Consider the following 53,234-nt stretch of genomic DNA (forward strand, 5'->3'; position numbering starts at 1 on the left):
GCTCCCGGTGGGACCGTGACCGAGCAGCAGTCCGCCGGCACCTCGCCTGCGCCCGCGACACCGCAGCCGGAGGCGGCGCAGCCCGCGCCTCCGCAGCCGGGCGGAACCGACCGGGATGCCGTTGTCTCCGAGTTGGATTCGGCGCTCTCGCAGGTGCGGTCGGCGCAGCAGAGCGGCGACTTCGGTGCCTACGGCGCGGCGCTGGACCGGCTGCAGAAGGCCGTCACCGACTACCAGAACCTGCCCGAGTAGCAGGCGGGCGCGGAGACGACGAAGGGCGCCCCGCCGATCCGATCGGATCGGCGGGGCGCCCTTCGTCGTGTGGCCGTTGCGTCAGCGGGTGAGCCCGGCGAGGTAGATGCTGTTGGCGGCGATCAGGTCGCGCACCTGGTTGCCGTAGCCGTACCGGTCGGCCGCCGCGACGGCCGCGTCGGAGGCCTGCTGCACCTGGTCGGCGGTCGGGGCGGGGAAGTTCTCGGGCAGGGCGGGCAGGGTTCCGACGGCCGGAGCGGCGGGAACCTCGGGCGCCGGTGCCGGTGCGGGGGCGGGTTCCGGTGCGGGGGCGGGCTCGGGAGCGGCGGCGGTCAGGTACTGGCCGCAGTGCGGCCATGCGCCGACACCCTGGGTGGCGAGCACGTTCTCCGCGACCCGGATCTGCTCGGCCTTCGACGCGTTGTGCGGCGAGCCGGACCCGCCGTTCGCGGCCCAGGTGCTCTGCGAGAACTGCAGCCCGCCGTAGTAGCCGTTGCCGGTGTTGGTCGACCAGTTGCCGCCGCTCTCGCACTGCGCGACGCCGTCCCAGTCGTAGGCGGCGGCGGAGGCCGTGGTGGTGCCCAGAGCCATCGGGAGCGCGGCGAGGGCTGCGGTCGCGGCGACGGCGCCCAGAGTGCGGGCGGGGGTGAAGCGAGTCATGCGGGTGAATCCTCTCCGCGCGTGCCGACGGGGCCGCGCCAGTGCGCTGGAAATCGAACGGCCGAGGCGGACAGACTGCTGTTCGTCGCCTGGCGTCGCGATTGGCTCGCCGTCCCTGCCCCTCGAAGGTTTCGGGGTTCCGATCCCGCGGGGCAGATGTCGAGCAGCGGCGGGTCGGCTGGGCCCGGTCGTTTCGGGCCGACGGCGACGCTAGCCAACAATTCGCTGTGGGGCATCCCCGTCGAACTTCGGGCTGCCGCAAGGCAAGTCAACCGAGTAGCGGTGATTTCGCCTGGTCATCACGGCGGGTTGCGATTCCGTGCCCGCACCGTTTCCGCGTCGTGATGTGGTGGGGATCACCCGGTTCTCGTGAAGTGCGCCACAGGGTTTCGGGTCTCGACCGGGCCGCGCGGCGCCCGGGTTGCCGGGCTGGCGGGCGATTCGGGTGACGGCGTCCAGGCGATTTGTGTTCCGTTCATGCGACCGTGTAACTTCGTTTCTGCAGCGCGGGGTGGAGCAGCTCGGTAGCTCGCTGGGCTCATAACCCAGAGGTCGCAGGTTCAAATCCTGTCCCCGCTACGAAAGACGAAGGCCCGGTCCAGTAGGACCGGGCCTTCGTCGTTGTTGGCGCATGGCCCGGGTGCATGCGAGACCTCCTGTGCACACGGGTTCTGCGGGGTGTGCGGGGGTGTTGGGCGTCGATCCTCGGTGTTGGTGCGGGGAAAGGTCTGTGCGCAGGGGTTTTGCCGGCGACGATGGGGCGATTTGGAGCCGGTCGGAACTCGTGTACAGTGGTCAATGCAGCGCGGGGTGGAGCAGCTCGGTAGCTCGCTGGGCTCATAACCCAGAGGTCGCAGGTTCAAATCCTGTCCCCGCTACGAGGATGAAGGCCCGGTCTCACTACGAGACCGGGCCTTCGTCGTATCCGCTGTCGGTTGGTCGCTACCGAGCTACCGCGCGCCGACGAGGCCCGCGCGGCGCGCCGCGACCACCGCGTCGGCCCGCGACGTCACCTCGAGCTTCCGGTGGATCGACTTCACGTGGCTGCGGACGGTGTTGACCGAGACGAACAGTTCCGAGGCGATCTCCGAGGCGCTCAGTGGGGTCGGCAGCAGGGCAAGAACCTCCAGTTCGCGACGGCTCAGAGCCTCGCGGTGGCCGACGTCGGTGCGGGGCAGTCGGAACCTCGCGCGCAGCGCGGCGATCCGAGCCGGCAGGGCGCCCGCATCCGCGGCGCCGACGCACAGTTCCTCCGCGCGGCGCAGCGCCACCCTCGCATCGTCCCGACGATCGAGCGCAAGGTGCGCCCGCGCGACCTCGATCAGCAGGTGTGGCACGACGAGCACCGTGTCGCCCCCGCCGCTACGCGCGCATTCGAGGGCGCTCGTGGCCGTGGTGAGTCCGAGCGTGGGATCGCCCTGCTCGATCTGCAGCCGGGCCAGGGCATGCTCGGCGGGCAGGTAGACGGGATCGGGCCCGATGCGGAACGCGGTGCGGGCCTGGGCGCATCGCTCGACCGCGACGGCCGCCGCCGCGCGGTCGCCGAGCTCGAGCTGACACAACGCGCGGTAGGCGGGGACGAACAGCCGCAGCGGACGAGTCAGGGGAGGTCCCTGGTCCAGTCGGTCGAGCACCTCGAGTGCCTCCGCGCAGCGGCCCTCCAGATAGAGCATCGTCGCCAGCCGCAGTTCCGCCAACGGGACCAGTGGGACGGCGGGGTCGTATCGGGAGAGGAACCGCTCCCCGGCCCGCCGGGCGCTGCCGACGTCGTCGTAGCAGGCGGACCCGTGGATGAAGTCCTCGACGTCGTCCCAGTTGCGGAAGGCGTCGATCGGCTTCGTGGGTGATGCGAGACGGCCCCGGGCGAGGGCGCGGTCGCGGCGGTCGCGGTCGCCGCCGGTCGCGCTCGCCCACGCCTCCCAGAACGCCAGGCGGGGATCGCGTTCGAGCGCCGACAGCGGAATGCGCTCGAGCCAGCTCAATCCGAGTGACTGCCGCGGCACGACCGAGTTGGCGCGCACGTTGGACAGGATGTCGGCGATCGTGTCGTAGTCCTCGGCGCCAAGCAGGTGATGGATCGTCGCGGTCACGTCGTTGGCCCGCTCGAAGTGCCCGGCCGCCCGCCGGTGCAACTCGCGCCGTCCGGCCGGGTCCACCCGACCGAGCTCGGCGTGGAGGCGTTCCCGGACCAGGTGATGCAGTCGCCACCAGCAGCCGTCGTCGTCCAGGGCCGCGATCAGCCCGGTGGCGTCGGCGACGCCCATCGCCACCGTCCAGGCTCGGTCGCTCTGCAGGATCTCGGTGAGGATCGTCGCGTCGAACCGCTCGAATACCGACATGCGGCGGAGTAGGTCGTAGTCGTCGCGGGTGCTGCCCGCCAACCCCTCCCGAACCAGGGCGCCGAGCGCGGCGGCGTCGTCCGGCCGCTGCGACACCACTCGGGACAGAGACTGCCCATGGGACATGGCCGATCCGATGAGTGAGACGGCGGCGGGCCAGCCGTCGGTCGCGTCGTCGATGCGCTGCACGTCGTCGGCGGTCAAGTGCAGGTCGTGGGCGCCGCCGAGGAGATCTGCGATCTGAGCGGAGTCGAGGCGCAATGTCGCCGACGAGAGTTCGATGCCGTCCCCGCGCGCCCGCAGGCGCGCGAACGTGGGAAGTTCGAGCGGAACCCGGGTGCTGACGACCACCGTGAGGTTCTCCGGGATTCGGCCGAGAAACCAGTCGAGGCTCGCGAGGGTCTGCTCCCGGGTGATGAGGTGGGCGTCGTCGAGGACGAGAGTCCACCTGTCGGGAGATCCGGCGAACGCGTCGAGCAGTGGCACGATGACGTTCGCCCGCACTTCGCCGGAACTCGCATCCGCCTGGACGTGGAGTCCGGCGGCCTCGGCGGCCTCGGCAATGGCGCCCCAGAGCACGCCCGGATCATTGTCGTCGTCATCGAGGCTGACCCACACCGGCCGCGCCGTGTCCCGATGGTGGAGCCACTGCGTGATCACCGTGGTCTTGCCGTAGCCCGCGGGTGCGCGGACCACCACCGCCCGCGCCGGGCGGTCCAGCAGGGCGAGTACGTCCAGGCGCAGGATCGACCGCGGGCCGGTGGTCGGCGGGCGGAATTTCGTCACGGGATACATCGCGGCACATTCTCCAGGGTGTTGCTGCTCGGGAATCACCTGGGTGATTGCTGCTCCAGGGTGGGGTCGACGTCGCGGATGCGCCCTACGGTCACAGGTGAGCCCGACATGATCGAGAACATCGGGCCGGGAGCGGAATTCAGGAGGGACCCCGTGAGCAACACGCATCAGTCCGCAGAACACGCCCGTCACGAGTCGGCGCCGTCCACCGAGCGATTCGGACGCCGGATCGAACGCGACGACGACGCCGACTTCCCGTTCTACAACGGGAAGCCGACGACCATAACGGTCGGCCAGTGGATCGCCGTGTGGGTGTCCGTCGCGGTCGGCTTTGTCGCCCTGACCCAGATTCCCACCCCGAACAACATCGTCGGCCTGTTCCCTCGGATCCTGTTCGTTGTGATCCCGCTGACCGTGCTCGCCCTGGTCACCCGCGACCACTGGACCGCCCTGTTCCGCCGGGTCACCGGACGCGACGTGCTCCTCATGTTTGGCTTCGCCGCCCTCAACCTCGTCGTGACGGGAGCCCTGGGGCTGATCGTGAAGGCCCTGTTCGGCTCGTCGGCCAATCAGGCGACCGACAACATGGGCGGCGCGCTCGACATCGCCGCGTTCTATCTCGGCACCGGCATCCAGTTGCTCGGCGAAGAGATCTTCACGATGCTGCCGTTCCTCGCGCTGCTGTACTTCCTGTACGCGAAGGCGAAGGTGAGCCGCAAGACCGCGATCGTCCTCGCTTGGCTGATCAGCGCGGTCTGGTTCGGTGCGGCACACCTGCCCACCTACGACTGGAACTTCGCGCAGGCGCTCATCGTCATCGGCGGCGCCCGGCTCGTCCTGACGCTGGCCTACATCCGCACGAAGAACCTGTGGGTCTCCACCGGCGCGCACATCATCAACGACTGGGCCATGTTCACCGGTTCCATCGTCGGCGGCGCGGCACTGATCGCCCTGTGATCAATCGCCACGACCACCCGTGAGAATGGGGCGCCGGTTCTCACACCCTCCTCTTGCTCTTTCAGCAAGCCGGTTTGCCGAAGCGATTCGTCCCGCGGAGAGTGGGGGTGAATCACGGCAAAGGGAGGACACATGAACGACAGCTACGACGTGGTGATCGTCGGCGGCGGGGCCGCCGGCCTGGGGGGAGCGCTCTCGCTCACCAGGGCCCGCCGGTCGGTGCTGGTGGTCGACTCGGGCGCACCCCGCAACGCGTCGGCCGAGCACATGCACAACTACCTCGGTCGCGAGGGCACCAACCCGCTGGACCTGCTGCGGATCGGTCGCGGCGAGATCGCCGGGTACGGCGGCGAATTCATCTCCGGCGCGGTGGTCGATGTCCGCCGTGCCGGAGGGGTGTTCCGGGTGGTGCTCGCGGACGGCGGCGAGGTCGCGGCCAGGCAGGTGCTCGTCACGTCCGGTCTCGTCGACGAGCTCCCCGACGTGCCGGGGCTGCGCGACCGCTGGGGGCGGGACGTGCTGCACTGCCCGTACTGCCACGGCTGGGAGGTGCGGGACCGCGCGATCGGCATCCTGGCCACCCACCCGGCGCTCGCCGCGCACCAGGCGCAGATGTGGCGGCAATGGAGCGCCGACGTGGTGGTGTTCGCCCACACCGCGCCCGCGTTCGCCGGTGCCGATCTCGACCGCCTCGCCGCCCGCGGCATCGAGGTGATCGACGGTGCCGTCGCGGGACTCGAGGTGGCCGACGACCGGCTCACCGCGGTCCTGGTCGACGGGCGCGGCCCGGTCGCCCGCGATGCGGTCGTGGTTCCGCCCCGGTTCACCGCCCGCGTCGACTTCCTGGCCAGCCTCGGCATCAAACCGGTCGCGCAGGAGATGGCGGGCGAGGTGCTGGGAACCCATCTTGCGGTGGACCCCACCGGCGCGACGCCGGTGGCGGGCGTGTGGGCGGCGGGCAATGTCATCGACCCACGCGCGCAGGTGATCTCGGCCGCCGCGAGCGGTGTGCAGACCGGGGCGATGATCAACGCCGCGCTGATCGAGCAGGACGTCGAGGCCGCCCTCGACCGGTCACGCGTCGGGTAGTTCCCGCTCGTACAGGTCCCGCCGCACCAGCTTGCCGGTGGCGTTGCGGGGCAGCTCGTCGAGGAAGACCACCTCGCGCGGCACCTTGTACCGCGCGAGGTGTTCCTTGACGAAGGTCCGCAGGGCCTGGGCGTCGGGTTCGGCGCCCGAGGCCGAGACGACGAAGGCGCGCAGCCGATGCCCGAACTCGGCGTCCTCGACGCCGATCACCGCGGCGTCCGCGACATCCGGGTGCTCGGCGAGCAGGTTCTCCACCTCGAGTGGGTACACGTTCTCGCCGCCGGAGACGATCATGTCGTCGTCGCGACCGTCGACGAACAGCAGTCCGTTCCGGTCAATGTGCCCGACGTCGCCGGTGGACAGCAGCCCGTCGATCCGCTCCTTGTCCCGCCCGTCGGTGTACCCGTTGAAGCTCAGTCCGCTGGAGACGAAGATCCGGCCCACCGTGTCGGGTTCGGTGATCCGTTCGCCCGCATCGTCGTACAGCGCGACGTGGCAGGTGACCGGTGGACGCCCCGCGGTGCCGGGGGCCAACGCCAGGTCCGCCGGGGTGGCGACCGTCGCGACCGCCACCTCGGTGGACCCGTACAGGTTGTGCAGCACCTGCCCGAACGCCTCGGTGGTGCGCCTGCACAGGTCCGGGGAGATCGCCGACCCTGCCGCGAAGACGATCGACAGGTTCGTCGTGTCGTACCCGGCCAGCACGTCCGGGCCGAGGTCGACGATCCGCTGCAGCATGGTCGGGACCACGACAAGCACGTCGGCCCGGTGGTCGGCGGTCAACTTCACCGTCTGCAGCGGGTCGAACCGGCGTTGCAGCACCACCGTCTGTCCGAGCGAGAGTGCCAGCGCCAGTTGGGAGATGCCGGTGCCGTGGAATGCCGGTGCCGTCATCACCATCGTCTGGCCGGGACGCAGCGGGACCCGGTCGAGGAACTGCGCCGAGGCGAGCGGGGAGGTTCGCTCCCGCGGCGCGCCCTTCGGGGTGCCGGTGGTGCCGCTGGTCAGCAGCACGAAGCTGCCGTGCACCGGCGGGCTTGGAACCGGGTCGGTGGGCCGCCCGTCGATCAGGGTGTCGAGGCTCGGCGTTGCCGCGGACTCCGAGCCCTCGCACCATGCCAGGTAGCGTCGCACCTGGTCGGGGAGCCCCGCCGCGACCACGGCGAACTCCTCGTCGTGGATGAAGGCCCGAACCTGTTCGCGGGCAGCGACATCCACCAGCTGGGGGGCCGCGAATCCGGTGTTCATCAGCACCAGCTTGGTGCCGAGCTTCGCGGCGGCGAGCATCGTCAGGACCAGACCGCGGTGGTTGCGGCACATCACGCCCAGCACGGCGCCGGGTGTGATCCCGTCCGCGGCCCAGGCCCGTACCAGCGCGTTCGACTGCGCCTCGAGCTGCGCGTAGGTGACCTGCCCCCGTTCGTCGACCAGCGCGACGGCGTCGAGCCCGGCGGCGGCATGCGCGTGCACCGGCCCGGCGAACGGTCCGTACCGGTGGACCGCGCGGATGGAGGCGATGCCGTGGTCGAGTCGGGGAATCGGGACCAGACCCGACCGGATCATCACCCGGACGGCGCCGAGCGAATCGGTGAGCTTGGTCAGGATGGCTGGCATCGCGTCTCCCGAGAGTCGATCCGGTGTGGGTCGGGTCACAGGGTAGTCGGTGCCCGCACCTTGTGGAGGCAGGCCGGGCAGGGTGCGGCGCGGTGTCCGTGTGGTCAGCGGGGCAGTGGACTGTAGAACACCAGCCCGTTGCCCTTGTTGTCGTAGACGACGGCACGGCGTTCGTGGGCGTCGTCATAGGGCCCCTTAACGATTCCGCCGCCGTCGGCCTCGACGGCCCGCGCCGCCGCGTCGACGTCGTCGGTCTTGATGCCGACGACGACCTGCCCGTGGATCGGGTGGTCGACGGCGGTCGCGAGGGCGAGGGTGACGGACCCGCCGTCCAGGGCTGCGAAGTGGGCGCCGTCGCGGAACTTCAGTGGCATGCCAAGGGTGTCGCGGTAGAACCGGATCGACTCGTCCAGATCGTCGGTCGACAGGATGATCATTCGGACGTCGTGGTCGCTCATGTGGCGCCTCCTCGGATCGATGTGAGATCCAGGCTAGGCGGCGATCGCCTGAGGCGCGGGTCGGCGGAACGGTGTGTCCCGCCGACGGCGCATCCTCCGTCGCCCGCGGCGACGGAGGATGCGCAGGGGAGGTCGGGTCCGGCTACTTCAGCTCGGCCGACGACTTGCCGAGCAGTCGCCGCGCCACGATCAGCTGCTGGATCTGCTGCGTTCCCTCAAAAATATCGAGGATCTTGCTGTCCCGGGCCCACTTCTCCAGCAGCGGGCGCTGCGAGTAGCCCTCGGTGCCCGCCAGCTCGACGGCCTTGAGCGAGACCGCGGTGCCGGTGCGGCCCGCCTTCGCCTTCGACATTGACGCCTCGAGCGAGTTCGGCTTCTTGTTGTCGGCCATCCAGGTCGCGCGCAGTGCCAGCAGGTACGCAGCCTCCCAGTCCGCCTCCATCGCGAGGAACTCGGCGGCGGCGGCGTGCTGGTTGTTGGCCGGGATGTCGTAGGAGACCTCGACGCCCGCCTCGGCGAGGATGCCGCGCAGTTCCTCAAGGACGGCGCGGCCGAGGCCGATCGCCATGCCCGCGACGATCGGGCGGGTGTTGTCGAAGGTCTGCATGACCCCGCCGAAGCCCTTCTCCACGTTGACCTCCGGGTCGCCGAGGATGTTGTCCTTCGGGATCCGGCAGTCCTGCAGCAGCAGCACCGCGGTGTCGGACGCCTTGATGCCGAGCTTGTGCTCAAGCCGGGCCACGGACAGGCCGGGGGCGTCGCGGGGCACCACGAACGACTTGATCGCGGCGCGGCCCTTCGACTTGTCGACGCTCGCCCACACCACGATGTGGCTGGACCGTTCGCCCGCGGTGACGAAGATCTTCTCGCCGTTGAGGACCCACTCGTCGCCGTCGAGGACGGCGGTCGCGGTGACGGCGGCGGAGTCGGAACCGAAGCCGGGTTCGGTGATCGCCATCGAGGCCCACACCTTGCCGAACCGCTCCAACTGCTCGTCGGTGGCGACCGCGGCGATCGCGGAGTTTCCGAGGCCCTGATAGGGAATGGACAGCGTCAGGCCGACGTCGCCCCAACAGGTTTCGATGACGTTCATCAGCGACGCCATGTTTCCGCCGTTGGCGTTGCCGATCACCGAGGGGGCGTCGCCGCGGCCCAGCGCGGCACCCGAGGCCCCGGTGCCGGAGTCGTTCAGTCCCTCGACCATCGCCGCCATCGTGTCGAGTTCGACGGGGTACTCGTGCTCGGCGAGGTCGTACTTGCGGGAGACGGGGCGCAGGATCTGCGCGGCGACCTGGTGTGCCTGGTTGGCGGAGGCCTTCAGCTTCTTGGGAAGTTCGAGATTGATCATGATCTGTTCTCCTGTGGCGGCGTTCGGCTCAGATGAGGACGATGCCCTCGGCAACGCCGATGGCGCGAAGGTCCCGGTACCAGCGTTCGACCGGGTGCTCCTTGGTGAAGCCGTGGCCGCCGAGCAGCTGCACCCCGTCGAGGCCGATCTGCATGCCCTTGTCGGTGGCGAGCTTGCGGGCCAGCGCCGCCTCGCGGCCGAACGACAGGCCCTGCTCGGCGCGGGACGCGCCACGCAGCGTGACCAGCCGCAGGCCGTCGAGCTCGATGCCGATGTTGGCGACCATGAACGCGACCGCCTGCCGATGGCTGATCGGCTCGCCGAACGCTTCCCGCTCGTTGACGTAGGGGATCACGTAGTCGAGGACGGCCTGCCCGGTGCCGACGGCGAGCGACGCCCAACCGAGGCGGGCGAGACGGATTGCGTCGGCGTAGTCGGCGACCCGCTGGTCCGCGTCGCCCTCACCGAGGATCGCGGACTCGGGGACCGCGACGTCGGTCAGGTTCAACCGGCCGAGCCCGGCGGCCCGCAGCCCCATGCTCGGATCGGCCTCGACGACGAGCCCCTTCGCGTCGGACTCGACGATGAACAGGGCGGGCCTGCCGTCGAGTTCGGCGGCGACGATGAACAGTTCGGCGTCTGCTGCGGCGGGGACCAGGGACTTGACGCCGTTGAGCCGGTAGCCGCTCGGGGAGCGAACGGCCTTGGTCTGCAACGCGAACGGGTCGAAGAGGGCGCGCGGCTCGGTGACGACCAGGGCGGCCGCGGGGACGTTCTCGCCGGTGAACGACGGCAGGTAGGTCTGCTGCTGGGCCTGCGAGCCGAACTGGGTCAGCGCGACCGCGACACCGCTCGGCGCGAGGATCGGCAGGGCCAGGCCCATGTCGCCGTGCGCGAGGGCCGCGGCGACGAGTGAGTTGGTGACCGCGCCGCGCTCGGTGGCGACGCCGTCGAACTCCTCGGGGACGTTGATCAGCGTGATGCCGAGTTCCGCGGCCCGCCTGCCCAGGTCGGCGGGCGAGGCGGCAGCCTCGTCGGCGTCGTGCGCGGCGGGGCGCAGGATCTCGGCGGCGAAGTCGCGCACCGTGTCGACGATCATCTGCTGCTCGTCGGTCGGCGTCAGGTCGAAGTAGTCGGCCTTCTTCGCCTCGCCTGCGGGCAGCCGGGTCGGCTTGCCGCCGCCGGAGACCTTGGCGAACGTCCGGGTCGCCGCGCCGAGCGTCTTGAAGCCGGTCTTGGTGCCCTCGTAGGTGACCCGGTTGATCGGCTCGCGGAGGTTGTACTTCTCGGCAAGGTCGGAGCCGGTGATCTTGGTCAGCACGCGCATGGCGGCGCCCATCGCGTCGCGTTTGACCGGATTCAGGCCGACCGCGGAGGTGTCGCGGGGTGCGCCGTTCATTCTCACAACGTCTTGCTTGCTCATGATCACCATTTCCCGGTGTTCGGTCTTGGACGGTCGTTATCTTACTCTGGAGTAAGGAGTGGCGTCGAGAGTACACCGGAATCGCGGCCGCGCCTCCACCGAACCTTCACAACTCCCGCCCGGGATTCCCACATCCGGGCGATACCGTCGACACCATGACCCAGCGCACCGTGCTCGTCGTCGAGGACGACCGGACCATCGCCGACGCCCTCACCGCCCGCCTGCGGGCCGAGGGGTACACGGTGTCGACGGTGTACGACGGGCCTGCGGCGGTGCGCGAGTGCGCGTCCCTGCGCCCGGATCTCGTCGTCCTCGACGTCATGCTGCCCGGCCTCGACGGCCTCGAGGTGTGCAGGCGGATCCAGGCCGAGCGGCCGGTTCCGGTGCTGATGCTCACCGCCCGAGCCGAGGAGACCGACATGGTCATCGGGCTCGGCGTCGGCGCCGACGACTACCTGAGCAAGCCGTTCAGCATGCGGGTCCTGGTGGCCCGGGTTGCCGCGCTGCTGCGACGGGTGGAGCGGGCGACGCCGGGACCGGACGTCGAGGTCCTCACCGTCGGCGCGGTGGCCATCGACCTGAGCGCCCGGCGCGTGCGGTGCGGCGACGACGAGGTGCACCTGACCCGCACCGAGTTCGACCTGCTCGCGCACCTCGCCGCCCGACCCGGCGCGGCGATGGCCAGGGACTCGCTGCTCGAACACGTGTGGGGGTGGGGTGGGGGCGCGACCAGCCGCACCGTCGACAGTCACGTCAAGGCGCTGCGCCGCAAGCTCGGCGGCGACCTGATCCGGACCGTGCACGGCGTTGGTTATGCCGTCGAGGTGCCGCGATGAGGCTGCCGAGGCCGCTGGACCCGTTCGGCTCCTTCAAGGTGAAGACCGGGCTGCTGGTGGTGGCGTCGGTTTTCGCGGCATCGGTGACGTTCTGGTTCGCCTCGGACTGGCAGTTCCGGTTCGCGCTCGGTGCCGCGCTGCTCGTCTCGCTCGTGGTCACCCAGGTCCTCGCCCACGGCATGACGTCGCCGCTGCGCGAGATGACCGCGGCGGCGAGAGCGATGGCGACCGGCGACTGGTCGCGCCGGGTCCGGGCCACCTCCCGCGACGAAATCGGGGAACTGGCACGGGCGTTCAATCAGATGGCGGAGGACCTTGAGGCCGACGACCGCTACCGGCGCGAGCTGATCGCGAACGTCTCGCACGAGCTGCGGACCCCGATCGCGGCGCTGCAGGGGGTGCTGGAGAACGTCGTCGACGGCGTCGCCGCACCCGACCCGGCCACGCTGCGCAGCGCGCTCGACCAGACCGAGCGCCTCGGCGCGTTGGTGCGCGACCTGCTCGACCTGTCCCGGCTCGAGGCCGGTGTGGTGCCGGTGCACCGCGACAGCGTTGAGATCGCCCCCTTCCTCCGCGCGGTGATCGACGAGCGTGCCGATCCCACTGTCCCGGTGGACATCCGGCTCGACGTGCGCCCGGTGACGCTGCGGGCGAGCGCCGACACCGCCCGGCTGCACCAGGTTGTCGCGAACCTGATCGACAACGCGCTGCGGCACGGGGCGGCAACGCAGGTGCTGGTGCGCGCCACGGCGGGCGCGGCGGCCGGATCCCTGATCGTCGACGTCCACGACGACGGCCCCGGCATCGCGCCGGAGGACCGGGCGGGCGTCTTCGAACGGTTCAGCCGCGGAGGGGCGAGCGGGGGCGGCACCGGGCTCGGCCTCGCGATCGCCCGCTGGGCCGTCGAACTGCACGGCGGCCGGATCGGGGTGCTCGACACCGAGACCGGATGCTGCATCCGAGTGGAAGTCCCGGCGCCGGCGAAGGCCGGGCGCATCGTGCAGGCCTGAGACACGAGAACACCTCGGGGCGTGACCCGTTCGGGCCGCACGTCCCGCGATGACCCCTGCCCGGCTCCCGGCCGGGGTGGGAGAAATGGAGCCCACCATGACCACACCCGCACTCGCATCCGCACCGGCACGCCGACGCGCCGCGTCGCGTGCGTGGCGCCCCGACCGCACCTCCGTTGCGCCAGCGGCGGCCGTCGCAGGCGCCGCTGGCGCGGGCGTCGTCGCGGCCGCGACGCTCGGCGCGCCGAGCATCGCCTACCCGATCACCGGCCTCGCCGTCGCGGCCACCGCGCTGGCGGCGGTGCGCCCGCGCCCGACCCGCACGCATCTGCTCGCGGCGACGGTCGCCGTGCTGCTGCTCGCCGTTGCGACGGTGCGCGACAACGGCATCCTCGTCGCCGCGTGCGTTGTCGCGGCCTGGACGGTCGCCTCCGTCGCCCTGCTCGACGTCCGCACCTGGACCGGGGTCGCGCTGGCGCCGACCGCGGCAGCGCGGGCGCTGCCCCGCGTCGGGGGCTGGGTCCGGCGCGGACGCGCGCGGCGCCGCGCCGCGCCCGGTGGCGGAACCCGGTACGGCAGGGCGGCGGCGGTGGCGGCACTGACGGCCCTGCTTGTCGCGCTGTTCGGGGCACTGTTCGCCGGCGCCGACCCCGAGTTCGGCAGGCTGCTGTCCGGGGCGGTGCCGACGGTCCGGGTCGATGCCCCGGTCGGTCGGATCCTGCTCGGCCTGCTGATCGCGGGCGCGACGCTCGCCGTGACCTACCTGCGGCGCCGCCCACCGCGGCTGGACGCGCTCGCCCCGGCCGCGGGACGACCGGTGCCGCGGTGGGAGTGGGCGGTACCGCTCGCGGCGCTCGATGTGCTGTTCGGTGTGTTCGTCGCGGTGCAGGCGCGGGTGCTGTTCGGCGGGGACGGGCACGTGCGCGGCACCGCGGACCTGACCTACGCGAACTATGCGCGCCAGGGATTCTGGCAGCTGTGCGCGGTGAGCGTGTTGACGCTGATCGTGATCGCCGTCGCGGTCCGCCGGATCGACCGGCGGGCGGCCCGTGACCGGATGCTCGCCCGCCTCCTGCTCGGGGCGCTGTGCCTGCTGTCGCTCGTCGTCGTCGCATCGGCGCTGCATCGAATGTCGCTGTACCAGAGCGCCTTCGGGTTCACTCGGCTGCGGCTCGGGGTCTCGGTTGTCGAATTGTGGCTCGGCGGCGTGTTCCTGCTCCTGCTGCTGGCCGGAATCCGGATGCGCGGTGGGCGGCTGCCTCGCCTCGTGCTCGGCTCCGGGGTGGCCGCGCTGTTGGCGTTCGCGGCACTGAACCCGGACGGATACATCGCCGAGCGCAACGTCGACCGGTACCAGCGGACCGGCGCGATCGACATCGGCTACCTGCGCGGCCTGTCGACGGACGCGGTGCCTGCGCTGGACCGGCTGCCGGAACCGGTGCGCTCGTGCGCGCTGATCGGGACGTCGGTGCCGGCGGACCCCTGGTATCAGGTCAACGCCGCCCGGTCCGCGGCGCGGCAGATCCTGCGCGAGCGACCCGTCGACCGGAACGCGGTCTGCGCGGGCCCCGACGCCACGTGGTAGCCGAGGTGAGCGAGGACATCGGGCGATCCGGCCCGGGGAGTGGTCCCGAAATCCGGTCGGCGCCTACCGTGGACGGGTGAACGGAACACTCGCGCGCCGCGACCTGTCGTCGTTGGGGCGCATCGTTCCCCTGGTGCTGGTGCCGCTGCTGCTGCTCGCCAGCACGTTTCCCGGTGCGTACCGGGTGCCCGCGGGCTACTGGGTCGTCGCGGTGGCGGCTGCCGCGGTCTTCCTGCTCGGCGGCCGGTGGCCGCTCCCGGTGTCGCTGGCCCTCTCCGCGCTTGCGGTGCCGATGTTCGCGGCGCACGCGTGGGGTCTGGCCGGGCTGGTGCCGTACCTCGGGGCCGTTGCCGTTGCCGAGGTCGCGATGCGGACCCACGCGGCCGCACCGATCGTGGCGGCGACCGTCTGCTGGGCGGCGGCGGTGCTCGCCGGCATCGCCACCTCGAGCTACGAGGAGTTCTGGCGACCCGCCACCGCCGTCGAGACCGTCGCGGTGGTCGGGTTGCCGCTGCTGCTCGGGCTGTATCTGCGGGCGCAGCGGGACCTCGCCGCGACGTACCGGTCCCGCGCCGCCGAGGCCGAGGCGCGGCGCGCGGACGAGGCGGCGCGGGTCCGGGCCGCGGAGCGGGGCGCGCTGGCCAGGGAACTGCACGACCTGGTGGCCCACCACATGGCGTCGATCGTGCTGCGGATCGGGGTCGCGAGGCACGTGGTCGCCGACGAGGATCCGCGGACCCGCGCGGTCCTCGACGACGTGCACGCGACGGCGTCCGACGCGCTCGCCGACATTCGCGGACTGCTCGTCGCGCTGCGTGACCCGGTCCTCGGGGAGGTGGCGCTGGTGGAGGCCGACGCGGTGCCGGCCGAGCTGACCGCCGCCGCCGACCGGGTCGGTGCCGCCGGGTTCGCGGTGTCCGTCGAACTCGATTCCGACCTCGGCAGGCTCGACGCGATCGGCAGGCTCACGCTGCTGCGGGTGGTGCAGGAGTCGCTGACCAACGTGATGCGGCATGCGGATCCGGGTGGACCGGTGTCGGTGGTCGTCGCCCGGTCCGGTGCCGGTGTCACCGCCGAGGTCGCCAGCCGCGTCCGGGCAGGCACGGCAACACCATCGGGTGGGCACGGCCTGGTCGGGATGGCCGAACGCGTCACCCTCGCGGGCGGCAGCCTCGATGTTGGTCCCGTGGACGGGACCTGGCGGGTGCGGGCGTGGCTGCCCGTCGCGGCGGGGGAGGGCGACCGATGATCCGGGTGCTCGTCGTCGACGACCAGCGGCTGGTGCGGGCCGGGCTGCGGATGCTGTGCGACTCCACCGACGACCTGGAAGTGGTCGGTGAGGGTGCGAGCGGGGTGGAGGCGGTGCGGTTGGCCGCCGAACTGTCCCCGGACGTGATCCTGATGGACCTGCGGATGCCCGGCATGGACGGGGTGGAGGCCACTCGGCGCATCGCCGGGCCGGGCGCGTCACCGAAGGTGTTGGTACTGACCACCTTCGACGATGACGATCACCTGTATCCGGCGTTGGCCGCCGGGGCGGCTGGCTTCCTGGTCAAGGACACCGCCCCGGCGGATCTGCTGGCCGCGATCCGTCGGCTCGCGGCCGGGGAGCTGCCCTTCTCCCCGGATGTGCTGCGGCGGCTGGTGGAACGCGCGGTCGACCCGGCCCGGCTCGCCGGGTCGGGCGGCCCGGACCGGGGACCCGAGCTGACCGACCGGGAACGCGAGGTGCTGACCCTGGTCGGCGAGGGCCTCGGGAACCAGGAGATCGCCGACCGCCTGCATCTCGGGGTCTCCACCGTCAAGACGCATGTGTCGAACCTGATGGACAAGACCGGCTGCGACAACCGGGTGCGGCTGGCGGTGTTCGCGCACCGGCACGCCTGAGCTGTCCTCAGTGTCCGCCGTGCCCGGACGCCGTGCCCGGCGCCTGCCCACCGGTGCTCGGCGGCGTCGCACCGTGATCCATCCCGGTCATGGGCATCGTCATCGGCTCCGGCTTCTGGCCCGGCGCGAGGACCAGGAACTGGCCCATCATCCCCTGGTCCTCGTGCAGCATCAGGTGGCAGTGGTACATGTACGGGAACGTCGGGTCGGTGTACTCCGAGAACCGGAGGACCAGCCGGATCGTGGCGCCCGGCGGGGTGTAGACGGTGTCCTTCCAGCCGGCCAGCTCCGGCGGCGGCGACGCCCCGTCGATGTCGAGGATCCGGAACTGGGTGTCGTGCACGTGGAAGTTGTGCGGCCAGTTGTCGGCGTTGCGGACCGTCCACACCTCGGTGGTGTCCACGGTCGGGCTGAAGTCGATCCGGTTCATGTCCATCCGCTCGCCGTTGATCATGAACCACTGCAACTCGAAGCTCCGCTGCGCGACGGCGGTCGACGGGTCGAGGCGGGGGAGGGTCGTCAGCGTCGCGGGCAGCGGCGCGGACCGTCCGGGGCTGCGGGACGGGCGCAGTTCGAGGATGTCGAAGGTGTCGTCGAAGCCGTATTCGGCGGCGGTGCCCCGGTCGAGCCCGGCGCGGTCCTCGAACGGGAACGCGCGCAGCAGGACCGGGTCGGTGCCCGCCGCGACCACGATCTCGGCTCGCTCGCCGGGGCTGAGGGTGATCCGCCGCATCCGGGCGGGCTTCGCCAGCAGCCCGCCGTCGCTGGCGATCATCGTGAACTCGCGATCGTCGGCGAAGCCGAGGTTGTACATCCGGCCGCCGGACCCGTTGAGCAGCCGCAGCCGCACCGATTCGGTGCCCACCTTCAGGTAGGCGCCCGCGATCCCGTTGGTGACGATGGTGTCGCCGAGCAGGCCGACGTCGGTGGGATCGGACTCGTCGAGGGCGCCGTCCGCGGTGAACCGGCGGTCCTGGATGACCAGCGGGATGTCATCGACGCCGTAGGTATTCGGCAGGCCGAGGGCGTCGGCCTCGTCGTCGTCGACAAGGAACATGCCGGCCAGCCCCCGGTACGCGTGCTTCTCGGTGGAGCCGTGCGGATGCGGGTGGTACCAGAGGGTCGCGGCGGGCTGGTTGACCGTCCACGCCGGTTCCCACCGGGCGCCGGGGTCGATCGTCTGGTGCGGTCCGCCGTCGAAGCGGGCCGGGACATGCACCCCGTGCCAGTGCACGGTGGTCGCCTCCGGCAGGTCGTTGGTGATCGCGAACGCGACCCGCTCGCCGCGCCGGGCGCGGATCGTCGGGCCGAGCACCGATCCGTTGAATCCCCAGGTCGGCGTGGACTTCCCGGGAACCATCTCCGTGTGGCCCGCCGCGGCGGTCAGCGTGAAGTGCCGGACCCCGGCCGCGTCGACGCTGGAGTCGGCGAGCGGGGGAACCGGCAGCGGCCTGCGGCCCGACGCGTCGGCGGCGGGGTCCGCGTCGGCCGGGGTCGACTGCCCGCGAGCGCATCCGACGGACAGGGCGAGCGGGGCCGCGGCCATCCCGATCAGGACGGCGCGGCGGGTCAGCGGTGCGGTGGGCGGGCGGTTCACGGAACTCCTCGGGCGCGGCGGTGCGGGACGTCCCCAGTCTTCGCGGTCCCGGCGCGCGCGACCTCCGCCCCGAGGCCGGAGATCGCCGGTGAAATTCCTCCCCGCGGCCCTTGTGGAAGGTGGCGGTGAGGTGCTAGATGCTGCGCCGGGACGCCGTGTGCACAGGGTTCCTCGCGCGTGCGCAGGGGTGTTCGGCGCCCAACACTCCCGCGCACACCGCAATCGGCGTGTGCACAGGGGGATTGCCGGGGGCGGGAGGGCCCGGCTCAGCGCAGCCGGGTGAGCACCTCGTCGTGCAGCAGGCCGTTGCTCGCGACCGCGCTGCCTCCGTGCGGGCCGTCGCTGCCGTCGAGGGCGGTGAACCGGCCACCCGCCTCGCGGACCAGCAGGTCGAGGGGGGCGAGGTCCCACAGTGACACCTCGGGTTCGGCGGCGATCTCCAGCGCCCCCTCGGCGAGCAGGCAGTAGGACAGGAAGTCGCCGTAGCCGCGGACCCGCCACACCGCGTCGGTCAGGTCGAGGAACCGGTCCCGGATGCCGAGGTCGCGCCAGCCGCTCAGGCTGGAGAAGCTCAGGCTCGCGGCGTCGAGACGGTCGACGGCGGACACCGCGATCCGCCTCGGTGCCGCACCGTCGAAGGAAGTGAAGGAGCCGGCGCCCGCGGACGCCCACCAGCGTCGGGACAGGGCGGGCGCGCTGATCACGCCGACGACCGGGACGCCGTCCTGCAGCAGCGCGATCAGCGTCGACCACACCGGCACCCCGCGGACGAAGTTCTTGGTGCCGTCGATCGGGTCGACCACCCACTGCCTGCCCTCGAAGCGGGCCTCGCCGCCGAACTCCTCGCCGAGCACGGCGTCGCCCTGGCGCTCCTGGTCGAGGATCGCCCGCACCCGCTGCTCCACCGCGAGGTCCGCGTCGGACACCGGCGTCAGGTCGGGCTTGTCGTCGACCTTGAGGTCGAGGGCGCCGAACCGGTCCCGGGTGATGGCGTCGGCGGCGTCGGCGATGCGCAGGGCGAGGAGCAGGTCGGCAGCGAGATCGGTCACGGGGGTACAGGCTACCGGCGGCGGCCTCCCGACTCCGGGGCACTCCGCACACCCGGTAGCCTTGATTCTCGTGCATCCCGACGTTTCCGCTGACCTCGCCGAACTCGACACCACCCTGACCACCGTCGAGACGGTGCTCGACGTCGAGGAGCTGCGTCGACGCATCGACGAGCTCGAGCACCAGGCCGCCGACCCCGACCTGTGGAACAACCAGGAACACGCCCAGCAGGTCACCAGTCAGCTCTCGCACGCGCAGGCCGAACTGCGGCGCGTCGAGGAACTCCGCTCCCGGCTCGACGACATGGAGGTGCTGTACGAGCTGGCCGAGGAGGACGGCGCGGACGCCGTCGCGGATGCCGACGCCGAACGCGCCCAGCTGCGCGAGGACATCGCCGCGATGGAGGTCAAGACGATGCTCTCCGGCGAGTACGACGAGCGCGACGCGCTGGTCAACATCCGCGCGGGTGCGGGCGGCGTTGACGCCGCGGACTGGGCCGAGATGCTGATGCGGATGTACATCCGCTGGGCGGAGAAGCACGGCTACGGCACCGAGGTCTACGACACCTCGTACGCCGAGGAGGCGGGCATCAAGTCGGCGACGTTCGCGGTCAAGGCGCCCTACGCGTACGGCACCCTGTCCATCGAGATGGGCACGCATCGCCTGGTGCGGATCAGCCCGTTCGACAACCAGGGCCGCAGGCAGACCTCGTTCGCCGAGGTCGAGGTGCTGCCGGTCGTCGAGACCACCGACCACATCGACATCGACGAGAACGACGTCCGCGTCGACGTCTACCGCTCGTCCGGCCCCGGCGGGCAGTCCGTGAACACCACCGACTCCGCCGTCCGCCTGACGCACGTCCCGACCGGCATCGTCGTCACCTGCCAGAACGAGAAGTCGCAGCTGCAGAACAAGGTGTCCGCGATGCGGGTGCTGCAGGCCAAGCTCCTCGAACGCAAGCGGCAGGAGGAGCGCGCCGAGATGGACGCCCTCAAGGGCGACGGCGGCAGCTCGTGGGGCAACCAGATGCGGTCCTACGTGCTGCACCCGTACCAGATGGTCAAGGACCTGCGCACCGAGCACGAGGTGAACAACCCGTCCGCCGTCCTCGACGGCGACATCGACGGGTTCATCGAGTCCGGGATCCGGTGGCGGATGCGCGGAGAGCAGGACTAGTTGACCGCCCTCGCGCTCGACTGGATCCCGGACACGGGATTCCGGAGATGGCTGTCGTCGAGCGGCCTCGAGATCGTCCTGTACGTGCTCGGGGGCATCCTCATCGCGCGGTTCATCAGCTGGGGCGGCGGCCGGATCACCGACCGCATCGACCTGGGCTACAGCCAGGGCGACGCCCTGGTGCGGTCCGAGGCCACCAAGCATCGGCACGCCCTCGCCCAGGTGATCACCTGGGTGCTGATCTCGATCGTCTACGTGCTCGTCGCGATCGAGGTGCTGCAGCGGCTCGGCTTCGCGATCGGCAGCCTCGTCGCGCCGGCCACCGTCCTCGGTGCCGCGCTCGGCTTCGGCGCGCAGCGCATCGTGCAGGACATCCTCGCCGGCTTCTTCATCATCACCGAGAAGCAGTACGGCTTCGGGGACGTGGTGAAGATCGCGATCACCGGCTCCGGCGACGACGCATACGGCACCGTCGAGGACGTGACGCTGCGGGTGACCCGGCTGCGGTCCTCGGACGGTGAGGTGATCACCGTCCCGAACGGGCAGATCGTCAAGGCCGTCAACCTGTCCAAGGATTGGGCGCGCGCGGTCGTCGACGTGCCGATCCCCGCGGCCGCCGACCTCAACCACGTCAACGACGTGCTGCGGACCGTGTGCCGGGAGGCGTTCGCCGACCTCGACCTGGAGCCGCTGCTGCTCGACGAGCCGACCGTGATGGGCGTCGAGTCGATCGAGGTCGACACCGTCAACATCCGGGTCGTTGCCCGCACCCTGCCCGGCAAGCAGTTCGAGGTCGGGCGCGCCCTGCGGATTCGGGTCGCGGCCGCGCTGCGGCGGGAGGGCATCTTCGTCGGCCCGGACCTCACCGTCGACCAGGGGGACGCGACGTGACCGCGGACGAGCCGACCCCGCAGAACCCGGCCCCCGAGAACCCGGCGCCCGAGAACCCGACGTCGGCACCGGAGCGGCCGTCCGCCGCGGACGCGGGGGACACCAAACGCGCCTGGTTGCGCCGGATCGAGCGGTCCGGCTGGTGGCATCGGGTGCGGCAGTGGCGGCTGCCCGGCCACCTGGGGCGGGCCAGGACCTCGACCGTGCTGATCGCCGTCGCGTTCGCCGCGACCGCCGTGCTGCACGGCGAACTGAACCCGGAGCTGCCCGCGCAGCAGCGTCCGGCGCCCGCCAGGACCGAGTCGCCAACCCCGACACCCCCGCCCGCCGCGAACACCACGACGCGGCCGCCCACATCCACCCCGCCGACCACCACCCCGACCCCGTCGGGGTCGGCGACCGGGACGGGCACCGCGGCGAGCACCACACCGACGACGGAGCCGTTGATCGTGCTGCCGCCGGGTCTGGTCCCGTCCGGTGTGGAACTGCCGCCGGGGGTTGCCGTCGAGACCACCGAGCAGCCGAGCGGGACGGTCACGCCGACACCGGCAACCAGCACACCCTGACGGGCGTCACCTGCGGGCATGTCGGACCTCGCTGCCGCATCGCCCGGCATGTCTAGACTGGCTCCTCGTGATCAGCGTGGAGAGTGTGTCGAAGTCCTACAAGGCGTCCTCACGGCCCGCCCTGGACAAGGTCAGCGTCTCGATCGACAAGGGCGAGTTCGTCTTCCTGATCGGAGCCTCCGGGTCCGGGAAGTCCACGTTCATGCGGCTGCTGCTGCGGGAGGAGACCCCGACGGCTGGCGAGATCCACGTCGCCGACTTCCACGTCAACCGGCTGCCCGCGCGGCGGGTGCCGAAGCTGCGGCAGTCGATGGGGTGCGTGTTCCAAGATTTCCGGCTGCTGTCGAGCAAGACGGTGTCCGAGAACGTCGCGTTCGCGCTCGAGGTGATCGGCAGGCCGCGGGACATGATCGAGCGGACCGTGCCCGAGGTGCTCGACCTGGTCGGCCTGTCCGGCAAGGCGGATCGGCTGCCACACGAACTGTCCGGCGGCGAGCAGCAGCGGGTCGCGATCGCGCGGGCCTTCGTCAACCGCCCGCTGGTGCTGCTCGCCGACGAGCCGACCGGCAACCTCGATCCCGACACCAGCGGCGACATCATGCTGCTGCTCGAACGGATCAACCGGACCGGCACCACGGTGCTGATGGCCACCCACGACAACCACATCGTCGACTCGATGCGCAGGCGGGTGGTCGAACTCGACCTCGGTCGCGTGGTCCGCGACGAGGCACGGGGCGTGTACGGGGTCGGGCGCTAGCCCGCCCCGCCGTCCCGCCCCGACACACGAAGGACACCACCCGATGCGCGTCAGCTTCATCCTCGGCGAGGTCTTCACCGGACTGCGCCGCAACATCACCATGACGGTCGCGATGGTCCTCACCACCGCGATCTCCCTCGGCCTGTTCGGCAGCGGCCTGCTCGTCGTGCAGATGGCGGACAAGACGCAGCAGATCTTCCTGGACCGGGTCGAGGTGCAGATCTTCCTCACCGAGGACGTGTCCGCCACCGACCCCGGCTGCACCCAGGACCTCTGCCGCGGGCTGCGCGAGGACCTCGAGGGCACCGACGCGGTGGTGTCGGTGCAGTACCTCAGCCGCGAGGACGCGGTCGCCGACGCCAAGGAGCGGGTGTTCAAGGACCAGCCGGAGCTCGCCTCGATGGTCAGCCCGGAGGCACTGCCCGCATCGTTCAAGGTGCGGATGTCGGATCCGATGCAGTTCGGTGCCGTCGAGGACGCGTTCGCGCAGCGGCCCGGCGTCGACAGCGTGCTCAACCAGCGGGACCTCGTCGAGCGGCTGTTCAGTGTCCTCGGCGGCATTCGCAACGCGGCGTTCGCGATCGCGATCGTGCAGGCGATCGCGTCGATCCTGTTGATCGCCAACATGGTTCAGATCGCCGCGTACACCCGCCGCACCGAGGTCGGGATCATGCGCCTGGTCGGCGCCACCCGCTGGTACACCCAGCTGCCGTTCCTGCTGGAGGCGGTCGTCGCTGCCCTGGTCGGTGCGGGCCTCGCGATCGCCGGCCTGTTCACGGCGAAGAACATGTTCATCGACGACGTGCTCACCGACGTGTACGACGCGAACATCGTCGCCCGCATCTCCAACAGTGACGTGCTGCTGGTCTCGCCGATCCTGGCGCTGGTCGGGGTCGGGATGGCCGCCGTCACCGCCTACGTGACGCTGCGCCTGTACGTGCGGGAATAACCGGTTGCCGGGGCGCACTATCCTGGTCTGTACGTGACATTGCCGAGGTACTTCGAAGGGGCCCGGACGTGAAGGAAAAGGGCCGCAAGGTCATTGCCACGAACCGTAAGGCGCGGCACAACTACACCATCCTCGATACCTTCGAGGCGGGCATCGCCCTGGTCGGCACCGAGGTGAAAAGTCTGCGCGAGGGGAAGGCGTCGCTGGTGGACGCGTTCGCGACCGTCGACGACGGCGAGGTGTGGCTGCGCGGCCTGCACATCCCCGAGTACGGGCACGGCAGCTGGACGAACCACTCGCCGCGCCGCACCCGCAAGCTGCTGCTGCACCGCCGCGAGATCGACAACCTCGTCGGCAAGTCCAGGGAGGGCAACCAGACGCTGGTGCCACTGTCGATGTACTTCAGCGACGGCAAGGTGAAGGTCGAGCTCGCGCTGGCGAAGGGCAAGCAGGACTACGACAAGCGTCAGGACATCGCCCGGCGCACCGCGGAACGAGAGGTGACCCGGGAGATCGGGCGCCGCGTGAAGGGCATGAGCCGCTAGCCTGCGTCGCCGTCGCCTGCGTAGCGGGACGCGACCGCGGTCGGCATCACCTCGTATCGCAGGTGCGCGCGGGCGAAGTCGGCGGTGCCGTGGGTGAGCGAGCGCAGGTCGACCGGGTAGCGGGCGAGTTCGATCTCGGGCACCTCGGCGCGCAGCAGCGTGGTACCCGGCTCGGTGGTCTCCGTCCCGAGCACGTGCCCGCGCCGCGCCGACAGGTCGCCGAGCACGGCACCGAGGTAGTCGTCGGGCAGGACGACGCGGACCGCGGCGACCGGTTCGAGTAACCGGATCTCGGTGCGGCTCGCGGCATCCTTGAGCGCCAGTGCCGCCGCCGTCTGAAAGGCGGCGTCCGACGAATCCACCGAATGCGCCTTCCCGTCGACCAGGGTGACCCGCACGTCGACGAGGGGGTGGCCGGTGCCGACCCCGGACAGCAGCTGGGTGCGGACGCCCTTCTCCACCGACGGAATGAAGTTCTTCGGCACCGACCCGCCGACCACCTGCACCGCGAACTCGAAGCCCCCGCCCGCGGGCAGCGGTTCGACCTCCAGGTCGCAGATCGCGTACTGGCCGTGCCCGCCGGACTGCTTGACCAGGCGGCCGTGCCCCGACGACCGCGCGCCGAACGTCTCCCGCAGCGCGACCCGGTACGGCACGGTGTCGACGTGCACGCCGTGCCTGCTGCGCAGCCGGTCGAGGGTCACCTCCGCGTGCGCCTCGCCGGTGCACCACAGCACCAGCTGGTGGGTCTGCGGGTCCTGCTCGAGCCGCAACGCCGGATCCTCGACGGTGAGCCGGGTCAGCGCCTGCGACAGCTTGTCCTCGTCGGCCTTGCCGTGCGCCTCGACCCCGATCGGCAGCAGCGCCGCGGGCAGCGGCCAGGCGGGCATCGGTGTCGTCGCCGGGTCGTCGGTGAGGGTGTCGCCGATGTGCGTCGCCGCGACCTTCGGCACGCAGACGAGGTCGCCAGCCACCGCCTCCGGGACCGGATGCGTGGTCTTGCCGAACGGGCCGGCGAGCGTCGTCACCCGTTCCTCGGTGGTCTGTTCCCCGAGCACCCACAGGTGAGTGTCCGGGCGCAGGGTGCCCGCGTACACCCGGACCAGGTTGATCCGGCCCACGTACGCGTCGCCGACGATCCGGATGACCTGGGCCGTCAGCGGGGCAGCCGGGTCGGCGGCCGGGCCGGGCCCGACCCGATGCGTCGGATCCGGGAACGCCCCGGCGATCAGGTCGAGCAGCTCCGCGGCGCCGAACCCGGAGTCGGTGACGGCGAGCGCGGGATGCAAAGTGCAGTCGACGATCTCGTGCCGCAGCCCGGCGAACAGCGCGTCGGTGTCGAGTTCCTCACCGCCGAGATACCGCTCCATCAGGGTGTCGTCGAGACCGGAGATGGCCTCGACGAGGCTGTCCCGTGCGGCGCTGATGTCGGGCGCGCCCTCGGTGTCCCCGTATCCGCGACCGGTCAGCAGGTCGATCGACCCGCGGGGAGCGCCGCCGTCGTCGAGCACCGGAACGAACATCGCCCGCAGCGTGTCGGGCCCGAGGCCGAACGCGTCGTGGCAGGCGGCGAGGATCTCGGCGAAGCCCTCCCTGGCCAGGTCGAGCTTCGAGACCGCGATCGCCCGCGGCACGCCCGCGTCGGACGCCTCCCGCCACAGCGCCCGGGTCGGCGCGGTGACCGGGTCGGTCGCGGAGACGACGAACACCGCGCCGTCCGCCGCCCGCAGCCCGGCGCGGAGTTCGGCGTCGAAGTCGGGATGTCCCGGCGGATCCAGCAGGTTGATCCGCACCCCGGCCCAGTCCAGGGGGAGCACCGACAGTTGCACCGACCGCTGCTGCTGGTGCTCGATGTCCTCGTGGTCGGAGACCGTGGTTCCGTCGGCGACGCGGCCTGCCCTGCCGATCGCGCCGGCGGCCAGCGCGAGGGATTCGGCGAGGGTGGTCTTCCCGACCCCGCTGCATCCGACGAGGACGACGTTGCGGATCCGGTCCGGTCCGGTGACCGATGCGGCGGGCGTCGAACGGGACGAGGTTCGGTCGGCCACGATGGCCTCCTCACGGTGGCGGTGCCGCCTGGGGTGACGGTGTCGGCTCGTCGTCGAGTCTAGGCCCGAACCCTCGCCGCGGCCGGACGATTCGGCCGCCCGCCGCCCGCGTCAGCGGTCCACGCGCTCCCACATCTGCAGGTACGCCTCGGCGCCGCGGCTCAGGTCCTCGATGATCCGGTCCCCGTCCTCGCCCGCGTGGATCCGCATGTCTTCGATCCAGTCGGGGATCAGCCCGTACTGCGCGACCCCGTCGACGTTCAGGTCGAAGACCCGCTCCCCGGTCCGCTGCCGGTCCATCACGGTGCCGCCGTCGAAGGTGGTGTACGGGTAGCGCAGCGGGCTGGTCGCTGCGTCGGTCCGCGGCCGCGCCTGCGGACCGAAACCGTTGGTGTCCGCGCCGTACCCGAAGCCGAAGTAGTAGTCGTCGCTGCGCATCCCGCGGGCCTCCCGCCACGCGGAAACGAAGTCGTCCTGCGTCGGGTCGGCCTGCGGGGTCGACGCGTAGGCCGCAACGAATCCGCCGAGCGCGTAGATCCGCTTGTAGTTCAGCGGGTCGGTCCAGCTGTGGCTCGACACCACACCCGAGTACCCGGCCTCCTCAAGGATCGTCAGGGTGTCCGCTGCGGTCTTCACGCTCATGTGGTCGACGTCGACGATCATGCCGCGGGCCATCATGCCGCGGACCATGTGCTCGCCGAGGTCGGTCAGGCCGCGGGTGTTGCACAGCGGTCCGGACGGGTACACCGGTGTCGTGACGCCGGGCGGCAGCGCGGCGAGCGCAGCGGCGGGTCCGTCACCGACGGACAGCAGCTCGTTGTCGCGTTCCCGGGTCGTGCACGGCTCCGCCTCCCAGAACCGTCCGGTGCCGATGAAGTTGCCGACATTGACCGCGACCCCCTGGATGCCCGGGTCGAACCGGACGCCGCCGAACGCGTTATCGAACTTGTGGGTGACGACCATCTGCCGCACCCCCATCGCGTACACCTCGTCGAGGCCGCGGTCGATGTCTTCGGCCGTGCATTGCGGCACGCCGTCCCGGATGCTGCACCCGAACGGTTCCGACGTTTCGACGCCGAGGGTGACGGCGAGCTTGCCCGCGGCGGCGACCTCGCGGACCTCGGCGGGGGAGCTGACGATCCGGAACCAGCCGCGGCCGGGACCGCCGTACTGGGCGTCGATGTAGTCCTGCATCTCGTGCACCTGCTGCGCCTGCGCGCGAATGGTGTCCATGTCGTTGCAGGACCGGTTCTTCAGCGGGTAGATGTCGCACAGCACCCGGTTGTTGACCAGCAGGTTGGTGAAGATTCGCAGGCCGCCGCGCCAGGCGCGTTCGACCCAGCGGTAGTAGGTCTGCTCGTGGGTCAGCGAATCGGGGTGCGGCCAGTCCCGGAAGGTGGGCCAGCCGACGGTGTCGTGCTCGGCGACCGGGGAGCCGTGGGACAGGATGTTCTCCAGCAGCGCGGGCAGGCCGTCGGTGCCGTGGTCGGCGCAATCCCGCAGGGCGGCGGTGATGCCCTGCGGGTCGAACGGGGTGCCGCAGTGCACCTGGCCGCCGATGAACAGGTTCGCGTCGAGGTGCACGTGGGCGTCGATGAACCCGCGGACCTCCCCGTTCGGCCCGGTCCCGGCCAGCGGCGTTCCGGTCGCGTTCACCTCGGAGTCGGGGAAGTCGGCGCACCCCGACGTCGGGACCAGCGTGAAACGGCCGCCGTCGGGGTCGATCCCGGGGTCGGTGGAGAAGAACCTGCCCTCGTTGGCGGTGAGCTGGTCGCCGGTGTCGGTGGAGACGATGCTGTAGACGCCGCCGGTGTGCGTCAGGGTCCAGTCGGTCGCGGGGGTGGCGTCGCGGGTCGCGACGATCGCCGGGCCCGCAGGCGTGTCGTCGGTGGCGAGCAGGTCGCCGCCGCGGCCGTAGAACATGAACCGACCCAGCTGTGCGGCGTGCAACCGGAATGCCTCGGCCTCGGCTGCGGTGCCCGCGTCGATCCGGTAGCCGTCCGGGGTGAGCCGGGCGAACGCTCCCGTCTGCTCGGAGCGGAGGGCGTAGCAGCCGTTCGCGAGCCCGAACACGGGGTCGTCGCCGGGACCGGTGGGCGCGGGCTCCGGGGCCGCACCAGCGGAGGTCGCGCCGCCGACCACGAGTGCGGCGGCGACCCCGAGCGCGGGAAGGACACGGCGAAGGCGGGCGGCGAGGGTCATGTGTGTCCGAGGTCTCCCGGGTCGGGTGGGTGTGGCCTGAATCATCGGGCGGGTGGGTTCGCAGCGTAGGCGGTAGCTGGACATATGTCCAGGTTTGGGTGCGTCGACACGCCGACCGGAAAATGGGGATGATTTCCCCGCCGCGGCGCGTTACAGTGTGTGGTCCCAGCAGGTTGCTGGGTACGTACGGGGCTGAACGGTTTCGACTGCGTACGTTTAGTTTGGGGAAGCGTGTCGGTGCAGGCAAGAGACCACCGTAAGCGTCGATGCAACCAATTAAGCGCCGATTCCAATCAGCGCGACTACGCTCTCGCTGCCTAAGTAGCGAAGCGTGTCTGTCAGTCCGATCTCGCCCTCGGGTCGGGTACTGGCATCAGCTAGAGGGCTTTACCGCACGGCTCGGTCACGGAGTCGGGCGGGACATCCAACAGTGACTGGGATCGTCATCACGGCTTGTTCGCGAGACCGGGAGATCCAAGTAGAGGCATAGCGAACTGCACACGGAGAAGCCCAGGCAAATTTGCGTAGGACCCGGGTTCAATTCCCGGCAGCTCCACCGCATGAGGCCCCGGACCACACGGTCCGGGGCCTCGCCCCGTTTCCGGGGCCCTGCCGAGGGAGGCGGCGGATGCGGACGGATCTAGTGAGTGCTCGGACGTTCGTGGCCCAGGAAATACCGTGAGTGCGTGCGACGAAGCATCTCGATCGAATCGCTCACCAGGGAGACAATCTCCACGTTGGAATCAGAGCGTGCCTTCTCAAGTTGAAGCCGGTGCAGCATGGCCGATCGACGTCCGTCCGCCCCGGAGAACTGGGTCACGGTTCGGTCTGCAGTCTTGCGATTGAACTCGATCACAAATGCTGTCACTATGCCGTCCCTCCCTCGGTCAGCCGCGAAGTGTCCGCTCGATGTCGTCGAGCATAATAGATAGCTGGGCTTCGCCTTCGAGCACCGATTCGCCGATCCTACGAACGTGTTCGGGCAGATCATCGAGACTCTGCCACACGTATCCAGCCTCTGGAAGCATCTGCGCGATCGTGTTCTTGCGTTCCTCGATCACCCTGATGTGCCCGGTGGAGATCTCCTGGAGTCTGGTGGCGATTGCGATCCATGTTGGGTCTGTCGCGTCACTGATCGTTGTCTGATCGACGCTGCTGTATCGGATGCCTCGGCCGACGATATCGCCAAGACGTTCATAGGTGTTCGCCCATTTGCTTTGCAGTTCGGTACGAACCTGGACCTCGGCCATTGCTCTACGCAGCTTGAGGTGGATGTGGACCGCTCGATACCCGCTGTGATGGTGGACGCGCAGATCCTTGATCGCCTTGCTTGGGTCCATACCGAACGAGTGCGCAATCGCTGCTGCAACCGCGTCTTGCTGGTCGAGCGTCATCTCGGCGTCGCAGCGCACCCCCCGCGATGTCCACGATGTTGTTGAGCGGGCCGGAGTCGAGGCGGTTGAGCTTCTCCCTCAAAGTATCGATCGTCTTCGTCCGGAACGTAAGATCCGGGTCCGCGCTGGGGAGTAGGGAATCCCAGGGAAGTGACTGCACTTTTTCGTGAACCTCGGCGGCGAGCTCGTCATACCAGATCATTACGTCGTCGTACTCGGGACAGCCAGCGACCGGACCCACTCCGTCGCGGAGACATTGGGCCAGCAGCTCCATCTGCTTGTTCGACCAGGGCCGATCCTGCACTTGCACCCACCGATCTAGAGGTCAGCCTTCACCCGGCGTGTGGACCATATTGGCATTCGACGACCGCCAGGGTCCGCAGGGTGGGAGGCATCGCTCCGTGTCGTCGACTTGCGGTGACTAGTCTGTACTCGTGGAATCCGGCGGACCAGAATCCCTCCATGCCGTCGACTTCGCGCACACCGACGCGGCCTCGCGGCGGCGCCGCGACAAGGCGCTCGGGCTGGCGCGGTTCGTGTGGGACCTCGGGATCGGCAGCGCCGACCTGCTCGCGATGCCCGACGAGCGGCTCCGCAAGCTCGCCCGCGCCGCTGGCGCGAACCCGCCGAGCACGCACGAGACGTGGACCGTGGTCGCTGACCTGCTCGACGAGAAGAACCGCTGGGCCGCGGCCCATCCGGGCGACCCGCGCGCCGTCCCCGCGCACGCCGACGAGAAGATCACCTGGGTCAAGCCGCCGCTGCCGCCGTGGCCCGCGCCGTAGTCAGCAGTTGCTGGGAGCGGGCACGCCCCCGAACCGGTCACCGAGGTAGCCGAAGACGCCGGGGATGCCCTCGATCGCGGCGGGTCCGTGATCGCCGGGCAGCACGTTGAACAACACCCGGGTGCCGGACGCGCACCAGCGGCTCATTGTCGCCGACGTCGAATCGAGCGGTGCCAGCTGGTCGCCCGCCCCGTGCCACGCGAACACCGGAGCGGTCGGGGCGCCCGGATAGGTCAGCAGGCTGTTCTCGTCGAAGACGGTGCGCATCGGGGGTTGCAGCACCCGGTTCGGGTCCTGCGTCATTTCACCCGTGCTGTGGCCTGCGCCGTCGTCGATGATCTGCTGTGAGCAGGCGTTGACGATCTGATCGCGCAGCGACCTGCCTTCCTGCGTCAGGAACGGCGACACCATGATCTGGTTCGGGTACTCCCGCTCGAGGCCGAGCGTCGCGGCGAACGCCAGCCCGAACAGCGGGTGCGGGGCCGGGCCGAGACCGGCGGCCATCTCGATCAGATTGGTGGGGACACCCCCCTGCGCGACCCCGACGATCGGCAGGTCGGGCGCGTACGTCGGGGCCAGCGCGGCGGCCCAGCCGGTGGCCATGCCGCCGCCGGAGTAGCCGACGAGGCCGACCGGGCTGCGGACCAGGCGCAGTTCGGGCAGGTGTTTGACCGCGCGGATCCCGTCCAACACGATCTGCCCGCCGAGCCGGGCGGCGCCGTACGCGCTGGTCGGTCCGAGGTGGTCGGGAATCGTGACCGCCCAGCCCCGCAACAGCAGCGGCGCCAGCGCGGGCGCCTCGGTGAACTGCCCGTTGAAGAGGGTGTGCGACGGCCCGCACTGGGTGCCGAGCGAATTGATGATCGCCTGATAGGACACCAGCGGGCGGTCGACGCCGCCGCGCGGCACCATCACCGTCGTGGCGGCCGCGATCGGCGCGCCCGATGAGTTGGTGGATCGGAACAGGACCTGCCAGCCGTCGGCGTTGCCGTACCGGGAGACGTCGACGGGGCGGGTACGTAGCACGTCCCCGTTGGCGCGGGCGGCGAGGTCGGGCGGCGCCCAGTAGAACGGGTCCGGGTCGGCGACCGGAGTCGTGGGCTGGGCCTGTATGGGGGGAGTGGCGAAGAGCAGGCAGGCGAGCATTGCGAGTGCGGCGGCCACGGACCGCCCGAGCAGAATGCGCATGGAAGTCCCTTTCCGCCCTACAGCGTAAACCGCTTCGCGGTCCGTGCGTGATTTTCACCACTATTGGGGTGAAAATCACGCACGGGCGCGCAGCGCTACCAGGCGGTGATGATCGGGCCGGGGGTCCACGTCCCGGACCGGGTCACCGTTGCGGTGTCGACCCGGGCCGGGCCCGCGGCGCGGTCGATCGGGACGAACTGCTCGATGGACCCCCAGTCCCGGTCCCAGTCGTGCGCCAGGTAGGACGGGATGGTGCGGGCACCGAGCAGCATGCCGGTCCAGCCGAGCGGCCCGCCGCCGGCGTGGTCCTGCCAGCGTCCGGTGGCGATGGCACCGTGGCGGTCGGGGAGGATCCGGTACTCGGGCACCTCCGCGACCCCGTTGCGGTGCAGCATCTGCGCCTGGCACGGGAAGTTCAGGCCGACGGCCCAGTCCAGCAGCACCGGTGTCTGCGTCCCGACGACCTCCTGCAGCGTCTGCGTGACCGGGACCCGCGGCGGCGTGAACGCGAGCCACTGGTCGCCCGCGATGTCGGTGTCCGCGGCGACGATGCGCACCACGTCGGCCTCGGCGGGCAGCCGGTCGAGGGGGACCCGCAGGTTCCGCCACGACGGGACCGGGCCGATGTCAATCGGGGTGGTCGAGCCGAGCATCCGCACCCCGCCTGCGTCGGTGACGCCGTACTCGACGTCGAGCCGCTGGCCGTAGGTGGCGATGCCGTCCGCGTCGACGGAGTGGATGCGGCCCGCGACGGCGATGGAGATCAGGTCGCCGCGCGAACCCTCGCTGTCCGGGTCGGGCAGTCGATACCAGTCGGTGCTCACCTGCGCGGCGCCGGACGCGCCGTAGCTGCCGAGCACCGGGGTGGACGCGGGCGCGAGACCGAACGGCAACGCGACGGTGGAGCCGTTGACGCCCTCGCCGCCGAATCCGCCCGCGGTTCCGGCGCCTGCGGTGTCACCGGAGTCCCCGGTGCGGTCGATGGTGTTGGCGGTGCCCGCGGCGAGATCCTCCTCGTCGGGGGTCAGGTCGGCGGCGACGCCGTTCGGGGTGAACCCGTCGCCGCCACCCGCGGTGAGCCCGGCTGCGACGTCACCCGACAGCGGCCGCAGCGTGGACGCGTTCGGATCGGTTTCCAGCAGAACGTCGTTCGCGAGGCCGCAGCTGTTGCCGGTGATCGAGTCGATGCTGGACCGCGCCACCGAGTACGCCGGGTACTGGGCCACCGCGCCCTTCGCGAGGGAGAGCACCTCGAACAGGACCAGCGCGGCGGCGGCCACCGTCAGCGGCGGGATCGACCACAGCCGCCCGGGGTCGCGGCGCCGGTCCGCGGTGGGGTGCACGTGGTACCAGGCGGCGACCGCGAGCAGCGCGAGGGTGGCGCCGAGGAGCAGCGTCGCGAATCCGACGCCAGCGACGGACGGCGGCTTGTCCCACCACGGGACACCGTAGCTCGACACGTACCACCAGCCGTTCTGGCTGACGAACGACATCGTGACCAGGAACGTGACCGCCGCCGCGAACAGGGCCCGGTTGCGACGCGACCGCAGCACGATGGGCGAGACCGCGATCGCGGCGACCACCGCGACGGCGGCGGCGAGGCCCGCGTAGATGCCGAAGTGGTGAGTCCACTTCGTCGGGGCGAACATCATCAGCACCATCGCGCCGAGGGTGATGCCGACGATCCGACGACTCGGCCCCTGCGCGGTGCCGGGGATCTGCCCGCCGCGCCGCAGCATCGCCACGATCACCGTGACCAGGCACAGGATCATCGTGAACACCGCGAAGCGGCGCGAGAGGGACCCGTCGACGCTGATCTGCAGCAGCCACTGGTAGCGCATGTACTCCATGAACCAGGGGTCGGCGGGGCCGATGGCGTGCACGTGCTGCATTTCCCGGACCGCGGCGAGGGTCTGGTCCGCGAACACCAGCGCCAGCACCCACACGCCGGCCGCGATCAGCGGCAGCAGGGTCGCGGTGTAGCCGACCGTCCGCGCCCGGTCGGCGATGATGCGGGCGATCGGGCGGGCCCCCGCGATCAGGGCGGCGAAACAGATGATGCCCGACGGGCCTGCGGTGACGGTGACGGCGCCGACCAGGATCGCGGCCGCCGCGGGCAGCAGCCGCCGCGTCGCGATCGCGCGTTCGACCGAGCACCAGGTGGCGAGGACGCCGACCGCGACGATCGGTTCGGGACGCAGGCCGTTGTTGAACGGCAGCCAGAACGCGAGGAACACCAGCGCTCCGGTCCACAGCGGCACCCGGGACGCGCGCGCCGCGGCGCCGAGGCGGGGCGCCACCTCCCGGCTGATCAGCCACCAACCGAGCAGTCCGGCGCACAGCGCGGGCAGCCGCATCCAGATGCTCGCCGTCGAGACGTGCGTCATCCAGGCGAGGACGTCGTAGAACGGGGTGCCGAACGGGGCCTCGGGGACACCGAACCAGCGGAAGTAGTTCGCCATGTAGCCGGCCTCGCCCGCGGCGCGGGCCATGCCGAGCTGGTAGCCGTCGTCGGCGGTGTTCGCGCCGATCACATGCCACAGGCCGAGGGTGCCGACGACGAGCGCGTCGATCCGGGTGAAGCTCCACCACCGGGCGGGCAGGAATCGTCGGGTGCGCCGCCCGTCGGCGGCGTCGATGCGGTGCAGTGCGACCAGCGAGACCGCGGTCGCGAGCGCGGTGAGCAGCATCGCGGCCAGCTTCAGCGGGGTCGGGGCGGTGCTGAAGCGGGTGTCGAGCTGCGCGGTCACCGACAACCCGTCGGCGGTGTCGGGCAGCTGCGAGAACACCCCGACCAGCTGCGGACGCAGGTCCTCGTCCAGCGTCGCCGTGACCTCGCCGACGGTGGCGGTGGTCCCGGCCGGGTCGGAGCGGACGGTGATCGTGCACCCGGCGGTCAGGTCGTCCAGAGGGGTCGACACCAGCACCCGGTCCCGGACGATCACGTCCAGCCGCGGGTCGGGGTCGGCGACGACCTTCGCGACCAGGCCGTACCGCTCGGCGTCCCGGCTCCCGATGGGCGCCGTCGACACCAGCACCCCGCCGTCGGGCAGCTGGTCGATGGCGGTGCAGGGGATCGCGACGTCGAGGTCGATCGGCGCGTACGACACCAGCGGTGCCGTGACGCCGGTCGTCGCCCCGTTCTGCGGCCAGGACACCGTCGCCGCGGTCTGCCGGACCGGGAGGAACGGGATGGAGACGGCGAGGACGATGCCGAGCAGCGCGCTGACCGCCGCGACCAGGCGTGGCCCGCGGAGCCGGGAGGGCGGGGCGGGGGTGGCCCGTTCCGCGGGGTCGGCGATCGTGTTGGTGTCCGTCACGGCTCGACATGCTAACGACTCGGCAGGGCGCACCTGCAGAGCCGCAGGTCGGGGCCCTTGTTAGCCTGACGAGATGGCGCCGGGTGAGACGTATGAACTGCCGATGTTCCCGCTCGGTGCGGTGCTGCTGCCCGGCGAGGTGCTGCCGCTGCAGGTGTTCGAGCCGCGGTACCTGGCGATGATCGAGCACTGCACGGCATCCCCGGAGCGGATGCGATTCGGGGTGGTGCTGATCGCCCGCGGCAACGAGGTCGGCGGCGGCGACGAGCGGACCGGTGTCGGGACCGTCGCCCGGATCACCTCGTGCCGCCGCGCGCCCGGCGGCAGGCTGCTGCTCGGCTGCGTGGGGGAGGAGCGGATCCGGGTGGACGAGTGGCTGCCCGACGCCCCCTACCCGCGGGCGCGGGTGCGGTCGTGGCCGGACGACCCGTCGGAGCCGTCGGCGGACGACGTCGCCGCCCTCACCGACCGGATCACCGAACTCACCGACCTGGCATCGACCGCCCCTGGCGCGCCGCGGCCCCCGGACTGGTCGCAGCTGACCGGATCGGCGGGCGATCGGGCGTTCACGCTGGCCCGGGTGCTGCCCCTCGGCCCGCTCGACACGCTGCGGGTGCTGACCGCGCCGTCCGCGGCCGAGCGGGTGCCGGTGCTGGCGCGGGCCGTGGACGACGTCGTCGCGGCCGTGCGGTTCCGGCTCGGCGAGCGCGGGTAGCGGGGACCGGAGGAGGTGACCGTGACGCGGGAGGACGTCCCGGTGATCGCCGTGGTCGCGGCGGGCGGCGCGCTCGGTGCGCTCGCCAGGTACGCGCTGACGGTGGCGATTCCGCCAACACCCGGGCAGCTGCCGGCGGCGACCGCGATCGCGAACGTCACCGGCTGTTTCCTGATCGGGATCCTGATGGTGGTCGTCACCGAGGTGTGGACCGGGCATCGGCTGCTGCGCCCGTTCCTCGGGGTCGGTGTTCTCGGCGGCTACACCACCCTCTCCACCTACGCGGTGGAGGTCCGGGAACTGCTCGCGGGCGGGCACACCCCGCTCGCCGTCACCTACCTGGCCGGCAGCGTCCTCGCGGCACTGGCCGCGGTCCTCGCCGGACTGTGGATCGCGCGGGCAGTCGTCGGCGCGCGCGTCGGGAAGGGAATCTGACATGACCACCGACCGGCACACCGTGCACTCCCGGTCCGAACTGCGGCTGTCGATCATCCTCGGGCTCGACGACCTGTGGCACCACCGCCCGACGTACCAGGAGATCGTCCGCCGCGCCCGCGACGCGGGACTCGCAGGCGCCAGCGTCTGGCGCGGCATCGAGGGCTACGGCGCGTCCTCGCGCATTCACACCACCCGCCTCCTCGACCTCGCCGACGGGCTGCCGGTGCTGGTGGTCGTCGTCGACGACGAGCCCCGCATCCGCGCGTTCGTCGCGGCCATCGCCGAACTGCTCACCCGGGCGACCGTCACCGTCGACCGGGTCGAACGGTTGCACGTGAGCGACCGACCGGAGTGACGCCCGGCGCATCGCTCGCCCCGGTCCTGCTCGTCCTGCTCGGCGGCGCGATCGGGGCACCGACCCGCTACCTCCTCGACCGGGCGGTGCAGTCCCGGCACGACAGCGCCTTCCCGTGGGGGACGCTGTGCGTCAACGTGATCGGATCGCTGATCCTCGGTGTCCTCGCCGGCGCCGCGACCGCTCACGACAGCGCGCTGTGGACGCTGCTCGGGACAGGCTTCTGCGGCGCGTTGACCACGTTCAGCACCTTCGGCTACGAGACCGTCCGGCTGTTCGAGGACCGGGCGCGGCGGTACGCGGTGGTCAACGTCGTGGTCACCGTCGTCGCCGGGGTCGGCGCGGCGGCCGTCGGGTTCACCCTCGGCCACCTGCTCGCCTGATCGGATGCCGCCCGCGAACGGACCGCATGGTCGAATTGACGCCATGGCCCACCCCCGCGCTGGCACCCCCGCACGCCCCGAGGACCTTGAGGACCTCGCCCACCTGGTGACGGCCTACTACAGCCGGATCCCGGACCCGGGCAACCCCGACGAACGGGTCGCGTTCGGCACCTCCGGGCATCGCGGGTCGAGCCTCGACGGTGCGTTCAACGAGGCCCACATCCTCGCGACGACGCAGGCGATCGTCGAGTACCGGGCGAGCCGCGGCCACACCGGACCGCTGTACCTCGGCCGGGACACGCACGCGCTGTCCGAACCGGCATGGACCAGTGCCCTCGAGGTCCTCGCGGGCAACGGCGTCGACGTGTTCGTCGACGCCGCGGGCCGGTACACCCCGACCCCCGCCGTCAGCCACGCGATCCTGCGTCACAACGCGCAGGCGCCGTCCGCCCTCGCCGACGGAATCGTCGTCACCCCGTCGCACAACCCGCCCCGCGACGGCGGTTTCAAGTACAACCCGCCGACCGGTGGGCCCGCCGGCTCGGACGCGACGTCGGTGATCGAGCGCCGCGCCAACGAACTGCTCGCCGCGGGCCTCGGCGGGGTGCGCCGGGTGCCGCTCGCGACCGCGCTCGCGACCGCAGCGCACCCGCACGACTACCTCGCCACCTACATCGACGACCTGCCGAACCTCGTCGACCTCGACGCCGTCCGGGCCGCGGGCATCCGGATCGGCGCCGACCCGATGGGCGGCGCCGCGGTCGACTACTGGGGTGCGATCGCGGAGCGGCACCGCCTCGATCTGACCGTCGTCAACCCCGCCGTCGATGCGACGTGGCGGTTCATGACCCTCGACACCGACGGCCGGATCCGGATGGACTGCTCGTCCCCGGACGCGATGGCCTCGCTGATCGGGGCCCGCGACCGCTACGACCTCGCGACCGGCAACGACGCCGACGCCGACCGGCACGGCATCGTCACCCCCGACGCCGGGCTGATGAACCCGAACCACTACCTGGCCGTCGCGGTCGACTACCTGTACCCGCACCGCCCGGCCTGGGACGCGGGGGCCAGGGTCGGCAAGACCCTGGTCAGCTCCTCGATGATTGACCGCGTCGCCGCCGGGGTGGGCCGCGACCTGACGGAGGTGCCGGTCGGCTTCAAGTGGTTCGTGGCGGGCCTGGCGTCGGGTGAGCTCGGGTTCGGCGGGGAGGAGAGCGCGGGCGCGTCGTTCCTGCGCCGCGACGGCCGCGTCTGGACCACCGACAAGGACGGGATCGCGCTCGCGTTGCTGGCCGCCGAGATCCTCGCCGTCACCGGCCGCACCCCGTCGCAGCGGTACCGCGACCTCGCCGACCGGTACGGGGACCCGGTGTATGCGCGGGTCGACGCGCCCGCCGACCGCACGCAGAAGGCGGCACTCGCCGCGCTCACGCCGGACGCGGTGACCGCGACCGACCTCGCTGGCGAGGCGATCACCGCGACCCTCACCGCGGCGCCGGGCAACGGAGCACCGATCGGCGGGCTGAAGGTGTGCACCGCGAACGCCTGGTTCGCGGCCCGGCCGTCCGGCACCGAGGACAAGTACAAGATCTACGCCGAGTCCTTCCTCGGCGCGGACCACCTCAGACAGGTGCAGGACGCGGCGCGGGAGTTGGTGTCCCGCGCGCTGGGCGAGAACTGACCGCCCCGGTCGACGGACTAGTTTGGATCGGTCATGACTGCAGCCGAATCCGCCCCCGACTCCCGGGACACCCGACTCCCCAGCGAGATCTGGGTTCTCGTGAGCGCGAGCTTCGTCATCGCGCTCGGCTACGGCATCGTCGCGCCCGCGCTGCCGCAGTTCGCGGTCAGCTTCGGCGTCGGCGCGTTCGCCGCGACGGTCGTGATCTCGTCGTTCGCGTTCATGCGCCTGGTGTTCGCGCCGGCCAGCGGGTCGCTGGTGCAGCGGATCGGCGAACGCCCCACCTATCTGACCGGGCTGCTGATCGTCGCCGCGTCCACCGGGGCGGTCGCGTTCGCGTCGAGCTACTGGCAACTGCTGATCTTCCGGGGGATCGGCGGCATCGGCTCCACCATGTTCACCGTCTCCGCGCTCGGGCTGCTGATCCGGATCACCCCGCCGCACATCCGGGGTCGGGTCTCCGGCCTGTATGCGACCTCGTTCCTGTTCGGCAGCATCGGCGGCCCCCTCGTCGGCGCCGCCCTCGTCGGGTTCGGGCTGCGGGTGCCGTTCCTCATCTACGCGGTTGCTCTGCTGATCGCGGCGGCCGTCGTGTACTTCCGGCTCAAGGACTCCGCGCTCGCCACCCCCGAGACGTCGAGCGACGCGGCAACCATGACCTTCCGTCAGGCCGTGCGGCTGCCCGTGTACCGGGCGGCGCTGCTGTCCAATTTCGCCAACGGCTGGGCGGTCTTCGGGGTGCGGGTCGCGCTGGTGCCGCTGTTCGTGGTGCAGGCGCTGCACGCCAGCGACGGCTACGCGGGCATCGCGTTGACCGTCTTCGCGGTCGGCAACGCGCTCGTCCAGATCCAGGCCGGGCGCCTCTCCGACGCGTACGGGCGGCGCCCGTTCGTCCTCGCCGGGCTCGTCGTCAGCGGACTGTGCACCGCGGGCCTCGGGTTCAGCCCCAACCTGTGGGTGCTGTTCGCGCTGTCCGCGATCGCGGGCGTCGGATCCGGACTGATGAACCCCGCGCAGCAGGCCGCCGTCGCCGACGTCATCGGATCCAAGGCCCGCGGCGGCCCGGTCCTCGCCGCCTTCCAGATGGCATCGGACGTCGGCTCCGTCGTCGGCCCGCTCGTCGCCGGGGTGCTCGCCGAGCAACTGACCTACGGCACCGCGTTCGCCGTCACCGGCGCGCTGACGATCCCCGCGATCGCGGCCTGGCTGCTGGCCGGTCGATCAGCCGGGCACACCCACCCCGATCACCAGGCCGACGAGGTACGTCGCCCCGACCGCGATGAGCCCGAACAGCAACTGTCGTAGCCCGCCCCACACCAGCGGCCGCGACGTCAGGTGCGCGGTCGTCGCACCGACCACCAGCAGGCCGATGCACCCGACCGTCAGGCCGACGATCAGCGACTCGAAGCCGAGCAGGTACGGGAGCAGCGGGATGATCGCCCCGATCGCGAACATCAGGAACGACGACGCACCCGCCACCAACGGGGACGGCTTCTCGGTCGGGTCGACACCCAACTCGTGTGTCAAATGGATCGTCACTGCCTGCTCGGGATCGCGGTGCACCTCCTCGGCCGCCGCCCGCGCGGTCGCCTCCGACATCCCCATCTCCACGAATGTGCCCACCAGTTCGGTCTGCTCGGAGACCGGATGCTTGCGCTGCGCCCGCGCCTCCACCCGCACCTCGGCGTCGATCTGCTGGTTCGCCGTCGACACCGACGCGTACTCGCCCAACGCCATCGAGAATGCGCCCGCCGCCAACCCGGCGACCCCGCTCAACACGATCGCGTGCGCATCCAGACCCGCGCCGCCGACACCCGCGAGCAGCGAGGTGTTCGTCACCAGGCCGTCCATCGCCCCGAACGCCGCCGCCCGCAACCAGCCACCGGACACGTTGGCGTGCCGGTGATCGAACTCGTGCGGCAGCGCACCGTGGGGCAGGGGAGATCCGGGCTCGCCGGCGCCCGGGTGCGGCGCATCGCTCATGACCGTGAATCTACGCGCGGCGACGATGGCGGTGCCGGATGCGCGCCGGCGGTAGCGTGAGGGCCGTGTCGAACCGTGCAGTTCCCTGGACGTCGATCGTCAGCCTGCTCGCCCGGGTCGCGCTGGCCGCGGTGTGGCTGATCTCGGGTGGCATCAAGCTGGCCGACCCCACCCAGACGGTGGTCGCGGTGCGCGCCTACCAGCTGCTGCCCGAGGGGCTCGTTCGGCCGGTCGCCGCCGTCCTGCCGATGGCCGAGATCGCGCTGGGTCTGCTGCTGCTGGTCGGGTTGGCGGTGCGCTGGACGGCGGTCGCGTCGGCGGCGCTGCTGCTGATGTTGATCGCGGTGATCGTCTCGGTGTGGGCGCGGGGGCTGTCGATCGACTGCGGCTGTTTCGGTGGGGGCGGCGCCGCCGACGTGGACGGCTGGGACTACGGCCGCGAGATCCTCCGCGACGTCGGGTTCCTGGTGCTCGCGGCGTGGCTGATCGTTTATCCCCGCAGCCCCCTCGCGTTGGGTCCCGGCTCGCGGGCCGGACACTCAGTTCCCGTTCAGCCGAAGGTGGCAGAGTAAGGCCACACTGTGACGTGGCGGCGGGGGCACCGACGCCTGTCACACGGACTATCCCCGGAGGACCGCAGCAGTGAGCACGAAGAAGACCAAGCCCGTCATGGCGGCGCCGCAGGCGACGTCGAGTCGATCGACCTACATCCTCGGCGGGATCGCGGTGCTGGTGATCGCCGCGGTCGTGATCGGCGGCGTGCTGTGGAGCAGCAACCGCAGCAAGCCGCGCAATGAGGGCTACGGCGGAGTGTCCAACGCGGCGGTGCAGGTGAGCACCGACGCCGAGGGCGTCGTCCGGCTCGGCGTCCCCGACGCGCCCACCACCATCGACCTGTTCGAGGACCCGATGTGCCCGTACTGCGCGGAACTCGAGCACACCAACGGGCAGGAGGTCGCCCAGAAGATCGACGAGGGCCAGCTCGCGGTCCGATACCACACCCTGGACTTTCTGAACCGGCTCTCGGCGAGCGGCGACTACTCGTCGCGCGCCGCGGGGGCACTGCTCTGCGTCGCGGACAGCGGCAACGCGATCGCGTTCTCGGCGTTCCACACCGCGCTGTTCTCGCCGGACAATCAGCCCGCCGAGAACGGCACGACGGATCACAGCAACGCCGACCTCGCGCAGCTCGCGAAGGACGCGGGCGCCGACGAGCCGACCGCCGCCTGCATCGCCGACGGCGCGAAGGTGGAGCAGGGCGCCGCTGCCGCGCAGACCGGCCGGGAGGCCCTCGCCGCGACCGGCGCAGCGGGCACCCCCGCGGTGGTCCTCAGCGACGGCACCGTCGTCGACGCGCTCGGCGACCCGAACTGGGTCACCAAGCTGAACTGACCGCCGACCGGGCGGGGCGCGGACACCCGGCGGGTGCCCGCGCTCGCCTCCGGAGGAAATGTCGGTGACCAGCCGATTTGTTGCGTCGACCGATGGTGGTGTAACTTTTTCCAGGCGAGAGCGGAACGGCCCGAAACGGCCGAGGCTCCCGCCGAGCCCGGGACACCGGGTGAGCACAACAGAACACGGGGCTATGGCGCAGCTGGTAGCGCACCACACTGGCAGTGTGGGGGTCAGGGGTTCGAGTCCCCTTAGCTCCACCGAGAAAACCCGGTCAGACAATGTCTGACCGGGTCTTTCCTTTCTGTACCGCCCGAGGTTAGGCGGTGGGGACCAGCGTGTTCTGCCTGCGGATGATCCACCACCGGCCGTCCCGCCGCGCGAAGACGTACAGCGCCGTCATTTCGGGAGCCTCGCCCCGGTCGGCCGCGTCCGCCGTCGACCAGGCGCGCTTGCTGGCGACCGCGATGTCGGGTCCGAGCATCGACATCCCGTGGACCCGGTAGTGCGCGGTGGCGTCGCGGAGGGACGGATGCGCGAGCCCGCGCCGGGTGGTCTCCTCGATCTCCTCGAGCCCGGCGGCCTCCATGCCCGCCGCGTTCACGATGCGGGCGTCCGGTGCGATGTCGCCGAGCAGCAGGTCGGCGTCGTTGCGGTTGAATCCGTCCTCGACCCTGGCGATGATGGCGCGCAGCGCGGCCGCGTCCGCCGCCGAGACGTCACTGCCGACCTCCGTGTCGGGGCGAACCACGATGGTGTTCTGCCCCTGCACGAGCAGCCAGTCGCCGCCGCGCCGAGCCCACACGTACGTCGGCCGACCCTCGCGCCGCGGTGAGAACGACTGCTCCTCCGGCGTGAGGGCCTCCTGATCGACGCTGGTGACCGCGATGTCCGGTGCCAGGAAGCGCACGTCCACCACGTCGTAGCGGACGGACTGGTCCGCCATCGCGCCGGGCAGCACCTGTCGGGTGAAGGCCGCGATCTCGTCGAGTCCGACCAGGCGGCGTCCCGCGCCGTTGACCCACACGGCGTCGGGTGCGAACAGGGCGAGGAAGCCGTCGACGTCTTCCGCGCGTTGGGTGCGCTGCACGACGGCGACGAGGTCGCGGAGGCGGGCAACGTCCGTCTCGGTGGGCAGGGTGATGGCGGTTTCGGTTGTCATGCGACAAAGGGTGCTACTTCAAGTGCACTTGATGTCAAGGGTCTGGTGGCCGCCGGATGTCGCGGCACGGGAATCGATTCGCGGCGAGATGCGGAGCTCCCGACGTTCTCCGGGCGACAATCCCCACAGCCGCATGGTGCACGTCACACAGGGGAGCAGGCATGACCGATGCAGTTGCACAGTCCTATTCGGCACTCAAGAGTGCCGCGGCGGGGCTGATGCCCCAGCTGAAGGCCGACCTGACGCGGCTGGTCCGGATCCCGTCGATTGCCGCGGACGGCTATCCGTCGGCACCGCTGTTCGAGGCCCATGACCTCGTGGTGGAGTTGTTGCGGGCCGCCGGTGTCGAGCAGATCGAGGACCTGATCATCGAGGGCAAAACGGCGCCGGTGATCGTGGCGACCGTGCCCGGGCCCGCCGCCGCGCCAACGGTGCTGCTGTACACGCACTACGACGTCGTCCCCGCCGACGACACGGACCTGTGGCAGAGCCCGCCGTTCGAACCGACCGAACGCGACGGCGCGATCTACGGTCGCGGCACCGCGGACTCGAAGGCCAACATCGTCAGCATCCTCGGCGCCCTGCGGGTGTGGGGCGGTGCACCGCCGGTGACGCTGAGGATCGTCCTCGAGGGCCAGGAAGAGTTCGGCAGCCCGTTCGACAACTACCCGATCGAGGCGCCGGAACTGTTCGAGGCGGACGCGATGGTCATCGCGGACGTCGGTAGCGTCCGCCCCGGATCGCCCACCCTCACCGTCGCCCTCCGCGGCTCCGCGGTGGTCACGGTGGAGGCCAGCACGCTGGCGACCGACAAGCACAGTGGTCTCTACGGCGGCGCCGCACCCGACGCACGGCTCGCGCTGATCAGGGCGCTTGCCACCCTGCACGACGAGAGGGGCGACGTCGCGGTCGAGGGATTGCGGCGGGAACAGTGGACCGGAGCGACCTACACCGAGGACGAACTCCGCACCCTCGCCGAGGTCCTCGACGGCCGCCCCTTGATGGGGTCGGGCGGGCTCGGTGAACGCATCTGGTCGGGGCCCGCGATCACGGTCATCGGGTTCGACGCGCCGTCAGTGTCGGGTTCGATCAACGCGGTGGCCGGCACGGCGCGGGCGGCACTGAACCTGCGGGTCCATCCTGATCAGGGTGCCGCGCAGGCGCAGGCGGCGCTGATCCGCCACCTCGAAGCCCAGCGACCGTTCGGGGTCGCCCTCACCGTCACCGCGGGTGAGGTGGGCAACGGCTTCTCGGCCCCCACCGGCGGGCCGGGCTTTGACGCCGCGATGACCGCCCTCGAACAGGCGTGGGGCGAACCCGCCGGGCTGATGGCGGGCGGCGGATCCATCCCGCTGGTGATGGCATTGCACCACGCGGTGCCCCACGCGGAGAAACTGCTGTTCGGCGCCACCGACGGCTACGCGAACATCCACGGCCCCAACGAACGGGTGCTCCTCGACGAACTGGAAAAGGCCGTTGTCGCCAAGGCCGTGTTCTTCCAGGAGTACGCCCGCAACGCGGGGGGGTCGGGCATGAGCACCGATACCAGGGCCGAGGGTGGGAGCAGCCCGGTCGCCAAGAAGAAATTCGAGTTCCCCGGCGCGGTGACGGTGCTCGCGATCGTCGCCGTCCTGGTATGGATCGCGGCGCTGTTCATCCCGGCCGGACAGTTCGACACCGACGCCGATGGCGCGCCGATCCCCGGCACGTTCACCGAAATCCCGGCGCCGCTGTCGTTCTGGGAGCGGGTGCAGCAGCTGATCTTGTCGCCCGTCAACGGCCTCTACGGGTTGCAGGACACCGGTACCGGGTTCGTCGACCCCGACAACCTGGGCCGGATGTTCGGGTCGGTCGGCGTCATCCTGTTCATCCTGGCGCTCGGCGCGTTCATCTCGGTGAGCTTCGCCACCCGCAGCCTCGAGGTCGCGGTCGGCCGCCTTGCCGCCGGGCTGCGGGACAAGGGCTGGCTGCTGATCACGGTGATCATGGTGTTGTTCTCGCTGCTCGGCTCGACGATGGGGTTCTCCGTCGAGACCTTCGGGTTCTACGCGCTGCTCACCCCCCTCATGCTCGCCCTCGGGTACGACCGGATGGTCGCCGCCGCCACGATCATTCTCGGCGCGCTGACCGGCGCGATGGCCTCGACGGTCAACCCATTCTCGATCGGCGTCGCCTCCGGTGAGGCCGGGGTGTCGATCGGTGACGGCATCGTGTTGCGGGTGGTCCTGTGGATCGTGCTCACCGCGATGGCGGTCGCATTCGTGCTCCGCTACGCGCGGCGGGTCCAGCAGGATCCGAGCCGCTCGATCGTCGGCTTCGACACCGAGGCGGAGGGCGAGCACGCGGCGCCCGCGCCGGAACCGGACCAGACGCTGACCGGCGTCCAGAAGTCCGTGCTCGCCATCACCGGGCTGACCTTCGGGCTGATGATCTTCTCCGTCATCCCCTGGTCGGCGATCTTTGGTGCCACCACGACCGCGGCCGAATATGACGTCTACCACGAGGTCGCCACCGAGCCCTACTGGTTCGAGCTGAACTGGTGGTTCCCGCAGCTGGCGATGCTGTTCATCCTCGCCGCGATCATCGTCGGTGTGGTGGCGCGGATGGGGGAGAAGAGGGTCGTCTCGCTCATCACCCAGGGCGCCGGGGACATGATCGGCCCGGCGATCGTGATCCTGCTTGCTCGCGGTGTCTCGGTGATCCTCAACAACACCCAGACCCTCGACACGGTGCTCAACGCGATGGAGCAGCTCGTCAGCGGTGCGTCGGCTGGCGTGTTCGCGATCCTGGTGACGGTGGTCAACATTCCGTTGGCCTTCCTGATCCCCTCGTCGTCGGGGCATGCCACGCTGGCGATGCCGTTGCTGGCCCCGCTCGGCGACTTTGCGGGTGTCGGCCGGGATCTGGTGATCACCGCGTTCCAGATGGGGCACGGCCTGATGCTGCTGTTCGCGCCGACCAACGTGGTGGTGGTCGGCGGCTTGGCGATGGCAAAGGTGGGCTACGACAAGTATCTGAGGTTCGTGTGGCCGCTGCTGGTGGCGAATTTCGTCGTGGTCTGCGTGATCCTCGGCCTCGCCGCGGCCTTCGACTGAACGTGCGAGTCGAGATCACGGAACGCCAACAGTTCGCCGGAAACCGCGGCGCGCGCCGCCCGATACCGCGCGACGGGTGCTTCACTGGATCCGCATGTGACAAGAGTGACTGCTGTGGCAGTGCTGCCGTTACCCGCCGGAAGGAGAGCGGCGCCGGGGCGTCCCGCCCGTCGTGCGTCCGTCGACGCCCATGAAGCTGACCACCTGGACCATCGGGGCCGCCGCCTCCGCGGTCGCCGTGACCGCCGCGTTGCTCCCGCCGACCGCGCTCGCCGATCCGGCCGCCGACCCCGCGACCGTCGCACCGCTCACCCCGCTCACCGGGAGGACGATCTTCCTCGACCCCGGCCATCAGGGCACCGGCCACGACGAGAACCTGGCGCGGCAGGTCGACGACGGCCGCGGCGGGACCAAGGACTGCCAGACCACCGGCATGACCACCCTCGGCGGGACGCCCGAGCACACCGTCACCTGGGACGTCTCCCAACTCGTCAAGGCGGGCCTCGAGAAGCTCGGTGCGACGGTCGAATTGAGCAGACAGGACGACACCGGGTGGGGTGGCTGCGTGGACGAGCGGGCCCGCGCCGCGAACGCGTCGGGCGCGGATCTCGCGGTGAGCATCCACGCCGACTCGACCGTCGCGGGCGAGGACGACAACAGGAACGGCTTCCACCTGATCGTGCCGACCCTGCCGATCCCCGACGCGCGGGTCGACGAGGTGCAGTCGGGCCCCGGGCTCGCCGCGTCGACGGCGATCCGGGACGCCTACCTCGCCGGCGGCTTCACCGCGGCGAACTACGCGGGGGTGGTGGACGGGTTGCAGAGCCGCGCCGACATCGCCGGACCCGCGCTGACCACGGTGCCGCTCGCGTTCGTGGAGATGGGCAACGGGTCGAATCCCGCCGACGCGGCGGTCCTCGACAGCGCCGACGGCCGACTCAAGCACGCCGTCGCGATCATCGTCGGTGCCGTCGACTTCCTGATGGGCACGGACGGGGCAGGCGCCCCCGCGACCGCGGAGGCCGCCGCACCGGCCACCGCCACCGACCCTGGCACCGTCGACGATTCGGCCGCCGCGGCCCCGCAAGCCCCGGCGTCCCCGACGACGACCGCACCGACCACCAGCACACCCGGCACGGACGAGCGGCCGGGTGCGGCAGAGCCCGAGGCCCTGCTGGCCCAGGGGCTCACCGCACTCCAGACGCTGCTGTCCACGCTCGGCCCGGACGGAATGCGGGACCTCGCGACGGCGGAGAACCTCGGCATCTTCGCGGACCTGATCGCAACGCTGCTCGACGAACTCGGTTGACACACACCGCCGAACATGGCGAGGGCCGGACACCTGCATGGTGTCCGGCCCTCGCTCGGTGACGGGTACCTCGGTGAATCAGGCTCCCGCGGAACCGGCGAAGAGCGCGTCGGAGACGGCCCCGCTCGCCTCGAGATCCGCACCGAGCGAACCGGTGTCGAGCGACCCGGTGTCGGACGAGGCGGCGTCGGCGGAGCCGGTATCGGACGAGGCGGAGTCGAGCAGGCCGGCGGCGCTCGACCCGGTGTCGGATGAGGCGGAGGCCAGCGAGCCGGTGCCGAGGAAGCCGCCCAGCGCGAGGGAGGCGACCGATCCGCCCGCCGCGGCGGACCCGCTGCTGACGTCGAAGGCGAGGAGGGTGCGTTCGACGCAGCCGCCCGCGGCGACCGAGACCAGGGCGGCGGGCCCCTCGACGAGGGCGACGACGCGCTTGCCCATCGCGCCGACGAAGACCGCGACGTTCTTGACACTCATCTCGTCGGTGGTCTTGCCGATCAGCGCACCGAGCCCGCACTCCCGCAGGCCCTTGACGGTCATCTCGCCGACCGCGGTCTGGACCGCGCCGTTGGCGTCCTCCTGGGTGGCGGCGCGCTCGATCGTCTCGATCGCGGTGGATCCCGTCCCGCCCTCGGCGGGCGCGGCGATCGCGATGCCGCTGCCCGCGCCCAGTGCAAGGCCGACGGTGGCGACCAGGGTCGCGGTGCGCGTCAACTTCATCATGTACCCCTTGAAAGAGTGCCCGCGAGATCGCGAGGAGTGTGCCGAAAGCCCTGTGGGCGCCGTTATTACAGCGTGACCCGGCGATGATCCGCAACGCCGAGACCTGCGGATGTGACGCGAACCACCGGCGCGAAAGGGTGCGCAACCCGGTGTTCACATTGCCGTAACCGAGTTCACTACTATTTCAGCGAAACGGTGATGACGGACGGGAGGAGAGCGGGTGGCACGGCGGCGGATCCCGGTGGTGCTGGTGGCCGGATTCCTCGGCTCCGGGAAGACCAGCCTGCTGAACCATCTGCTCCGCGGCGACCACGGGGTGCGGATCGGGGTGATCGTCAACGACTTCGGCGCCGTCAATATCGACGCGATGATGGTCGCCGGTCAGGTCGACTCGACGGTGGCGCTGAGCAACGGCTGCCTGTGCTGCGCCGTCGACGTCGGTGAGCTGGATGCGATGCTGGACCGGCTCACCCGCGCGGACCTCGACGTCATTGTGATCGAGGCGAGCGGACTCGCCGAGCCGCGCACGATGGTCCGCATGCTCCTCGCCAGCGATAATCCGGGCATCGGTTTCGGGGGCCTGGTCGTCATGGTCGACGCGGCAGGGATCGACGACGCCAGCGCGCGGCATCCGGAACTGGATCTGCACGTGCGGATGGCGGATCTATTGGTGCTCAACAAGATCGACCTGTGCGACGGGGCGGTGGCCGACGCAGTGCGGGAGCGGGTCGCCGGCCTGAACGACCGATCCCCGATGCTGGAGACGACGCACGGCCGGATCGATCCCCGGCTGCTCTTCGACGAGGTCGTCCGCGTCGACGACGGCCCCCGCCAGCTGAGCCTCGACGAGCTGCTGCTCGAGCGGCATCACGAGTGCGGGGAGCACGAGCACCTGCACGACCAGTACCGCAGCGTGTCGTTCACCAGCAGGGATCCGATCGATCCGCGGGCCCTGGTGCGGTTCCTGGAGGACCCGCCCGCCGGGCTGTACCGCATGAAGGGTGCGGTGTACTTCGGCATCCCGGGCCACACCCAGCGCTACCTGCTGCAGACCGTCGGGCGGCACATCCGCTTCGACCGCACCCCATGGGGCCGGGGCCGCGACCGCGGCACCGAGCTGGTCCTGATCGGCTCCGGCCTCGACGGCGACGCGGCGCTGCGCAGGCTCGGCGCGTGCGTCGCGGACCCGGCGCACGTGAGCGGTGCCGAGGCCATGACGGGCGTGCACCGCTACGTCGTCGGCGACTGACGGGTCCGGTCGTCAGCGGGCCGCGGCTCAGAACGGCCAGATCAGTGGGACGAGGAACACCGCGACGGCCGCAAACAGTGCGGCGCAGGGTAATCCGAGCTTCCAGTAGTCGCCGAACCGGTAGTCGCCTGGGTCCTGAACCATCAGGTTGCCCGCGGTCGCGACCGGGGTGAGGAACGACGCCGCCCCCGCGACAGTGATGGCCATCATCATCGGCAGGATCGACACGCCGGTACTCTCCGCGACGGCGACAGCGACGGGGGCGACGATGAGCACGGTCGCGAGGTTGCTGAGAAACTGCCCGAGGACGATGACCAGCAGCACGATGCTGGCGAGCAGCAGATGCGGTGAGCTCGCGCCGAACCAAGACACCAGTGCCGACGAGATCTGCTCTGCCGCACCGCTGGTCTGCAGCGCGGTGGACATCGGGATCATCCCGGCCACCACGATCAGCGTGGTCAGCGATACCGAACTCTGCACCTGGCTCATCGTCACGACCCGGGACCCGACGAGGATTGCGCTCGCGAATAGGACCACGATCGCGGGCGGGAACACGTCGAACGCCAGGAACCCGCACATGGCGACGAGGACCGCGACGGACACGTAGGAGCGGGCGCCGAGGTGCACGGACTGCCGCCGGATCCGGTCCGGGGAATCGACGGGGAGGACGCCGGGGTTGCCCGCCTTGCGCTCAAGGTCCTCCCAGGTGCCGCGCAGCACCAGGATGTCGCCGGTGCGCAAGTGGGTGCGGTCGATACGGTCCTCGCCGCGGCGGACGGCGGTGACCACCAGTTCCCCGGACTCGGTGCGCATTCCCGGGTACACGAGGTCGCCGACGAACGGGGACCGGGGCGGGATCACGATCTCGATGACGCCGTCCTCGTAGCCGATGCGGGCGGAGTCCGGGGGCAGTGCGTAGTCGCGGGCGAGTGTTTCGGCGTGATCGCCGAGGTTGCGGGGCGCGTTCGCGGGATACCGGTGCGGCAGCAGTCGTGGCCCGAGGAGCACCACGATCACGACGACACCGATCAGCAACGGCACCCCGACCAGCGCGAACTCGAAGAAGCCGAACGGCCGCGATCCGGCCTCGACGGACAGTTCCGACACGAGGACGTTGATCGGGGTGCCGAGCATGGTGAGCATCGACCCCGCGTGCGCGGCAAACGCGAGCGGGATCAGGAGCTGCGACGGCGGCTGCCGCAGCCGGGCGGCCAGCGCGACCCCGACCGGGACCAGCGCGGCGACGGTGCCGTTGACACTGATCAGCGCGGTCAGGACCGCGGACAGCAGCATCAGCGCGATCAGCACCGACGACCGCTTATCCCCGACCCGGCGGGTCAGCTGCTGCCCCGCCCACGCCGTCACCCCGGTCGAGTCGAGCGCCTCGCTGATCACGAACAGCCCGGCCAGGTAGACGACGATCGGATCGCCGAACCCGGCGATCGTCTGCTCGAATGTCACGGCGCCGGTGGCGTACAGCGCGAGCGCGACCCCCAGCGCGACCACCGCCGGTGACACCCTGTTCGTGACGAACGCGACGATCGCGGCGAGCAGGACCAGGACGGTCGCCAGGATGGGATCCACGGCGTCTAGAAGGTGTCGAACCGGGCGTCGATCTCCGGGATCCGGGCCGGGCGCAGGTCCTCGATCAGGGTGCCGCGGGCGGCGACCGCGCGGGGCGCGGCGAGGGCACGCATGTCCTCGAGCGGGTTGCCGTCGAGGAGCACCAGGTCGGCGTCCTTCCCGTCCTCGATTGAGCCGATCCGGTCGTCGAGGCCGAGGATCCGCGCGTTCGCGGCGGTGGCGGCGTGCAGCGCCTGCACCGGGGTGAGGCCGCCGTAGCGGACCAGCAGGTCGAGCTCGCGCCAGGTGTTCGAGTGCGTCACATAGGTCACCGCGGAGTCGGTGCCCATGCCGAGCACGATGCCGTTGTCGAGGGCCGACCGGATGCCCGACACCATCTCGTCGAGAACGAGTTTCGCGTTCGCCAGCACGATGTCATCGGCGCCGGTCACCGACTGCGGCAGCTTCACCAGCGGCAGGCAGGCCTGCAGCGTCGGGATCATCGCCGAGTAGCCGCGCAGCGAGTTCGGGTTGTCCTTATAGAGCGCGATCGCCTCGTCGTTCATGCTGCTGCCGTGCTCGATGGTGTCGACACCGGCGCGCAGCGCCGCGATCACCCCCTCGACTCCCTGCGCATGGGCGGCGACCAGCACCCCGCGGGCGTGCGCCTCGTCGCAGATCGCCCGCATGCCCTCCTCGCTCATCTCCGGCTTGCCCGCATGCCCGACCTCGGTGGCATCGGTGACCCCGCCGGTCGCGGAGATCTTGATGGTCTGCGCGCCGCGATCGAGGTTCTCACGGGTGGACCGGCGTCCCTGCGAGGGGACGTCGCAGACGTGCGCGATCTGCGGGGCGCCGTGACCGCCGGTGATCGCCATCAACGGACCCGACGGCATGATGCGGGGGCCGACGTACTCGCCGCGCTCGATGGCGTCCCTGGCCTCGATCACCTCGTCGCCGACGTCACCGACGCTGCGGATGGTGGTCACGCCGGTATGCAGCTGGGTGAGCAGATTGGTCTTGGTGCGGCGCCGCAGCATGCGGCGTCCGAGCGGGCTGTGCAGGAACTTGGTGGCGAGCAGGGCGGTCCGCGGCCGGGTGTAGATCTTCGGCAGCGGCTTCCCGTCGGCGAACAGGTGGGCGTGCGCGTTGATGATGCCGGGCAGCAGGTAGCGGCCCGAGCCGTCGATGCTCCGGTATCCGGGCGGGATCTGGGCATCGGAGGCAGGCCCCGCGTACTCGATTGTGCCCGACGAATTCACGACGACGGTCCAGTCGGAGTGAACGGTCCCGACGTCGTCGCCGGTGACGACGGACACGTGGGTGACTGCGAATGGTGCGACCATGGGCGTGCTTCTCCAACCGCGTTGACAGGTAGGTGCGACCCTATCCGGCGACCGGGGGGATGGTTCGGGCGGCATGGTGCGTGCCGGGCGTAGTGTCGGCGCGAGTATCGAACGGGCACGTGAGAAATGAAGGCGGCATGACCATGTGGTCAGCGGTGGGAGAAACGACGACCTACGCAATGGGGCTGGCGCTCAGCCCCTTCGCGGTGACCACCGCGATCGTGCTTCTGCTCGGTGACCGAGGCAGGATCAAGACGTCCCTGTTCGGCCTCGGGTGGTTCCTCGCGTTGCTGTCGATCACCGCGATCGCGGCGGCGGTGATCGACACCGTCGACGACGACCACCCGGAGCAGACCGCGGACGGCATCAACGTCGTCCAACTGGTGTTCGCGGCGCTGTTCTTCGGGCTGGCCGCGGTGGCCTGGATCAAACGGCCCGCACCGGAGCGGTCGGACTCGGAGGGGAAGGCGAGCAAGCCCGGCCTCCTCGATCGCCTCGACGGCATCGGCACGATCGGATGTTTCGGTCTGGGCGTCGCGCAGGGGTTGCTCGTCGTGAAGAACATTCCCCTCGCGGTCAGCGCCGGTGCGGCGCTGGGCGCCGCTCGGCTCGCGTCCGCCGAGTCCGCCGGTGCGGCGGCGGTATTCGCGTTGCTTGCGTCGGCGGGCGTGATTGTGCCACTCAGCGTTCGCATCGTCGCCGGTCACCGGATCGACTCGGCGTTGGGGGACACCAGGGCGTGGATCGAGAGGAACATGACCGCGATCACGCTGGTGGTGCTGCTGGTCCTTGGCGCGTACTTCCTCGGCGAGGGCCTGGCCCTGACCGGATAGCGCCGGGTGTCCGCGCTCCGATGCAACCGCGTCGGAGCGCGGACGACGGGGTGTTACGGGCGGGTGGCGCGGCGGCGCCGCTGGTTGCTGCCGCCGCCCTGCCCGGCGCCGGTGTACCCGGTGTCGCTGCTGTAGACGGTGACCGACCCCTGGCCGGATCCGCGCTGGTTCGACGACCGCTGCTGGCCCGCCGCGGACTGGCCACGGCCCCGGCCGCCGCCGCGGGTGCCGCGCGCCGCGGATGCGTCCGCGCCGCCGCGGGTGCCGTCCGCCGCGCCCTGACCGCGGC

The 53,234-nt window shown here is 70.9% G+C and carries 45 protein-coding genes, 3 tRNA genes, 1 other RNA gene and 1 pseudogene (1 of these 50 only partly in view); 31 read left to right on the forward strand and 19 right to left on the reverse strand.

Going from position 1 to position 53,234, the window contains the following annotated elements; all coding sequences use genetic code 11:
* Positions 1 to 252 carry the 3' portion of a UPF0182 family protein gene (locus tag ACFWQG_RS07670; RefSeq protein WP_378506993.1) on the forward strand. The gene continues 2,721 nt to the left of window position 1, outside the view, so only the last 252 of its 2,973 coding nucleotides appear in the window; its start codon lies off the left edge, out of view; its stop codon occupies positions 250 to 252.
* A gap of 81 nt (positions 253 to 333) precedes the next feature.
* Here ACFWQG_RS07670 and ACFWQG_RS07675 read toward each other — a convergent pair whose 3' ends face one another.
* A complete protein-coding gene (locus ACFWQG_RS07675; protein WP_378506994.1) occupies positions 334 to 912 on the reverse strand; it encodes a transglycosylase family protein in 579 nt (192 codons plus the stop codon).
* Positions 913 to 1,417: 505 nt separating this feature from the next.
* On the opposite strand from ACFWQG_RS07675, the gene ACFWQG_RS07680 reads away from it, so the two are divergent.
* Positions 1,418 to 1,491, forward strand: a tRNA-Met gene (locus tag ACFWQG_RS07680).
* A 225-nt stretch (positions 1,492 to 1,716) separates the two neighbouring features.
* Positions 1,717 to 1,790 (forward strand) — tRNA-Met (locus ACFWQG_RS07685).
* A gap of 72 nt (positions 1,791 to 1,862) precedes the next feature.
* Here the strand turns inward: ACFWQG_RS07685 and ACFWQG_RS07690 are convergent.
* Positions 1,863 to 4,037 carry a LuxR C-terminal-related transcriptional regulator gene (locus ACFWQG_RS07690; protein ID WP_378506995.1) on the reverse strand — a complete coding sequence of 725 codons (2,175 nt, stop codon included), beginning with the start codon at positions 4,035 to 4,037 and terminating at the stop codon, positions 1,863 to 1,865.
* A gap of 162 nt (positions 4,038 to 4,199) precedes the next feature.
* Here ACFWQG_RS07690 and ACFWQG_RS07695 point away from each other — a divergent pair, with 162 nt between their 5' ends.
* Both ACFWQG_RS07695 and ACFWQG_RS07700 read left to right on the forward strand, forming a co-directional pair.
* Positions 4,200 to 5,003, forward strand: coding sequence for a CPBP family intramembrane glutamic endopeptidase (locus ACFWQG_RS07695; protein ID WP_378506996.1), 804 nt, complete (start codon positions 4,200 to 4,202; stop codon positions 5,001 to 5,003).
* Between the two features lie 132 nt (positions 5,004 to 5,135).
* Positions 5,136 to 6,092, forward strand: coding sequence for an NAD(P)/FAD-dependent oxidoreductase (locus tag ACFWQG_RS07700; protein WP_378506997.1), 957 nt, complete (start codon positions 5,136 to 5,138; stop codon positions 6,090 to 6,092).
* Here ACFWQG_RS07700 and ACFWQG_RS07705 read toward each other — a convergent pair.
* From ACFWQG_RS07705 to ACFWQG_RS07720, 4 genes are all read right to left on the reverse strand, one after another.
* Positions 6,078 to 7,706 carry an acyl-CoA synthetase gene (locus ACFWQG_RS07705; RefSeq protein ID WP_378506998.1) on the reverse strand — a complete coding sequence of 543 codons (1,629 nt, stop codon included), beginning with the start codon at positions 7,704 to 7,706 and terminating at the stop codon, positions 6,078 to 6,080. The genes ACFWQG_RS07700 and ACFWQG_RS07705 overlap by 15 nt on opposite strands.
* Positions 7,707 to 7,810: 104 nt before the next feature.
* On the reverse strand, positions 7,811 to 8,164 hold the full coding sequence (locus ACFWQG_RS07710) for a VOC family protein (RefSeq protein ID WP_378506999.1): 354 nt from the start codon (positions 8,162 to 8,164) through the stop codon (positions 7,811 to 7,813).
* Positions 8,165 to 8,306: 142 nt separating this feature from the next.
* A complete protein-coding gene (locus ACFWQG_RS07715; RefSeq protein ID WP_378507000.1) occupies positions 8,307 to 9,512 on the reverse strand; it encodes an acyl-CoA dehydrogenase family protein in 1,206 nt (401 codons plus the stop codon).
* Between the two features lie 28 nt (positions 9,513 to 9,540).
* Positions 9,541 to 10,941: an acyl-CoA dehydrogenase family protein gene (locus ACFWQG_RS07720; RefSeq protein WP_378507053.1), complete on the reverse strand. Its 1,401-nt coding sequence runs from the start codon at positions 10,939 to 10,941 to the stop codon at positions 9,541 to 9,543.
* 149 nt (positions 10,942 to 11,090) lie between these two features.
* Between ACFWQG_RS07720 and ACFWQG_RS07725 the strand changes: the two genes are divergently transcribed.
* The 5 genes from ACFWQG_RS07725 to ACFWQG_RS07745 all read left to right on the forward strand — a co-directional run bounded on the left by ACFWQG_RS07725 (position 11,091) and on the right by ACFWQG_RS07745 (position 16,253).
* Positions 11,091 to 11,771: a response regulator transcription factor gene (locus ACFWQG_RS07725; RefSeq protein WP_378507001.1), complete on the forward strand. Its 681-nt coding sequence runs from the start codon at positions 11,091 to 11,093 to the stop codon at positions 11,769 to 11,771.
* Positions 11,768 to 12,781 carry an ATP-binding protein gene (locus ACFWQG_RS07730; protein ID WP_378507002.1) on the forward strand — a complete coding sequence of 338 codons (1,014 nt, stop codon included), beginning with the start codon at positions 11,768 to 11,770 and terminating at the stop codon, positions 12,779 to 12,781. The genes ACFWQG_RS07725 and ACFWQG_RS07730 overlap by 4 nt, the downstream gene beginning before the upstream one ends.
* Before the next feature lie 97 nt (positions 12,782 to 12,878).
* On the forward strand, positions 12,879 to 14,366 hold the full coding sequence (locus ACFWQG_RS07735; RefSeq protein ID WP_378507003.1) for a DUF4153 domain-containing protein: 1,488 nt from the start codon (positions 12,879 to 12,881) through the stop codon (positions 14,364 to 14,366).
* A gap of 76 nt (positions 14,367 to 14,442) precedes the next feature.
* Positions 14,443 to 15,615, forward strand: coding sequence for a sensor histidine kinase (locus ACFWQG_RS07740; protein ID WP_378507004.1), 1,173 nt, complete (start codon positions 14,443 to 14,445; stop codon positions 15,613 to 15,615).
* Positions 15,612 to 16,253, forward strand: a complete 642-nt coding sequence (locus ACFWQG_RS07745; protein WP_378507005.1) for a response regulator — start codon at positions 15,612 to 15,614, stop codon at positions 16,251 to 16,253. The genes ACFWQG_RS07740 and ACFWQG_RS07745 overlap by 4 nt, the downstream gene beginning before the upstream one ends.
* 7 nt (positions 16,254 to 16,260) lie before the next feature.
* Here ACFWQG_RS07745 and ACFWQG_RS07750 read toward each other — a convergent pair whose 3' ends face one another.
* Together ACFWQG_RS07750 and hisN are read right to left on the reverse strand one after the other, a co-directional pair.
* Positions 16,261 to 17,799: a multicopper oxidase family protein gene (locus tag ACFWQG_RS07750; protein ID WP_378507054.1), complete on the reverse strand. Its 1,539-nt coding sequence runs from the start codon at positions 17,797 to 17,799 to the stop codon at positions 16,261 to 16,263.
* Positions 17,800 to 18,116: 317 nt separating this feature from the next.
* Positions 18,117 to 18,899, reverse strand: coding sequence for a histidinol-phosphatase (gene hisN / locus ACFWQG_RS07755; protein ID WP_378507006.1), 783 nt, complete (start codon positions 18,897 to 18,899; stop codon positions 18,117 to 18,119).
* 70 nt (positions 18,900 to 18,969) lie between these two features.
* On the opposite strand from hisN, the gene prfB reads away from it, so the two are divergent.
* The 6 genes from prfB (at position 18,970) to smpB (ending at position 23,781) form a co-directional block, all read left to right on the forward strand.
* Complete coding sequence (prfB, locus tag ACFWQG_RS07760) at positions 18,970 to 20,073, forward strand: peptide chain release factor 2 (RefSeq protein WP_378507007.1); 1,104 nt, start codon at positions 18,970 to 18,972, stop codon at positions 20,071 to 20,073.
* Positions 20,074 to 20,964, forward strand: coding sequence for a mechanosensitive ion channel family protein (locus ACFWQG_RS07765; protein ID WP_378507008.1), 891 nt, complete (start codon positions 20,074 to 20,076; stop codon positions 20,962 to 20,964).
* On the forward strand, positions 20,961 to 21,530 hold the full coding sequence (locus ACFWQG_RS07770; protein ID WP_378507009.1) for a hypothetical protein: 570 nt from the start codon (positions 20,961 to 20,963) through the stop codon (positions 21,528 to 21,530). Before ACFWQG_RS07765 ends, ACFWQG_RS07770 begins: the two co-directional genes overlap by 4 nt.
* Before the next feature lie 67 nt (positions 21,531 to 21,597).
* Positions 21,598 to 22,287, forward strand: coding sequence for a cell division ATP-binding protein FtsE (gene ftsE / locus ACFWQG_RS07775; RefSeq protein WP_378507010.1), 690 nt, complete (start codon positions 21,598 to 21,600; stop codon positions 22,285 to 22,287).
* Between the two features lie 43 nt (positions 22,288 to 22,330).
* A complete protein-coding gene (ftsX, locus tag ACFWQG_RS07780; protein ID WP_378507011.1) occupies positions 22,331 to 23,236 on the forward strand; it encodes a permease-like cell division protein FtsX in 906 nt (301 codons plus the stop codon).
* Positions 23,237 to 23,304: 68 nt separating this feature from the next.
* Positions 23,305 to 23,781 (forward strand): SsrA-binding protein SmpB, encoded by a 477-nt coding sequence (smpB, locus tag ACFWQG_RS07785; protein WP_378507012.1) that lies wholly within the window; start codon positions 23,305 to 23,307, stop codon positions 23,779 to 23,781.
* Here the strand turns inward: smpB and ACFWQG_RS07790 are convergent.
* Both ACFWQG_RS07790 and ACFWQG_RS07795 read right to left on the reverse strand, forming a co-directional pair.
* A complete protein-coding gene (locus ACFWQG_RS07790; protein ID WP_378507013.1) occupies positions 23,778 to 25,829 on the reverse strand; it encodes an elongation factor G in 2,052 nt (683 codons plus the stop codon). The two genes, smpB and ACFWQG_RS07790, sit on opposite strands and share 4 nt — an antisense overlap.
* Before the next feature lie 111 nt (positions 25,830 to 25,940).
* Entirely contained in the window at positions 25,941 to 28,031 is a 2,091-nt protein-coding gene (locus ACFWQG_RS07795; RefSeq protein ID WP_378507014.1) for a peptidase, read from the reverse strand.
* Between the two features lie 188 nt (positions 28,032 to 28,219).
* Between ACFWQG_RS07795 and ssrA the strand changes: the two genes are divergently transcribed.
* Positions 28,220 to 28,590: a transfer-messenger RNA gene (ssrA, locus tag ACFWQG_RS07800) on the forward strand.
* 328 nt (positions 28,591 to 28,918) lie between these two features.
* Here ssrA and ACFWQG_RS07805 read toward each other — a convergent pair.
* Positions 28,919 to 29,425, reverse strand: coding sequence for a hypothetical protein (locus ACFWQG_RS07805; RefSeq protein ID WP_378507015.1), 507 nt, complete (start codon positions 29,423 to 29,425; stop codon positions 28,919 to 28,921).
* Between the two features lie 434 nt (positions 29,426 to 29,859).
* On the opposite strand from ACFWQG_RS07805, the gene ACFWQG_RS07810 reads away from it, so the two are divergent.
* Positions 29,860 to 30,210, forward strand: coding sequence for a hypothetical protein (locus ACFWQG_RS07810; RefSeq protein WP_378507016.1), 351 nt, complete (start codon positions 29,860 to 29,862; stop codon positions 30,208 to 30,210).
* On the opposite strand, the gene ACFWQG_RS07815 is transcribed toward ACFWQG_RS07810, so the two are convergent.
* On the reverse strand, positions 30,211 to 31,398 hold the full coding sequence (locus ACFWQG_RS07815; protein ID WP_378507017.1) for a lipase family protein: 1,188 nt from the start codon (positions 31,396 to 31,398) through the stop codon (positions 30,211 to 30,213).
* Between the two features lie 95 nt (positions 31,399 to 31,493).
* On the reverse strand, positions 31,494 to 34,718 hold the full coding sequence (locus ACFWQG_RS07820) for an arabinosyltransferase domain-containing protein (RefSeq protein ID WP_378507018.1): 3,225 nt from the start codon (positions 34,716 to 34,718) through the stop codon (positions 31,494 to 31,496).
* Between the two features lie 73 nt (positions 34,719 to 34,791).
* Between ACFWQG_RS07820 and ACFWQG_RS07825 the strand changes: the two genes are divergently transcribed.
* From ACFWQG_RS07825 to ACFWQG_RS07850, 6 genes are read left to right on the forward strand one after another with little or no spacing between them, the layout of a single operon-like run.
* Complete coding sequence (locus ACFWQG_RS07825; RefSeq protein WP_378507019.1) at positions 34,792 to 35,433, forward strand: LON peptidase substrate-binding domain-containing protein; 642 nt, start codon at positions 34,792 to 34,794, stop codon at positions 35,431 to 35,433.
* Between the two features lie 21 nt (positions 35,434 to 35,454).
* Positions 35,455 to 35,868 carry a fluoride efflux transporter FluC gene (locus tag ACFWQG_RS07830; RefSeq protein ID WP_378507020.1) on the forward strand — a complete coding sequence of 138 codons (414 nt, stop codon included), beginning with the start codon at positions 35,455 to 35,457 and terminating at the stop codon, positions 35,866 to 35,868.
* 1 nt (position 35,869) lies between these two features.
* Positions 35,870 to 36,226, forward strand: a complete 357-nt coding sequence (locus ACFWQG_RS07835; RefSeq protein ID WP_378507021.1) for a DUF190 domain-containing protein — start codon at positions 35,870 to 35,872, stop codon at positions 36,224 to 36,226.
* On the forward strand, positions 36,223 to 36,609 hold the full coding sequence (gene crcB / locus ACFWQG_RS07840; RefSeq protein WP_378507022.1) for a fluoride efflux transporter CrcB: 387 nt from the start codon (positions 36,223 to 36,225) through the stop codon (positions 36,607 to 36,609). Before ACFWQG_RS07835 ends, crcB begins: the two co-directional genes overlap by 4 nt.
* A gap of 43 nt (positions 36,610 to 36,652) precedes the next feature.
* Positions 36,653 to 38,293 carry a phosphoglucomutase (alpha-D-glucose-1,6-bisphosphate-dependent) gene (pgm, locus tag ACFWQG_RS07845; RefSeq protein WP_378507023.1) on the forward strand — a complete coding sequence of 547 codons (1,641 nt, stop codon included), beginning with the start codon at positions 36,653 to 36,655 and terminating at the stop codon, positions 38,291 to 38,293.
* Between the two features lie 33 nt (positions 38,294 to 38,326).
* A complete protein-coding gene (locus ACFWQG_RS07850) occupies positions 38,327 to 39,598 on the forward strand; it encodes an MFS transporter (RefSeq protein ID WP_378507024.1) in 1,272 nt (423 codons plus the stop codon).
* Here ACFWQG_RS07850 and ACFWQG_RS07855 read toward each other — a convergent pair.
* The gene (locus ACFWQG_RS07855; RefSeq protein ID WP_378507025.1) at positions 39,515 to 40,276 is read right to left on the reverse strand and encodes a VIT1/CCC1 transporter family protein; all 762 of its coding nucleotides are present in this window, start codon (positions 40,274 to 40,276) and stop codon (positions 39,515 to 39,517) included. The genes ACFWQG_RS07850 and ACFWQG_RS07855 overlap by 84 nt on opposite strands.
* Positions 40,277 to 40,341: 65 nt before the next feature.
* Here ACFWQG_RS07855 and ACFWQG_RS07860 point away from each other — a divergent pair, with 65 nt between their 5' ends.
* The 3 genes from ACFWQG_RS07860 to ACFWQG_RS07870 all read left to right on the forward strand — a co-directional run bounded on the left by ACFWQG_RS07860 (position 40,342) and on the right by ACFWQG_RS07870 (position 41,928).
* On the forward strand, positions 40,342 to 40,848 hold the full coding sequence (locus tag ACFWQG_RS07860) for a MauE/DoxX family redox-associated membrane protein (RefSeq protein ID WP_378507026.1): 507 nt from the start codon (positions 40,342 to 40,344) through the stop codon (positions 40,846 to 40,848).
* Positions 40,849 to 40,918: 70 nt separating this feature from the next.
* Entirely contained in the window at positions 40,919 to 41,668 is a 750-nt protein-coding gene (locus ACFWQG_RS07865) for a DsbA family protein (RefSeq protein WP_378507027.1), read from the forward strand.
* A gap of 187 nt (positions 41,669 to 41,855) precedes the next feature.
* Positions 41,856 to 41,928 (forward strand) — tRNA-Ala (locus ACFWQG_RS07870).
* 59 nt (positions 41,929 to 41,987) lie between these two features.
* Here the strand turns inward: ACFWQG_RS07870 and ACFWQG_RS07875 are convergent.
* Positions 41,988 to 42,830: an SgcJ/EcaC family oxidoreductase gene (locus ACFWQG_RS07875; protein WP_378507028.1), complete on the reverse strand. Its 843-nt coding sequence runs from the start codon at positions 42,828 to 42,830 to the stop codon at positions 41,988 to 41,990.
* A gap of 161 nt (positions 42,831 to 42,991) precedes the next feature.
* On the opposite strand from ACFWQG_RS07875, the gene ACFWQG_RS07880 reads away from it, so the two are divergent.
* Entirely contained in the window at positions 42,992 to 45,925 is a 2,934-nt protein-coding gene (locus ACFWQG_RS07880; RefSeq protein WP_378507029.1) for a M20/M25/M40 family metallo-hydrolase, read from the forward strand.
* A 196-nt stretch (positions 45,926 to 46,121) separates the two neighbouring features.
* Positions 46,122 to 47,234 carry an N-acetylmuramoyl-L-alanine amidase gene (locus ACFWQG_RS07885; protein WP_378507055.1) on the forward strand — a complete coding sequence of 371 codons (1,113 nt, stop codon included), beginning with the start codon at positions 46,122 to 46,124 and terminating at the stop codon, positions 47,232 to 47,234.
* A 78-nt stretch (positions 47,235 to 47,312) separates the two neighbouring features.
* Here the strand turns inward: ACFWQG_RS07885 and ACFWQG_RS07890 are convergent, their stop codons facing one another.
* On the reverse strand, positions 47,313 to 47,954 hold the full coding sequence (locus ACFWQG_RS07890; RefSeq protein WP_378507030.1) for a hypothetical protein: 642 nt from the start codon (positions 47,952 to 47,954) through the stop codon (positions 47,313 to 47,315).
* 220 nt (positions 47,955 to 48,174) lie between these two features.
* Here ACFWQG_RS07890 and ACFWQG_RS07895 point away from each other — a divergent pair, with 220 nt between their 5' ends.
* Positions 48,175 to 49,203 (forward strand): CobW family GTP-binding protein, encoded by a 1,029-nt coding sequence (locus ACFWQG_RS07895; protein WP_378507031.1) that lies wholly within the window; start codon positions 48,175 to 48,177, stop codon positions 49,201 to 49,203.
* 27 nt (positions 49,204 to 49,230) lie between these two features.
* Here ACFWQG_RS07895 and ACFWQG_RS07900 read toward each other — a convergent pair whose 3' ends face one another.
* A complete protein-coding gene (locus tag ACFWQG_RS07900) occupies positions 49,231 to 50,787 on the reverse strand; it encodes an SLC13 family permease (protein WP_378507032.1) in 1,557 nt (518 codons plus the stop codon).
* 5 nt (positions 50,788 to 50,792) lie between these two features.
* Positions 50,793 to 52,112 carry an amidohydrolase family protein gene (locus ACFWQG_RS07905; protein WP_378507033.1) on the reverse strand — a complete coding sequence of 440 codons (1,320 nt, stop codon included), beginning with the start codon at positions 52,110 to 52,112 and terminating at the stop codon, positions 50,793 to 50,795.
* A gap of 137 nt (positions 52,113 to 52,249) precedes the next feature.
* On the opposite strand from ACFWQG_RS07905, the gene ACFWQG_RS07910 reads away from it, so the two are divergent.
* Positions 52,250 to 52,945 carry a GAP family protein gene (locus tag ACFWQG_RS07910; RefSeq protein WP_378507034.1) on the forward strand — a complete coding sequence of 232 codons (696 nt, stop codon included), beginning with the start codon at positions 52,250 to 52,252 and terminating at the stop codon, positions 52,943 to 52,945.
* Between the two features lie 53 nt (positions 52,946 to 52,998).
* Here the strand turns inward: ACFWQG_RS07910 and ACFWQG_RS07915 are convergent.
* Positions 52,999 to 53,234: pseudogene (locus ACFWQG_RS07915) on the reverse strand (hypothetical protein); the annotation flags it as partial.

This window comes from Rhodococcus sp. NPDC058532, assembly GCF_042719255.1.
Classification (GTDB): domain Bacteria; phylum Actinomycetota; class Actinomycetes; order Mycobacteriales; family Mycobacteriaceae; genus Rhodococcus_G.

What these genes read in the sequence shown, in the direction of transcription:
- ACFWQG_RS07675 (WP_378506994.1), bottom strand. Translation starts at nt 912, where the DNA reads ATGACTCGCTTCACCCCCGCCCGCACTCTGGGCGCCGTCGCCGCGACC.
- ACFWQG_RS07700 (WP_378506997.1), top strand. Translation starts at nt 5,136, where the DNA reads ATGAACGACAGCTACGACGTGGTGATCGTCGGCGGCGGGGCCGCCGGC.
- ACFWQG_RS07705 (WP_378506998.1), bottom strand. Translation starts at nt 7,706, where the DNA reads ATGCCAGCCATCCTGACCAAGCTCACCGATTCGCTCGGCGCCGTCCGG.
- ACFWQG_RS07710 (WP_378506999.1), bottom strand. Translation starts at nt 8,164, where the DNA reads ATGAGCGACCACGACGTCCGAATGATCATCCTGTCGACCGACGATCTG.
- ACFWQG_RS07715 (WP_378507000.1), bottom strand. Translation starts at nt 9,512, where the DNA reads ATGATCAATCTCGAACTTCCCAAGAAGCTGAAGGCCTCCGCCAACCAG.
- ACFWQG_RS07725 (WP_378507001.1), top strand. Translation starts at nt 11,091, where the DNA reads ATGACCCAGCGCACCGTGCTCGTCGTCGAGGACGACCGGACCATCGCC.
- ACFWQG_RS07730 (WP_378507002.1), top strand. Translation starts at nt 11,768, where the DNA reads ATGAGGCTGCCGAGGCCGCTGGACCCGTTCGGCTCCTTCAAGGTGAAG.
- ACFWQG_RS07735 (WP_378507003.1), top strand. Translation starts at nt 12,879, where the DNA reads ATGACCACACCCGCACTCGCATCCGCACCGGCACGCCGACGCGCCGCG.
- ACFWQG_RS07745 (WP_378507005.1), top strand. Translation starts at nt 15,612, where the DNA reads ATGATCCGGGTGCTCGTCGTCGACGACCAGCGGCTGGTGCGGGCCGGG.
- ACFWQG_RS07750 (WP_378507054.1), bottom strand. Translation starts at nt 17,799, where the DNA reads ATGGCCGCGGCCCCGCTCGCCCTGTCCGTCGGATGCGCTCGCGGGCAG.
- ftsX (WP_378507011.1), top strand. Translation starts at nt 22,331, where the DNA reads ATGCGCGTCAGCTTCATCCTCGGCGAGGTCTTCACCGGACTGCGCCGC.
- ACFWQG_RS07795 (WP_378507014.1), bottom strand. Translation starts at nt 28,031, where the DNA reads ATGACCCTCGCCGCCCGCCTTCGCCGTGTCCTTCCCGCGCTCGGGGTC.
- ACFWQG_RS07805 (WP_378507015.1), bottom strand. Translation starts at nt 29,425, where the DNA reads ATGACGCTCGACCAGCAAGACGCGGTTGCAGCAGCGATTGCGCACTCG.
- ACFWQG_RS07815 (WP_378507017.1), bottom strand. Translation starts at nt 31,398, where the DNA reads ATGCGCATTCTGCTCGGGCGGTCCGTGGCCGCCGCACTCGCAATGCTC.
- ACFWQG_RS07825 (WP_378507019.1), top strand. Translation starts at nt 34,792, where the DNA reads ATGGCGCCGGGTGAGACGTATGAACTGCCGATGTTCCCGCTCGGTGCG.
- ACFWQG_RS07835 (WP_378507021.1), top strand. Translation starts at nt 35,870, where the DNA reads ATGACCACCGACCGGCACACCGTGCACTCCCGGTCCGAACTGCGGCTG.
- pgm (WP_378507023.1), top strand. Translation starts at nt 36,653, where the DNA reads ATGGCCCACCCCCGCGCTGGCACCCCCGCACGCCCCGAGGACCTTGAG.
- ACFWQG_RS07850 (WP_378507024.1), top strand. Translation starts at nt 38,327, where the DNA reads ATGACTGCAGCCGAATCCGCCCCCGACTCCCGGGACACCCGACTCCCC.
- ACFWQG_RS07855 (WP_378507025.1), bottom strand. Translation starts at nt 40,276, where the DNA reads ATGAGCGATGCGCCGCACCCGGGCGCCGGCGAGCCCGGATCTCCCCTG.
- ACFWQG_RS07875 (WP_378507028.1), bottom strand. Translation starts at nt 42,830, where the DNA reads ATGACAACCGAAACCGCCATCACCCTGCCCACCGAGACGGACGTTGCC.
- ACFWQG_RS07880 (WP_378507029.1), top strand. Translation starts at nt 42,992, where the DNA reads ATGACCGATGCAGTTGCACAGTCCTATTCGGCACTCAAGAGTGCCGCG.
- ACFWQG_RS07890 (WP_378507030.1), bottom strand. Translation starts at nt 47,954, where the DNA reads ATGATGAAGTTGACGCGCACCGCGACCCTGGTCGCCACCGTCGGCCTT.
- ACFWQG_RS07905 (WP_378507033.1), bottom strand. Translation starts at nt 52,112, where the DNA reads ATGGTCGCACCATTCGCAGTCACCCACGTGTCCGTCGTCACCGGCGAC.
- ACFWQG_RS07910 (WP_378507034.1), top strand. Translation starts at nt 52,250, where the DNA reads ATGACCATGTGGTCAGCGGTGGGAGAAACGACGACCTACGCAATGGGG.